This is a genomic window from Streptomyces sp. NPDC055140 (assembly GCF_053607285.1).
This window is the reverse complement of the sequence record NZ_JBSGTG010000004.1, coordinates 345,228-401,539: the sequence shown is the minus strand read 5'-3', so window position 1 is coordinate 401,539 and position 56,312 is coordinate 345,228. Positions and strand designations below refer to the sequence as shown.

The 56,312-nt window shown below is 71.4% G+C and carries 51 protein-coding genes and 2 pseudogenes (2 of these 53 cut by a window edge); 41 read left to right on the top strand and 12 right to left on the bottom strand.

Annotation, left to right across the window (positions count from 1 at the left end; translation table 11 throughout):
* The 3 genes in view from ACWFR4_RS11955 to ACWFR4_RS11945 are tightly spaced (each overlapping or abutting the next) and all read left to right on the top strand, a layout consistent with a single transcriptional unit that may run on beyond the window.
* Nucleotides 1-666: the 3' portion of a FecCD family ABC transporter permease gene (locus ACWFR4_RS11955; protein WP_453652161.1), read on the top strand. 378 nt of this gene lie to the left of the window's left edge; 666 of the gene's 1,044 nt are visible here — the last part of the coding sequence; the start codon falls outside the window, past its left edge; the stop codon is at nt 664-666.
* Nucleotides 663-1,691 (top strand): FecCD family ABC transporter permease, encoded by a 1,029-nt coding sequence (locus tag ACWFR4_RS11950; protein WP_453652159.1) that lies wholly within the window; start codon nt 663-665, stop codon nt 1,689-1,691. Before ACWFR4_RS11955 ends, ACWFR4_RS11950 begins: the two co-directional genes overlap by 4 nt.
* Complete coding sequence (locus ACWFR4_RS11945) at nt 1,688-2,581, top strand: ABC transporter ATP-binding protein (RefSeq protein ID WP_453652157.1); 894 nt, start codon at nt 1,688-1,690, stop codon at nt 2,579-2,581. Before ACWFR4_RS11950 ends, ACWFR4_RS11945 begins: the two co-directional genes overlap by 4 nt.
* Here ACWFR4_RS11945 and ACWFR4_RS11940 read toward each other — a convergent pair.
* A complete protein-coding gene (locus tag ACWFR4_RS11940; protein WP_266565914.1) occupies nt 2,565-2,912 on the bottom strand; it encodes an SCP2 sterol-binding domain-containing protein in 348 nt (115 codons plus the stop codon). The two genes, ACWFR4_RS11945 and ACWFR4_RS11940, sit on opposite strands and share 17 nt — an antisense overlap.
* Nucleotides 2,913-2,954: 42 nt before the next feature.
* Here ACWFR4_RS11940 and ACWFR4_RS11935 point away from each other — a divergent pair, with 42 nt between their 5' ends.
* Genes ACWFR4_RS11935 through ACWFR4_RS11925 form a run of 3 tightly spaced genes read left to right on the top strand, consistent with a single transcriptional unit; the run spans nt 2,955 to nt 4,973 of the window.
* Nucleotides 2,955-3,248: a hypothetical protein gene (locus tag ACWFR4_RS11935; RefSeq protein ID WP_453652155.1), complete on the top strand. Its 294-nt coding sequence runs from the start codon at nt 2,955-2,957 to the stop codon at nt 3,246-3,248.
* Nucleotides 3,249-3,255: 7 nt separating this feature from the next.
* Nucleotides 3,256-4,071, top strand: coding sequence for a TlyA family RNA methyltransferase (locus ACWFR4_RS11930; RefSeq protein WP_453652153.1), 816 nt, complete (start codon nt 3,256-3,258; stop codon nt 4,069-4,071).
* On the top strand, nt 4,068-4,973 hold the full coding sequence (locus ACWFR4_RS11925) for an NAD kinase (protein WP_453652151.1): 906 nt from the start codon (nt 4,068-4,070) through the stop codon (nt 4,971-4,973). The genes ACWFR4_RS11930 and ACWFR4_RS11925 overlap by 4 nt, the downstream gene beginning before the upstream one ends.
* A 12-nt stretch (nt 4,974-4,985) precedes the next feature.
* On the opposite strand, the gene ACWFR4_RS11920 is transcribed toward ACWFR4_RS11925, so the two are convergent.
* Nucleotides 4,986-6,332 carry an FtsX-like permease family protein gene (locus tag ACWFR4_RS11920; RefSeq protein ID WP_453652149.1) on the bottom strand — a complete coding sequence of 449 codons (1,347 nt, stop codon included), beginning with the start codon at nt 6,330-6,332 and terminating at the stop codon, nt 4,986-4,988.
* Between the two features lie 228 nt (nt 6,333-6,560).
* On the opposite strand from ACWFR4_RS11920, the gene recN reads away from it, so the two are divergent.
* The 3 genes from recN to ACWFR4_RS11905 all read left to right on the top strand — a co-directional run bounded on the left by recN (nt 6,561) and on the right by ACWFR4_RS11905 (nt 10,400).
* Complete coding sequence (gene recN / locus ACWFR4_RS11915) at nt 6,561-8,279, top strand: DNA repair protein RecN (RefSeq protein WP_453652177.1); 1,719 nt, start codon at nt 6,561-6,563, stop codon at nt 8,277-8,279.
* Nucleotides 8,280-8,285: 6 nt separating this feature from the next.
* Nucleotides 8,286-9,065 (top strand): hypothetical protein, encoded by a 780-nt coding sequence (locus ACWFR4_RS11910; protein ID WP_453652147.1) that lies wholly within the window; start codon nt 8,286-8,288, stop codon nt 9,063-9,065.
* Between the two features lie 165 nt (nt 9,066-9,230).
* Nucleotides 9,231-10,400 carry a glycosyltransferase family 4 protein gene (locus ACWFR4_RS11905; protein WP_453652145.1) on the top strand — a complete coding sequence of 390 codons (1,170 nt, stop codon included), beginning with the start codon at nt 9,231-9,233 and terminating at the stop codon, nt 10,398-10,400.
* A 24-nt stretch (nt 10,401-10,424) separates the two neighbouring features.
* Here ACWFR4_RS11905 and ACWFR4_RS11900 read toward each other — a convergent pair whose 3' ends face one another.
* Both ACWFR4_RS11900 and ACWFR4_RS11895 read right to left on the bottom strand, forming a co-directional pair.
* A complete protein-coding gene (locus ACWFR4_RS11900; protein ID WP_453652143.1) occupies nt 10,425-12,095 on the bottom strand; it encodes a PucR family transcriptional regulator in 1,671 nt (556 codons plus the stop codon).
* Nucleotides 12,096-12,221: 126 nt separating this feature from the next.
* Nucleotides 12,222-14,030 (bottom strand): glycoside hydrolase family 15 protein, encoded by a 1,809-nt coding sequence (locus ACWFR4_RS11895; RefSeq protein ID WP_116502887.1) that lies wholly within the window; start codon nt 14,028-14,030, stop codon nt 12,222-12,224.
* Between the two features lie 458 nt (nt 14,031-14,488).
* On the opposite strand from ACWFR4_RS11895, the gene ACWFR4_RS11890 reads away from it, so the two are divergent.
* The 11 genes from ACWFR4_RS11890 (at nt 14,489) to ACWFR4_RS11840 (ending at nt 27,320) form a co-directional block, all read left to right on the top strand.
* On the top strand, nt 14,489-16,162 hold the full coding sequence (locus ACWFR4_RS11890; RefSeq protein ID WP_453468213.1) for a CTP synthase: 1,674 nt from the start codon (nt 14,489-14,491) through the stop codon (nt 16,160-16,162).
* A 110-nt stretch (nt 16,163-16,272) separates the two neighbouring features.
* Complete coding sequence (locus ACWFR4_RS11885) at nt 16,273-16,902, top strand: NUDIX domain-containing protein (RefSeq protein ID WP_453468214.1); 630 nt, start codon at nt 16,273-16,275, stop codon at nt 16,900-16,902.
* A 181-nt stretch (nt 16,903-17,083) separates the two neighbouring features.
* A complete protein-coding gene (locus tag ACWFR4_RS11880; protein ID WP_453652141.1) occupies nt 17,084-19,123 on the top strand; it encodes a tetratricopeptide repeat protein in 2,040 nt (679 codons plus the stop codon).
* 144 nt (nt 19,124-19,267) lie between these two features.
* Nucleotides 19,268-20,383: an alanine dehydrogenase gene (gene ald / locus ACWFR4_RS11875; RefSeq protein ID WP_383003600.1), complete on the top strand. Its 1,116-nt coding sequence runs from the start codon at nt 19,268-19,270 to the stop codon at nt 20,381-20,383.
* Between the two features lie 346 nt (nt 20,384-20,729).
* Nucleotides 20,730-21,899, top strand: coding sequence for a ParA family protein (locus ACWFR4_RS11870; RefSeq protein ID WP_116502892.1), 1,170 nt, complete (start codon nt 20,730-20,732; stop codon nt 21,897-21,899).
* Nucleotides 21,884-22,435: a hypothetical protein gene (locus tag ACWFR4_RS11865; protein ID WP_453652139.1), complete on the top strand. Its 552-nt coding sequence runs from the start codon at nt 21,884-21,886 to the stop codon at nt 22,433-22,435. Before ACWFR4_RS11870 ends, ACWFR4_RS11865 begins: the two co-directional genes overlap by 16 nt.
* A 16-nt stretch (nt 22,436-22,451) precedes the next feature.
* Nucleotides 22,452-23,588, top strand: a complete 1,137-nt coding sequence (locus ACWFR4_RS11860; RefSeq protein WP_453652137.1) for a segregation and condensation protein A — start codon at nt 22,452-22,454, stop codon at nt 23,586-23,588.
* Nucleotides 23,585-24,238 (top strand): SMC-Scp complex subunit ScpB, encoded by a 654-nt coding sequence (gene scpB / locus ACWFR4_RS11855; protein WP_453652135.1) that lies wholly within the window; start codon nt 23,585-23,587, stop codon nt 24,236-24,238. The genes ACWFR4_RS11860 and scpB overlap by 4 nt, the downstream gene beginning before the upstream one ends.
* Before the next feature lie 12 nt (nt 24,239-24,250).
* Nucleotides 24,251-25,492, top strand: coding sequence for a pseudouridine synthase (locus ACWFR4_RS11850; RefSeq protein WP_453652133.1), 1,242 nt, complete (start codon nt 24,251-24,253; stop codon nt 25,490-25,492).
* A 95-nt stretch (nt 25,493-25,587) separates the two neighbouring features.
* Nucleotides 25,588-26,319 (top strand): NUDIX domain-containing protein, encoded by a 732-nt coding sequence (locus ACWFR4_RS11845; RefSeq protein ID WP_453468328.1) that lies wholly within the window; start codon nt 25,588-25,590, stop codon nt 26,317-26,319.
* On the top strand, nt 26,316-27,320 hold the full coding sequence (locus ACWFR4_RS11840) for an ADP-ribosylglycohydrolase family protein (protein WP_453652131.1): 1,005 nt from the start codon (nt 26,316-26,318) through the stop codon (nt 27,318-27,320). The genes ACWFR4_RS11845 and ACWFR4_RS11840 overlap by 4 nt, the downstream gene beginning before the upstream one ends.
* A 66-nt stretch (nt 27,321-27,386) precedes the next feature.
* On the opposite strand, the gene ACWFR4_RS11835 is transcribed toward ACWFR4_RS11840, so the two are convergent.
* Nucleotides 27,387-28,097: a nucleotidyltransferase domain-containing protein gene (locus ACWFR4_RS11835; protein WP_453652129.1), complete on the bottom strand. Its 711-nt coding sequence runs from the start codon at nt 28,095-28,097 to the stop codon at nt 27,387-27,389.
* 189 nt (nt 28,098-28,286) lie between these two features.
* Between ACWFR4_RS11835 and ACWFR4_RS11830 the strand changes: the two genes are divergently transcribed.
* The 6 genes from ACWFR4_RS11830 to der all read left to right on the top strand — a co-directional run bounded on the left by ACWFR4_RS11830 (nt 28,287) and on the right by der (nt 33,310).
* Entirely contained in the window at nt 28,287-28,703 is a 417-nt protein-coding gene (locus ACWFR4_RS11830) for a YidB family protein (protein WP_453468323.1), read from the top strand.
* Nucleotides 28,704-28,848: 145 nt separating this feature from the next.
* Nucleotides 28,849-29,211 carry a chorismate mutase gene (gene aroH / locus ACWFR4_RS11825; protein WP_116502899.1) on the top strand — a complete coding sequence of 121 codons (363 nt, stop codon included), beginning with the start codon at nt 28,849-28,851 and terminating at the stop codon, nt 29,209-29,211.
* Nucleotides 29,208-30,293, top strand: a complete 1,086-nt coding sequence (locus ACWFR4_RS11820; RefSeq protein ID WP_453468324.1) for a prephenate dehydrogenase — start codon at nt 29,208-29,210, stop codon at nt 30,291-30,293. The genes aroH and ACWFR4_RS11820 overlap by 4 nt, the downstream gene beginning before the upstream one ends.
* Nucleotides 30,294-30,405: 112 nt before the next feature.
* The gene (gene cmk, locus ACWFR4_RS11815) at nt 30,406-31,110 is read left to right on the top strand and encodes a (d)CMP kinase (protein ID WP_453468325.1); all 705 of its coding nucleotides are present in this window, start codon (nt 30,406-30,408) and stop codon (nt 31,108-31,110) included.
* A gap of 59 nt (nt 31,111-31,169) precedes the next feature.
* The gene (locus tag ACWFR4_RS11810) at nt 31,170-31,757 is read left to right on the top strand and encodes a lysophospholipid acyltransferase family protein (protein WP_453468329.1); all 588 of its coding nucleotides are present in this window, start codon (nt 31,170-31,172) and stop codon (nt 31,755-31,757) included.
* Nucleotides 31,758-31,837: 80 nt separating this feature from the next.
* Nucleotides 31,838-33,310 carry a ribosome biogenesis GTPase Der gene (gene der / locus ACWFR4_RS11805; RefSeq protein ID WP_453468326.1) on the top strand — a complete coding sequence of 491 codons (1,473 nt, stop codon included), beginning with the start codon at nt 31,838-31,840 and terminating at the stop codon, nt 33,308-33,310.
* A gap of 29 nt (nt 33,311-33,339) precedes the next feature.
* Here the strand turns inward: der and ACWFR4_RS11800 are convergent, their stop codons facing one another.
* Nucleotides 33,340-33,657 carry a hypothetical protein gene (locus ACWFR4_RS11800; RefSeq protein WP_453468327.1) on the bottom strand — a complete coding sequence of 106 codons (318 nt, stop codon included), beginning with the start codon at nt 33,655-33,657 and terminating at the stop codon, nt 33,340-33,342.
* A gap of 227 nt (nt 33,658-33,884) precedes the next feature.
* Nucleotides 33,885-34,682 (bottom strand): hypothetical protein, encoded by a 798-nt coding sequence (locus tag ACWFR4_RS11795; RefSeq protein WP_453468563.1) that lies wholly within the window; start codon nt 34,680-34,682, stop codon nt 33,885-33,887.
* A gap of 421 nt (nt 34,683-35,103) precedes the next feature.
* Here ACWFR4_RS11795 and ACWFR4_RS11790 point away from each other — a divergent pair, with 421 nt between their 5' ends.
* From ACWFR4_RS11790 to ACWFR4_RS11770, 5 genes and pseudogenes are all read left to right on the top strand, one after another.
* Nucleotides 35,104-35,703 carry a transglycosylase family protein gene (locus ACWFR4_RS11790; protein ID WP_453468562.1) on the top strand — a complete coding sequence of 200 codons (600 nt, stop codon included), beginning with the start codon at nt 35,104-35,106 and terminating at the stop codon, nt 35,701-35,703.
* 127 nt (nt 35,704-35,830) lie between these two features.
* A pseudogene (locus ACWFR4_RS11785) lies at nt 35,831-36,001 on the top strand (ABC transporter substrate-binding protein); the annotation flags it as partial.
* Nucleotides 36,002-36,164: 163 nt separating this feature from the next.
* Nucleotides 36,165-37,430 carry a glycosyltransferase family 4 protein gene (locus ACWFR4_RS11780; protein ID WP_453652127.1) on the top strand — a complete coding sequence of 422 codons (1,266 nt, stop codon included), beginning with the start codon at nt 36,165-36,167 and terminating at the stop codon, nt 37,428-37,430.
* Nucleotides 37,427-38,275 carry a hypothetical protein gene (locus ACWFR4_RS11775; RefSeq protein ID WP_453468560.1) on the top strand — a complete coding sequence of 283 codons (849 nt, stop codon included), beginning with the start codon at nt 37,427-37,429 and terminating at the stop codon, nt 38,273-38,275. The genes ACWFR4_RS11780 and ACWFR4_RS11775 overlap by 4 nt, the downstream gene beginning before the upstream one ends.
* Nucleotides 38,276-38,332: 57 nt before the next feature.
* Nucleotides 38,333-39,376, top strand: coding sequence for a helix-turn-helix transcriptional regulator (locus ACWFR4_RS11770; RefSeq protein WP_453652125.1), 1,044 nt, complete (start codon nt 38,333-38,335; stop codon nt 39,374-39,376).
* Here the strand turns inward: ACWFR4_RS11770 and ctaD are convergent.
* A pseudogene (gene ctaD, locus ACWFR4_RS11765) lies at nt 39,261-40,958 on the bottom strand (aa3-type cytochrome oxidase subunit I); the annotation flags it as partial. The gene ACWFR4_RS11770 and the pseudogene ctaD sit on opposite strands and share 116 nt — an antisense overlap.
* Nucleotides 40,959-41,370: 412 nt before the next feature.
* On the opposite strand from ctaD, the gene ACWFR4_RS11760 reads away from it, so the two are divergent.
* Complete coding sequence (locus ACWFR4_RS11760; RefSeq protein ID WP_266565969.1) at nt 41,371-41,586, top strand: I78 family peptidase inhibitor; 216 nt, start codon at nt 41,371-41,373, stop codon at nt 41,584-41,586.
* A gap of 111 nt (nt 41,587-41,697) precedes the next feature.
* Here the strand turns inward: ACWFR4_RS11760 and ACWFR4_RS11755 are convergent, their stop codons facing one another.
* Nucleotides 41,698-42,723 (bottom strand): phosphatase PAP2 family protein, encoded by a 1,026-nt coding sequence (locus ACWFR4_RS11755; protein ID WP_453466296.1) that lies wholly within the window; start codon nt 42,721-42,723, stop codon nt 41,698-41,700.
* A gap of 260 nt (nt 42,724-42,983) precedes the next feature.
* Nucleotides 42,984-44,141, bottom strand: a complete 1,158-nt coding sequence (locus ACWFR4_RS11750) for a hypothetical protein (RefSeq protein WP_453652123.1) — start codon at nt 44,139-44,141, stop codon at nt 42,984-42,986.
* A gap of 259 nt (nt 44,142-44,400) precedes the next feature.
* Here ACWFR4_RS11750 and ACWFR4_RS11745 point away from each other — a divergent pair, with 259 nt between their 5' ends.
* Nucleotides 44,401-46,032, top strand: a complete 1,632-nt coding sequence (locus ACWFR4_RS11745; RefSeq protein WP_453466294.1) for an MFS transporter — start codon at nt 44,401-44,403, stop codon at nt 46,030-46,032.
* Between the two features lie 56 nt (nt 46,033-46,088).
* Here the strand turns inward: ACWFR4_RS11745 and ACWFR4_RS11740 are convergent, their stop codons facing one another.
* Nucleotides 46,089-46,532, bottom strand: coding sequence for a cell division protein SepF (locus tag ACWFR4_RS11740; protein WP_116502912.1), 444 nt, complete (start codon nt 46,530-46,532; stop codon nt 46,089-46,091).
* 290 nt (nt 46,533-46,822) lie between these two features.
* Between ACWFR4_RS11740 and ACWFR4_RS11735 the strand changes: the two genes are divergently transcribed.
* Nucleotides 46,823-48,142, top strand: coding sequence for a DUF5685 family protein (locus ACWFR4_RS11735; RefSeq protein ID WP_453652121.1), 1,320 nt, complete (start codon nt 46,823-46,825; stop codon nt 48,140-48,142).
* Between the two features lie 43 nt (nt 48,143-48,185).
* Here the strand turns inward: ACWFR4_RS11735 and ACWFR4_RS11730 are convergent, their stop codons facing one another.
* Nucleotides 48,186-49,148, bottom strand: coding sequence for an ABC transporter substrate-binding protein (locus ACWFR4_RS11730; protein ID WP_453652119.1), 963 nt, complete (start codon nt 49,146-49,148; stop codon nt 48,186-48,188).
* Between the two features lie 504 nt (nt 49,149-49,652).
* Here ACWFR4_RS11730 and ACWFR4_RS11725 point away from each other — a divergent pair.
* The 7 genes in view from ACWFR4_RS11725 to ACWFR4_RS11695 are tightly spaced (at most 59 nt apart) and all read left to right on the top strand, a layout consistent with a single transcriptional unit that may run on beyond the window.
* Nucleotides 49,653-50,519, top strand: a complete 867-nt coding sequence (locus ACWFR4_RS11725; protein WP_453652117.1) for an amino acid ABC transporter permease — start codon at nt 49,653-49,655, stop codon at nt 50,517-50,519.
* Nucleotides 50,516-52,273: an FAD/NAD(P)-binding protein gene (locus ACWFR4_RS11720; protein WP_453652115.1), complete on the top strand. Its 1,758-nt coding sequence runs from the start codon at nt 50,516-50,518 to the stop codon at nt 52,271-52,273. The genes ACWFR4_RS11725 and ACWFR4_RS11720 overlap by 4 nt, the downstream gene beginning before the upstream one ends.
* A 41-nt stretch (nt 52,274-52,314) precedes the next feature.
* A complete protein-coding gene (locus ACWFR4_RS11715; protein WP_453466285.1) occupies nt 52,315-53,208 on the top strand; it encodes an amino acid ABC transporter permease in 894 nt (297 codons plus the stop codon).
* Entirely contained in the window at nt 53,205-53,984 is a 780-nt protein-coding gene (locus ACWFR4_RS11710; protein WP_453466283.1) for an amino acid ABC transporter ATP-binding protein, read from the top strand. The genes ACWFR4_RS11715 and ACWFR4_RS11710 overlap by 4 nt, the downstream gene beginning before the upstream one ends.
* Nucleotides 53,985-54,043: 59 nt before the next feature.
* Entirely contained in the window at nt 54,044-55,015 is a 972-nt protein-coding gene (locus ACWFR4_RS11705; RefSeq protein WP_453466281.1) for an ABC transporter substrate-binding protein, read from the top strand.
* A 47-nt stretch (nt 55,016-55,062) separates the two neighbouring features.
* Complete coding sequence (locus tag ACWFR4_RS11700) at nt 55,063-56,145, top strand: LLM class flavin-dependent oxidoreductase (RefSeq protein WP_453466279.1); 1,083 nt, start codon at nt 55,063-55,065, stop codon at nt 56,143-56,145.
* Nucleotides 56,142-56,312, top strand: the beginning of a protein-coding gene (locus ACWFR4_RS11695) for an NtaA/DmoA family FMN-dependent monooxygenase (protein ID WP_453466277.1). It continues 1,188 nt past the right edge of the window; 171 of the gene's 1,359 nt are visible here — the first part of the coding sequence; it begins with the start codon at nt 56,142-56,144; its stop codon lies beyond the right edge, outside the window. Before ACWFR4_RS11700 ends, ACWFR4_RS11695 begins: the two co-directional genes overlap by 4 nt.

Below are 56,312 nucleotides of genomic sequence, written 5' to 3'. Positions count from 1 at the left end.
GGCGTCACCTCGCTGACGGGCTATGTGTGGTTCGCCTTCCTCGGGGCCGCGGCCGTGGGCGTTCTCGTCTACGTCCTCGGCGGGACCCGCAGCGCGACGCCGGTGCGGCTCGCGCTCGCCGGCACCGCCATCAGCGCCGCGCTCTACGGCTATCTCCAGGCCGTGATGATCATGGACAATGCGGCGCTCGGCAAGATGCGCTTCTGGACGGTGGGTTCGCTCGTCTCCGCCGACATGTCGACGATCCGGCAGGTGCTGCCGTTCATCGTCGTCGGTTCGGTGCTCGCCCTCGCGCTCGCGCGGCCACTCAACGCCATGGCGATGGGCGACGACACGGCCCGCGCCCTCGGCGCGAACCTGAACAGGACGCGTGCGCTGTCCATGGCGGCTGCCACGCTGCTGTGCGGCGCAGCGACCGCCGCCTGCGGGCCCATCGTGTTCGTCGGCCTGATGGTGCCGCACGTCGTCCGCTCCTTCACCGGCCCCGACCTGCGCTGGATCCTGCCGTTCTCCGCTGTCCTGTCGCCCGTGCTGCTGCTCGGCGCGGACGTCGTCGGCCGGCTCGTGGCACGGCCCGCCGAGGTCCAGGTCGGCATCGTCACCGCGATCATCGGCGGCCCGGTCTTCATCTACCTCGTGCGCCGGCGGAAGGTCACCCAGCTGTGAAAGCGATCCGTACCCGGGGCGGGATCTCCCTGCGCCTCGACATCCGCGCGTTCGTGATCGTCCTCGTGCTGCTGTGTGTCGCGCTCGCCGCGAGCGTCGCGTTGATCGGTACCGGCGATTTCCCCATCTCCGCCACCGACGTGATCCGTACGCTGCTCGGCAACGGTGACGCGGGGCAGGAGTTCATCGTCAACCAGCTGCGGCTGCCCAGGGTCCTCGTGGGCCTCCTCGTGGGCGCGGCGCTCGCGCTCGGCGGCGCGCTCTTCCAGGCCATCTCCCGCAATCCGCTGGGCAGTCCGGACATTCTGGGCCTCGGCCAGGGCTCCACGGCCGGTGCGCTCGTCATGATCGTGCTGTTCTCGGGGGGCGCCGCCCAGGTTGCCCTCGGGGCGCTCGTCGGCGGTCTGGTGACCGGGTTCGCCATCTATCTGCTCGCCTGGAAGCGTGGCGTGCACGGATACCGGCTCGTCCTGGTCGGCATCGGAATGTCCGCCATCATGACCGCGGTCAACGGCTATCTGCTGACCAAGGCAGACATCGTCGACGCCGCCCGCGCGACGGTCTGGATGACGGGATCGCTCGACGGCCGCGACTGGAAGCAGGTCTGGCCCCTGCTCGCCCTGTGCGCCGTCCTCGTACCCGTCGTCCTCACGTACGCGCGGCCGCTGCGCATGCTGGAGATGGGCGACGACGTGGCGAACGCGCTCGGGGTGCGCGTCGAGCGGACGCGGCTCGTCCTGCTCGTGGCCGCCGTGCTGCTCACCGCCGCTGCCACCGCCGCCGCGGGACCCGTCGGATTCGTCGCGCTGACCGCCCCCCAGCTGGCCCGGCGGCTGACCCGCTCGCCCGGTCCGAACATCGCGGCGTCCATGTGCATGGGCGCGGCCCTGCTCGTCACCGCCGACTGGATCTCGCAGCGCGCCTTCGGCGCCGACCAGCTGCCCGTCGGAGTGGTCACCGGAGTCGTCGGCGGTGTCTATCTGCTGTGGCTCCTGGTCTCCGAGCGGAAGGCCGGCCGGATATGAGCGACAGGAACCCCAGCCAGAGCAACAACCGGAGGAGCACCACCGTGAACCGACTGTCCGCCGAGAACGTCACCCTGGGCTACGACCAGCGTGTGATCGCCTCGGAGCTCTCGGTCGAGATCCCCGACAACTCCTTCACCGTGATCGTCGGCCCGAACGCCTGCGGCAAGTCCACGCTGCTGCGCGCGCTGTCCCGGATGCTGAAGCCCTCGACGGGGCGGGTGCTCCTCGACGGGCAGGCCATCCAGTCGATGCCCGCGAAGAAGGTGGCGCGCACGCTCGGGCTCCTGCCCCAGTCGTCGATCGCGCCGGACGGCATCACCGTCGGCGACCTCGTCTCCCGCGGCCGCTACCCCCACCAGGGCCTGCTGCGCCAGTGGTCCGGCGACGACGAGCGGATCGTGCAGGAGTCGATGGCCTCCACCGGAGTCGCCGAACTCGCCGATCGCTTTGTCGACGAACTGTCCGGCGGTCAGCGCCAGCGTGTGTGGATCGCCATGGCGCTCGCCCAGCAGACCCCGCTGCTGCTCCTCGACGAGCCGACCACGTACCTCGACATCCAGCACCAGATCGACGTACTGGACCTCTGCGCGGAGCTGCACGAGGAGCAGGGGCGGACGCTCGTCGCGGTCCTGCACGACCTCAACCACGCGGCCCGCTACGCCACCCACCTGATCGCCCTGCGCGGCGGTGAGGTCATCGCCGAGGGAGCGCCGGGCGACATCGTCACCGCGGATCTCGTCGGTCGGCTCTTCGGGATGAAGTGCCAGGTCATCGACGATCCGGAGACCGGTACCCCGCTGGTGGTGCCGGCCGCGCGCAAGGCCAGGAAGGCCCCGGCCCGGGATGCGGAGGCGCCCGTGAAGACGGTGGCTAAAGCAGCGTCCTGAGCCGCAGCAGGTCGCGGAAGCCGGCCTCCAACCTGATCCGGCCGGAGGCCCAGGCCTTCGCGAAGTTCAGCCTGCCGTCCACCATCGCGACCAGGTCGTCGCCGGTCATCGCGAGCCGGATCTGCGCCCGGTCGGGCGGCGGCCCGTCGACCGTGTCGAGCACCTCGATCCGGCCGTTCTCGAGCCGGCCCGTGAACGTGATCCCGAGGTCCGTGACATGGCAGCTCAGCGAGCGGTCGAGCGCCGCCGCGCTGCGTACCCCGCCGTCCGCGCCCGCCAGATTGTCCGAGAGTTTGTCGAGTGCGGCACGGCACTCCTGCGTCGTCGCCATCGCGGTCGACCGTACCCCAGTGCTACGCGGTAGCGTCGTGGCATGAACGACTCTCATCCGGACCCCGACCAGGTGCCGGACCAGGTGGCCGGGGCCCCGGAGGTCCAGGACGAACCGTCGTACGAGCCCGCGGCCCCGGCCCCCCTCGGCGTCCCGCGCACCTCCACCGGCAACGCGGACGTGGACGCAGGGCTCGACCGGCTCGCCGACGTCGACCACCTCACTGCCGACGGACACATCGAGGTGTACGAGGATGTACACCGGGGCCTGCGTGACGCGCTGACCGCGCTGGACGCACGCCCCGAGCCCGCACCCTCGAACCGACACAGGAGCTGAACCGAACGTGGCAGGAGTGGCACGACGCCGCCTCGACGCCGAGCTCGTCCGCCGGAAGCTCGCCCGCTCGCGCGAGCACGCGAGCCAGCTGATCGCCGCGGGGCGCGTCACGGTCGGCAGGACCACCGCGACCAAGCCCGCCACGCAGGTGGAGACCGCCGCCGCGATCGTGGTCACGCAGGACGACAACGACCCCGACTACGTCTCGCGCGGCGGCCACAAGCTCGCGGGGGCCCTCGCGGCCTTCGTGCCGCAGGGGCTCACCGTCGAGGGACGCCGCGCGCTCGACGCGGGGGCGTCCACGGGCGGGTTCACCGACGTACTGCTGAGGGCCGGCGTCGCCCATGTCGTCGCCGTCGACGTCGGGTACGGGCAACTCGCCTGGTCACTGCAGAGCGATGAACGCGTCACCGTCAAGGACCGTACGAACGTACGCGAGTTGACGCTGGAGGCGATCGATGGAAAACCCGTGGACCTGGTCGTCGGAGACCTGTCCTTCATCCCGCTCGGCCTGGTGCTGCCCGCCCTCGCGCGGTGTGCCGCGCCCGACGCGGACCTGGTGCTCATGGTGAAGCCGCAGTTCGAGATCGGCAAGGACCGCCTCGGCAGCGGCGGAGTCGTGCGCAGCCCGGAACTGCGGGCCGAGACGGTGCGCACGGTGGCCCGGCAGGCGTGGGAACTCGGCCTCGGCGTAAGGGGCGTGACGGCGAGCCCGCTGCCCGGGCCGTCCGGAAACGTCGAGTATTTTCTGTGGCTCCGCGCCGGTGCGCCCGAACTCGACCCGGCGGACGTTGACCGTGCAGTGGCGGAGGGGCCGCGTTGACACAGACTCGAGCTCGAACTGTTTTCCTGCTCGCGCACACCGGGCGGCCCGCCGCCATCCGGAGTGCCGAACTCGTCGTCGAGGGGCTGCTGCGCTGCGGCATCGGCGTACGGGTCCTGGAGTCGGAGGCGGCGGACCTGCCGCTCCCGGCGTCGGTGGAGCTCGTGAAGGAGGCGACTCCGGAGTGCCTCGACGCCTGTGAGCTGCTGGTCGTCCTCGGCGGCGACGGGACTTTGCTGCGCGGCGCGGAGTTCGCCCGCGCCTCCGGAGTCCCGATGCTCGGGGTGAACCTCGGCCGCGTCGGCTTCCTCGCCGAGGCCGAGCGCGACGACCTGGACAAGGTGGTCGACCGCGTCGTCACCAAGGCGTACGAGGTCGAGGAGCGCATGACGATCGACGTCCTCGTGCACAGCAACGGCGATGTCGTGCACCGCGACTGGGCGCTCAACGAGGCCGCCGTGCAGAAGATGTCGGCCGAGCGGATGCTCGAGGTCGTCCTGGAGATCGACGGGCGTCCCGTCACCGGCTTCGGCTGCGACGGCATCGTGTGCGCGACGCCCACCGGCTCCACGGCCTACGCGTTCTCGGCCGGCGGGCCCGTGGTGTGGCCCGAGGTCGAGGCGCTCCTCATGGTGCCGATCAGCGCGCACGCCCTGTTCGCCAAGCCGCTGGTCACCTCGCCGGACTCGGTGCTCGCCGTCGAGGTGCAGCAGCACACCCCGCACGGCGTGCTGTGGTGCGACGGACGGCGGACCGTGGAACTGCCCGCCGGTGCGCGCGTCGAGGTGCGGCGCGGGGCGGTGCCGGTGCGGCTCGCGCGGCTGCATCACGCCTCGTTCACGGACCGTCTTGTCGCCAAGTTCGCGCTGCCCGTCTCCGGCTGGCGCGGGAAGCCCCACTAGGACCGTAGGTGCTCACGTCCGTACGACGGTGATCGCGCGGTGGCGCATCACCGACCGCACCGGGACACCGGTCGCGAGCAGCGCCAGCAGGAGCGTGCCCGCGACCGTCCCGGCGGCCAGGGTCCACGGGACGTACGGCAGCGGCGAGCCGAACGCCGCGTCGAGGATCGGCGCGAGCGTGGCGAGCGCGATCAGGGCGCCGAGCAGCAGCGCCGTACCGGCGACGACGACGGCCTCCCAGGCGGCCATGGAGCGCACCTGGCCGCGCTGGGTGCCGACGATCCGCAGCAGGGCCACGTCCCGGCGCCGCTCGAACGAGATCATGGCGAGCGTGTTGGCGGCGGCTATGGCGGCGAACCCCGCGTACAGCGCCGTACCCATGTAGTCGAGCCACACTTCGCCGGTGCTGCCCGCCGAGCCTGTGCGGTGCTGCGCCGTCGTGTGCAGGGCGACCTTGGTGAGGCCGAAGCCGACGACGAGGACGAGCGGGACGACGGCAGCCGAGAAGCGGCGGGGCTGCGAGCGGACGTTGAGCATCGCGAGCCGCGCACTCGCGCCGAGGCGGCCCACGAGCGCCGAGACCAGCCAGGCCGCGGGGCCCACGATCCGCGGGCCGAGCAGGCCCACCCCCACGCAGAAAAGGATCAGGACGAGGAACGCGCCCTGGCCCGCCCCCTCGGCGTCCTGCCGGGACAGCAGCACCGAGAGGAAGCACGCCCCGGCCACCGCGACCAGGCCGAGCGGCGCCCTGAGCAGACCGAGGCGCCGCCTGCCCGCCGCCGCCTCGGACAGGGCGCGGGCGGGCCGCAGGAGCGAGAACCGCAGCGAAGACAGCAGCGCGGCGACCGTCGACGTCACCACGGCGACCCCGAGGCAGACCGGCAGCGCGGCCCAGCTGAGACGGAACGGCACCCCTGGCGGGATCAGGCCGTGCGTGACCATGCCGGAGAACCAGGCCCTGGCGAGCAGCCCGCCCGCCGCGAAACCCGCGAGCGCCGCGGGGACGGACGCGGCGAGGGCCTGCCTCGCCACCGCGCGGCGCACCTGACGCGGTCGGGCCCCGATGGCGCGTACGAGGGCGAGCTCGCGGTGCTGCTGCGTGACGGCCGTGCCCATCGTCGAGACGACCACGAAAATCGACATGTAGATCGAACCGATGAGGAGGACGGCCGCGATGTCGCCGACGCCGTTCTCCGTGATGCGGTGACGCGCGCCGGCCGGCAGTCCGTCGGTGCCCGTGGCGAGCAGCACCGTCGTCGACGCGCTCACCACCGTCGCCGCGAACAGCGCGGCGACCGCCGTGCCGACGAACGCGGGCCGGTGTGCGCGCAGGGCCGCCCGGGCCAGTCCAGTACTCATGGGATCAAGCGTGCGGGCGCGCGGGGCGCGGGCACCATGCGGCGGGCAGGCCACTCCGGCCGGGGGCTGTCCCCACCCTCACGGGTGACAACGGGTGACAACGCGCGACGGGAGGACCGGACAGAGCCACTCACGACCTGCGATTTCGGTCCGCCGGGAGGGAAGCGGGGCAGGGCCCGTCGCACACATGGCTCCGGACCTCGTAAGGTCGTGTCCGTGTTGGAGGAGATGCGGATACGGTCGCTCGGAGTCATCGACGACGCGGTGGTCGAGCTGTCGCCGGGATTCACCGCCGTGACGGGCGAGACCGGTGCGGGCAAGACGATGGTGGTCACCAGCCTAGGCCTGCTGCTCGGCGGGCGCGCGGACCCCGCCCTCGTACGGATCGGCGCGAAGGCGGCGGTCGTCGAGGGCCGGATCACCGTGCCCGAGGGCACCGCGGCCGTCGTGCGCGCCCAGGAGGCGGGTGCCGAACTCGACGACGGGGCACTGCTCATCAGCCGGACCGTCTCGGCGGAGGGGCGCTCACGGGCGCATCTCGGCGGGCGTTCGGTGCCGGTGGGCATGCTGACCGAGCTCGCCGACGAGCTCGTCGCCGTCCACGGCCAGACCGATCAGCAGGGGCTGCTCAAGCTGTCCCGGCAACGCGGGGCCCTCGACCGGTACGCGGGTGACGCGGTCGCCGTGCCCCTCGCCAAATACCAGGCCGCGTACCGGCGGCTGCGGGCCGTCAGCGCCGAGCTCGACACCATCGTCACGCGCGCGCGTGAACGCGCTCAGGAAGCAGATCTGCTGCGCTTCGGACTCGACGAGATCGCGGCCGTCGAGCCGCGCGCCGGCGAGGACGTCGAGCTGTCGGCGGAGGCCGAGCGGCTCGGTCACGCGGAGGCGCTCGCCTCGGCCGCCTCCGCCGCGCACGCCGCGCTCGCGGGCAACCCCGAGGACCCCGAGGGCGTCGACGCCACCACACTCGTGGGCGGCGCGAACCGCGCGCTCGACGCCGTGCGTTCGCACGACCCGGCCCTGTCCGCGCTCGCCGACCGGATCGGCGAGATCGGCATCCTCCTGTCCGACGTGGCGGGGGAACTCGCCGGATACGCCGACGACCTGGACGCGGACCCGCTGCGGCTCGCGGCGGTCGAGGAGCGGCGGGCCGCGCTGACGCAGCTCACGCGCAAGTACGGGCAGTCCATCGATGAGGTGCTCGCTTGGGCCGAGCAGGGTTCGGCGCGGCTGCTCGAACTCGACGGAGACGACGACCGGGTCGGTGAGCTGACCGCCGAGCGGGACGGCCTCCGCGATGAACTGGGCGTCCTGGCACAGGCGTTGACGGACTCTCGCACGGAAGCGGCGTCACGCTTCGCGGCCGCCGTCACGCAGGAGCTGGCCTCGCTCGCCATGCCCCACGCGCGCGTGTCCTTCGACATCCGCCGCACCGACGACCCGGACGGCGTCGAGCTCGACGGGCGCACGGTCGCGTACGGCCCCTCCGGTGTGGACGAGGTCGAGCTGCTGCTCGCCCCGCACCCCGGCGCCCCGCCGCGGCCGATCGCCAAGGGGGCCTCGGGCGGTGAGCTGTCACGCGTGATGCTCGCCGTGGAGGTCGTGTTCGCCGGGACCGATCCCGTGCCCACGTATCTGTTCGACGAGGTCGACGCGGGTGTCGGCGGCAAGGCGGCCGTGGAGATCGGCAGGCGTCTCGCCAAGCTCGCCAAGTCGGCGCAGGTCGTGGTCGTCACGCACCTTCCGCAGGTGGCGGCGTTCGCCGACCGGCAGCTCCTCGTGGAGAAGACGAACGACGGGACCGTGACCCGGTCCGGCGTCACCGTCCTCGAGGGCGAGGACCGGGTCCGCGAGCTGTCCCGGATGCTGGCGGGCCAGGAGGACTCCGAGACGGCGCGGGCGCACGCGGAGGAACTGCTCGCCACCGCCCGAGCGGACGCGTAACCGCCCATGGAGAAGCGTGTGGTGGGCCGGTTCGCGGCTCTCGCGGCCGGTGCCGTCGTGGCCCGGGCCGGGTACGCGGCGCTACGGCGGGCCAGGCCGGGTGGGTCTGCCCTGTGGGAGCGGACGAACTTCGCGGGCCGGGCGGTCGACCTGTGCGCCGGGCCGGCCGTCGTGGCCGGGGCCGTCGCCGGTGCGGCCGTCGCCACCTCGGGGCCCGATCGCCGGGCCGCCGTCCTGGCCGTGCTCGCCGCGGGGGCGTGCGGCGCGTACGACGACGTGGCGGGCGCCGGTGATCCGCGCAGCGGGTTCCGGGCCCATCTGGCTGCACTGCGCGACGGCGAACTGACCAGTGGGGCCGTGAAGTTGATCGGTATCTCCGCCGCGGGCCTCGTCGCCGGTGCGCTGCTCGAGGAACGGGCCGTGGACAAGGCACTCGCCGGTGTCGTGATCGCCGGCGCGGCGCACTTCGTGAACCTGGTGGACATACGGCCCGGGCGGGCGGCCGCGGCCGTGCTCGCACTCGGGGCGCCCGGACTGCTCAAGGGGGCCGTCGCCGCGGCCCCCATGGGCGCCGTGGCAGCGGTCCTGCCGGAGGATCTCGACGGGCGCACCATGATCGGCGACACCGGGGCGCACGCCCTGGGCGCGGCGCTCGGCGTCGCCGTCGTCGCGGGGAACGGCCGCGCCGGACTCCTCGCGCACGCGGCCGGACTGGTCCTCGCCGCGGCATACGGGGACAAAGTGACCGCACTGGCCCGCGGGGCGGGGTCAGCCCGACGCGCCTGAATTCACGCGTGTGAGTGATCCCGTACGACGTGTTGCCCACTCCGACACGGTCGGGACTCCCGCCCGGTGCCGGAACGCCCGTACGGGCTGGCATCCTTGGCCCAGACCGTTACGGCGCGACATCCCCGCGCGTCCCGCACCGACCGACCCAGGAGTCCCGGCCACGTGAGTCACGTGAGCAGCCAGCCAGCGCACGGCCAGTCGCCTCTGCGCACCGTGCAAGTGCTGGGCGGCGGCAGCGCCGGAAGCAGCACGCACGTCAGGTCGCTGGCCGCCGGGCTCGTCGCCAGGGGGGTGTGCGTCACCGTCTGCGCCCCCGCCGAGGTCGCGCACGTCTACGGCTTCGCGGACGTCGGCGCCCAGCACGTCACCGTGCCCCGCAGCAGCGACCCCGGATCCGTCGCGGCGCTCCGGCTCGCCTGCGCCGACGTCGACCTCGTCCACGCGCACGGGCTGCACGCCGCGCTCCGTGCGTCCCTCGCGCTCAGCGGTCGGACCACGCCCCTCGTCGTCACCTGGCACACCCGCTCCCACGCCGAGGGCGCCCGCGCCCACCTGCTGCGGCTGCTCGAACGGCGCGTGGCGAGGGCCGCGTCCGTGGTGCTCGGCACGTCGTCGGACCTCGTCGAGCGAGCGCGTGTCCGTGGCGCCCGGGACGCCAGGCTGGCCGCGGTCGCCTTCCCGGCGCCGCGCCGGGCCGACTCGTCGGAAGCCGTGCCGGTGCCCGGACCCGAGGGGCCCGAGGACCCGGAGCGACTGCGGCACAAGGCACGGGCCGAACTCGGCTCTGTGGACCGGCCGTTGCTGATGGCCGTAGGCAGTCTCGTCAAGCACCGCGGCTACGGGACGCTGCTGGACGCCGCGCGCACCTGGAGCCACCTCGACCCCGTGCCGCTCCTCGTCATCGCGGGCGAGGGGCCGGAGCGGGGCGCGCTCCAGCGCCGGATCGAGAGCGAGCAGCTGCCCGTACGGCTCGTGGGGCGCCGTGACGACGTATCCGAACTGCTCGCGGCCGCCGATGTGGCTCTGCTGACCAGCAGTTGGGAGTCCCGCTCGATCCTCGCGCAGGAGGCGCTCCACGCGCGCGTACCGCTCGTCGCCACCGACGTCGGCGGCATCCCCGAACTCGTGGGCGACGCGGCGGAACTCGTCCCCTACGGCGACGCGCGCGCCCTCGCCGACGCCGTCACCCGCCTCCTGTCCGACCCCGCGCGCCGCGACCACCTCAAGGAGCGCGGCACGCTGCAGGCGGCATCGTGGCCGACGGAGGACGAGACGGTGGCCCAAGTGCTCAGCGTCTACGACGAGTTGACGGGAGCGCGGCCGCCGGGCTGACCTGACCAAGGGCCGGTGGCACGCTCACCCCACATGCCTGCGCGCCCGCAGCGCCAGGCTCAACGCGAGTACCGTCTGCGGGTCGTCCAGGTCCGTGCCGAGCAACTCTCCTATGCGGGCGAGGCGGTTGTAGAGCGTCTGACGGTTCAGGTGGAGTTCGCGGGCCGTCTCCGCCTTGCGGCCCGCGTGCGCCAGATACGTCTGGAGCGTGGGAAGGAGCGGGGGCTTGGCGCGGCGGTCGTGGGCCTGGAGAGGGCCGATCGCGCGCTCCACGAACGCCGCCAGGTCCGGATGGTCCCGCAGCCGCCACAGCAGCAGGTCGATGTCGAGGCGCCGCGCGTCGTACCAGGGCCGTTCCGACAGACCCTGCGCCGCCGTGGCCGTCTCGGCCGCGTGCCGCAGGCCGGCCGCGGCCGCGGCCCAGCCGCCCGCGCCGCCGACCACGACGACCGGCGGCTGCGTCCCGGCACGCTGCATGCCCGCCCGCTCGACCCCCGCCCGCAGCGCCGCCGCCACCCGGTCCGCGACCGCCGTGCGCTCCGAGTCCGACCGCAGCCCGAGCAGCAAGGGGACGCGCCCCTCGACGGGCCGAACGCCGAGCAGGACCGGAACCCCGACCGCGGCCAGCTCCTCGGCGACCGCCCGGGCGAGCACCGCCCAGCCGCCGCCGGGGGAGAGGCCCACCGAGCCCACCGACGCCTCGGGCAGCCGCATCACGACCGGCAGCAGCGGCCCCTGGCCGACCGGCTTGAACCCGAGGACGCGCGCCTGCGCCGGGGCGTCGTCGGGCGCGATCCGGCCCTCCGCGAGATCCGTGAGGAAGTCGCCGCGGCCGCGCGCCGCCAGCTCCTCCTCCTGGCGGGCCTGCATCAGGACGACGGCGAGGCTGCTCGCCGCCCGTTCCGCCGCGATCCGGTGCACGGGTGCGAGCGGGGCCGCGACCGGCAGCAGGACGAGGCGCGCCCGCACGGACCCGGTGCCCGGCCCGCCGCCCGGCACGTCGACGAGCACGGCCCCGGCCGGCGGCTCGTCCCGGTCGGCGGGCTTGCCGCGCATCCCCTCCCACACCTGGAGCGGGTCGGCGACCTCGGGCTCGCCCCCGGCCGCGTACAGGAGCTGTCCGTCGGCCGTCTCCAGGAACACCGGGTTGCTGCTGAACTCCGCGAGAATACGCAGGACTTGGGGCACTCCGCCGCCGCCGAGCAGGGCCTCCGTACAGCGCCGGTGGACCTCCTCGGCGCGCTGGAGGAGCGCGTAGTGCCCGTTGACGATCTCGGTGTGGACCTCTTCGGTGACCGTCACGAACGGCACCTCGCGGTGCAGCTGCACCAGCGGGAGGCCGGCCGCGCGCGCGGTCTCCACCAGCGCGGCGGGCAGCCGCGCGAAGCGCTGGCCCAGCTCGATGACGAGCGCGGAGATGCCGCGGTCGGCGAGCTTGCGGACGAAGGCCCGCTGCTCGGCGGGGCGCGTACCGATGCCGAACCCGGTGGTCAGGAGCAGCTCGCCGCCCTTGAGGAGCGAGGCGATGTTGGGCACCTCGCCCGCGTGCACCCAGCGCACGGTGCGCTGCAGCCGGTCCCCGCCCGCCACCACTTCCGGGAGCCCGCTGCGCAGACCTGGCAGTTCCAGGGCCCGCTGCACGGTGATGCCGCCCTGGGTGCCGGGCGCGCTGCTGTGGGGGGCCTGAGTGTCCATGGTGCGGACGCTACCTGCGCGCACGTTCCGGGAAAACCTCCGGCCATCAGGCAGGACGCGGCTGACGCCGCCGGCGGCGCGTCCCGCAGGGGAACGCGCCGCCGGAAGGGTGATCAGGAAGCCGCTCTAGCCGCCGTACGCCCCCGAGGCCGTCAGCCGCAGGGCCGTGTCGATCAGCGGAACGTGACTGAACGCCTGCGGGAAGTTGCCGACCTGGCGCTGCAGACGCGAGTCCCATTCCTCCGCGAGCAGCCCCAGGTCGTTGCGCAGCGACAGGAGCTTCTCGAAGAGCGTGCGGGCCTCGTCCACGCGGCCGATCATCGCGAGGTCGTCGGCCATCCAGAACGAGCAGGCGAGGAACGCGCCCTCGTCGCCCTCCAGGCCGTCGACCCCCGCGTCCTCGCCCGTCGTCGGGTAACGCAGGATGAACCCGTCCGGCGTCGAGAGCTCCCGCTGGATCGCCTCGATCGTGCCGATGACGCGCTTGTCGTCGGGCGGCAGGAAGCCCATCTGCGGGATCAGGAGCAGCGAGGCGTCCAGCTCCTTCGAGCCGTACGACTGCGTGAACGTGTTGCGCTCCTTGTCGTAGCCCCGCTCGCACACGTCCCGGTGGATGTCGTCGCGCAGTTCGCGCCACTTCTCCAGCGGCCCGTCGGCGTCACCGGACTCGATGAGCTTGATCGTGCGGTCCACGGCGACCCACGCCATCACCTTCGAGTGGACGAAGTGCCGGCGCGGCCCGCGCACCTCCCAGATGCCCTCGTCCGGCTCGTCCCAGTGCTTCTCCAGGTAGCGGATCAGCTTGAGCTGGAGCAGGGACGCGTAGTCGTTGCGGGTCAGGCCCGTCATGTGTGCCAGGTGCAGCGCCTCGGTGACCTCGCCGTACACGTCGAGCTGGAGCTGGTGCGCCGCGCCGTTGCCGACCCGCACCGGCGCCGAGTTCTCGTAGCCGGGCAGCCAGTCGAGCTCCGCCTCGCCCAGCTCGCGCTCGCCCGCGATCCCATACATGATCTGCAGGTTCTCGGGGTCGCCCGCGACCGCGCGAAGCAGCCAGTCCCGCCAGGCACGGGCCTCCTCGCGGTAGCCGGTGCGGAGCATGGAGGACAGGGTGATCGCCGCGTCGCGCAGCCAGGTGTAGCGGTAGTCCCAGTTGCGGACACCGCCGATCTCCTCCGGCAGCGACGTCGTCGGCGCGGCGACGATGCCGCCGGTCGGCGCGTACGTCAGGGCCTTGAGCGTGATCAGCGAACGGACCACGGCCTCGCGGTAGGGCCCGTGGTACGTACAGTGTTCGACCCACTCGCCCCAGAACTCCTCCGTCGCCTCCAGGGACCCCTCCGGGTCGGGGAGGGCCGGCGGCTTCTGGTGCGAGGGCTGCCACGACAGGGTGAACGCGATCCGGTCACCCGGCGCCACCGTGAAGTCCGAGTACGTCGTCAGGTCCTTGCCGTACGTCTCCGCGGTCGAGTCGAGCCACACGGAGTCGGGACCCGCGACCGCGACCGTACGGCCGTCGACCTTGTGCACCCACGGCACGATCCGCCCGTAGGAGAAACGCATGCGCAGCGCCGAGCGCATCGGGACGCGGCCGCTGATGCCCTCCACGATCCGGATCAGCTGCGGCGCGCCGTCACGCGGCGGCATGAAATCGGTCACGCGGACCGTGCCGCGGGGGGTGTCCCACTCGGATTCGAGGATCAGGGAATCGCCGCGGTACGTCCGGCGTGCCGCGGTCGGCGGCTCGGCCTCCGGCGCGTGCGCCGGTCCCAGCCGCCAGAAGCCGTGTTCCTCGGTGCCGAGCAGGCCGGCGAAAATGGCATGCGAGTCGAAGCGTGGGAGGCACAGCCAGTCGACTGTTCCGTCCCGGCAGACCAGGGCAGCGGTCTGCATGTCTCCGATGAGTGCGTAGTCCTCGATGCGCCCGGCCACGTGCATCTCCAGTCGAACGGCCACGTACGCCCCCGGAAGGGCGATCGCTCTGCGGTCTCTGCGGTCAAGGGTTCGTGTTGGTACGTCGTCGTGAGAAACGAACTGACGAGCTCTTGTTCCGGGAGTAACGGGCGGGGGTAGTGCCGTTTGCCGGCCTGGCTCGGCAGCGAGTGTCCGAGCAGGATACGACGCAGCACAGTGATCCGCGCGCCGGTCCCGGCAACGAAGGTGGGCCGAAAGAGTGAGCGGCGGGTGAGGTTTCGGTGATGCTGTGGTGGCACATGTGCGGAGCGTGGCCGGAAGCAGCCTCGCCCACTCGCTGATACCCTGGTAGCCCGTGGACCGGTGCGCTTCTGCAAGCAGTCGAAGCCCCCGAACCCGCAGCGACGGCACCCCCGGAAATCTCCGGACCAGGCAAGCCGGTACGCATTCCAGACCGCGACCACGGGAGCCCCCTCTTGGCCATGACGCCCAAATCCACGACGACCAAGCACATCTTCGTCACCGGGGGTGTCGCCTCCTCCCTCGGCAAGGGCCTGACGGCCTCCAGCCTGGGTGCGCTCCTCAAGGCGCGTGGTCTGCGGGTCACGATGCAGAAGCTCGACCCGTACCTGAACGTCGACCCCGGCACGATGAACCCGTTCCAGCACGGTGAGGTGTTCGTCACCAACGACGGCGCCGAGACCGACCTGGACATCGGCCACTACGAGCGCTTCCTCGACGTGGATCTGGACGGCACGGCCAACGTCACCACCGGCCAGGTCTACTCCCAGGTGATCGCCAAGGAGCGGCGCGGCGAGTACCTCGGCGACACCGTCCAGGTCATCCCGCACATCACCAACGAGATCAAGCACCGCATCCGCCGTATGGCCACGGACGACGTCGACGTCGTCATCACCGAGGTCGGCGGCACGGTCGGCGACATCGAGTCCCTGCCGTTCCTGGAGACCGTCCGCCAGGTCCGCCACGAGGTCGGCCGCGACAACGTCTTCGTCGTGCACATCTCGCTGCTGCCCTACATCGGCCCCTCCGGCGAGCTGAAGACCAAGCCGACCCAGCACTCGGTCGCCGCCCTGCGCAACATCGGTATCCAGCCGGACGCGATCGTCCTGCGCGCCGACCGCGAGGTGCCCACCGCGATCAAGCGCAAGATCTCCCTGATGTGCGACGTCGACGAGGCGGCCGTCGTCGCGGCCATCGACGCCCCGTCGATCTACGACATCCCGAAGGTCCTGCACACCGAGGGCCTGGACGCCTACGTCGTCCGCAAGCTGGACCTGCCGTTCCGCGACGTGGACTGGACGACCTGGGACGACCTGCTCGACCGCGTCCACAACCCCGACCACGAGATCGTCATGGCACTCGTCGGCAAGTACATCGACCTGCCCGACGCCTACCTGTCGGTGACCGAGGCGCTGCGCGCCGGCGGCTTCGCCAACAAGGCCCGCGTCAAGATCAAGTGGGTCCCGTCCGACGACTGCAAGACCGCGGCCGGTGCCAAGAAGCAGCTCGGCGACGTGGACGCGATCTGCATCCCCGGCGGCTTCGGCGACCGCGGCGTGTCCGGCAAGGTCGGCGCGATCCAGTTCGCCCGCGAGAACAAGATCCCGCTGCTCGGCCTCTGCCTCGGCCTGCAGTGCATCGTGATCGAAGCCGCGCGGAACCTGGCCGACATCCCCGACGCGAACTCCACCGAGTTCGACGCCGCCACCGCGCACCCGGTCATCTCCACGATGGCCGAGCAGCTCGACATCGTCGCCGGTGAGGGCGACATGGGCGGCACCATGCGTCTGGGCATGTACCCGGCGAAGCTCGCCGAGGGCTCCATCGCGCGCGAGGTGTACGACGGCAAGGAGTACGTCGAGGAGCGCCACCGTCACCGCTACGAGGTGAACAACTCCTACCGCGCCGAGCTGGAGAAGAAGGCCGGTCTGCAGTTCTCCGGCACGTCGCCGGACGGCAAGCTCGTGGAGTACGTGGAGTACCCGCGCGAGGTGCACCCTTACCTGGTCGCGACCCAGGCGCACCCCGAGCTCCGCTCCCGCCCGACCCGCCCGCACCCGCTCTTCGCGGGCCTGGTGAAGGCGGCCGTCGAGCGCAAGACCGGCGCCGCGGCGAACGGCAAGAAGGCCAAGTAAACCGTGTAGGACATGGGTTGTACGGTTGCCGGGGTACGCGCCTTTTGGGGTGCGTGCCCCGGTTTCTGTTGCCCCGGTTTCTTTTTATGCGCGTAGGAGGACCTGTCGACATGACGACGATCAAGGACACCGCCGAGGAGTGGGAGGTCCGGGCGACCGAGACCCCCTTCGTCGGGAACAAGACCTCTGTGCGCACCGACGACGTGGTCATGCCCGACGGCTCGGTCGTTCGCCGCGACTACCAGGTCCACCCCGGCTCCGTCGCCGTCCTCGCCCTCGACGACCAGGGCCGCGTCCTGATCCTCAAGCAGTACCGCCACCCCGTGCGGCACAAGCTCTGGGAGATCCCGGCCGGACTCCTCGACATCCCCGGCGAGAACCCGCTGCACGCGGCCCAGCGCGAGCTCTACGAGGAGGCGCACGTCAAGGCGGAGGACTGGCGCGTCCTCACCGACGTCTACACGACCCCTGGCGGCTGCTCCGAGGCCGTCCGCATCTTCCTGGCCCGCGACCTGTCCGAGGCGGAGGGTGAGCGCTTCGAGGTGGAGGACGAGGAGGCCGACATGGAGCTGGCCCGCGTCCCCCTGGAGGAGCTCGTACGCGGTGTGCTGGCCGGCGAGCTGCACAACAACTGCCTGGTGGTGGGAGCGCTCGCGCTGACCGCCGTGCGGGCCGGTGGCGGCGTGGAGTCGCTGCGGCCGGCCGAGGCGCCCTGGCCCGCCCGGCCGTTCGAGGCGTAGGTACGGGCTGTGCACCGGAGGGGCTGATTCCCATCGGCCCCTCCGGTCACACCATCCGCTGATCCGATTGAGGGACATCCCCGCGCCGCCCGTCAGGGAACGCCGTTCCGCCTGAACTAGGCTCTGAAAGCGTCCCGCCCGAACCCCGGCGGGTTCGGCGCAGGTGGACGGAGCGTGGCCCGTGACGGATCAGGCGGTCGAACCGAAGGACGGACTGAAGGACAGTCAGTTCCTGGGCCGCAGCCGTGAGTTGAAGGAACTGCGCGCCGATATCGAGCGCGCGGGACTCGACACGATCGCCGGGCGCAAAGCGCCACGCGCGCGCGTCCTGCTCATCGCGGGCCGCCCGGGATCCGGTCGCACCGCGCTCGCCGAGGAACTCCTGGGCCAGGTCGCCGCCGACTACCCGGACGGCATCCTGCGGACCCGCCTCACCGCCCCGGACGGCACCCGCGTCCCCACCGAACGCACCGCCCGCGAACTCCTCGACACTCTCGATCTGCCGGCGCCCCCCGGCGAGGACGAGGACGACCTCGCCGAACGGCTGCGCGAAGGGCTCTCCGTCCGCAGGTACGTGCTGTTCCTCGACGACGCGGCGGACGCCGAACAGGTCGACCCGCTGCTCCCCGAAACCCCCGACTGCCTGGTCGTCGCCGTGTCCGAGGGGCCACTGACCGGAATCTCCGACGTGCGGCCCTGCACACTCGGCGGCCTCGACACGAAATCCGCCCTGGAGTTGCTCGGCCGGCACACCGGATCGGTCCGCATCACCGTCGACCCGCGCTCCGCGGAGTCCCTCGTCGAGGAGTGCGGGGCGCAGCCCGCGGCGCTGATGCTGGCAGGCGGCTGGCTCGCCGTCCGCCCCAAGGAGGCCGTGGCGGACCTGGCCAAGCAGCTGCACGCCCAGGCCGACGACGGGCCCGCGCTCGCCCGCGTCTTCCAGCACGCCTACGCGTCTCTGCCGGTGCCCGCCGCCCGGATACTGCGCTACCTGTCCCTCGCCCCCGAGGGTCACGTCGACCCGCACACCGCGTCCGCGCTGGCCGGCTGCTCCGTCTCCGCCGCGCAGACCACCCTCGACGACTTCACCGTGCTCGGCCTGGTCGGGCGGATCGACTCGGAGTTGCCGCAGTACGAGGTGCCCGGCTGCCTGATGCCGCTTCTGCGCGGCCTGACCGAGACCCACGACCGGCCCGGCGAGGTGCAGCTCGCCCGCGCCCGGATGCTGGAGCGCACGGTGCGGCTGCTCCAGTCCTGCCGTGCGATCACCGAACCGGACGGCTCGCCCGCCCGCAAGAAGCTCGCGGGGCTGCCCCGCGCCCTGCGTTTCCCGAGCCCCGCGGCGGGCGCCGAGTGGCTGCGGGTCCGGCGGCCCGCGCTTCTGGCCGCCGCCCGCCTCGCCGTCGCCGACGGGGAGCTCGACACCCTGGCCAGGCGCCTGATGGCGGCCCTGACGCGGGCCCTGGCCGCGTACGTCGGCACCGAGGCCGCCGCCTCCGACCTCTACGGCATCCACCGCCTCGTCCTCGACGTCGCCGAGCGCAGGAACCTGCCCCGCGAGAAGGCCGCGGCCCTTCTGAACCTCGCCGACCTCGACGCGCGGACCGGCCGCACCCGGGAGGCACTCACCCGCTACCGGGCCGCTCTGGACGCCGGACGCGAAGCCAGGGACCCGTACGCGACCGGCCGCGCGATGGAATCCGTAGGCGGCACGTACCAGGAGCTGGGGGACTGGCACCGGGCCGCCGACTGGTACGGACGCGCCCTCGCCCAGCGGCTCACCCGCGGCGAGCGCGCCGACGCCGCGCGGCTGCACGGCCGCATCGGCACGGTGAACACCTACGCGGGCCGCTACGGCGACGCGCTGCGCAGCTGGCGCTCGGCCGCCGCCGGCTACCGCAAGGAGGGCGATGTCGCAGCTCAGGCGCGGGCGTTGAGCGAGATGGCGCGTGTCCAGGAGTACTCGGGCCGGCCCGCGGAGTCGCTGCGCACCTGCCATGAAGCGGTCGAGTGGGCGCGCCAGGCCAAGGACGTGCGGCTGCAGGCCGCGTTGCAGCTCCGCCTGGCCGACACGCTCGACCGGCTCGGCGACCCCGCGGCCGCGAAGCTGCACCGTGGTGCGGCCGAGCGCATGCTGGGAGAGGAGCTACCGATCGAAGGAATGTCTCCAGAACAGGGTGCTGATGCCTACGAAATCCGTAGTGCATCCAAAGAAGATTGATGCTTTGAAAGGCTAGACAGCTAGAAATCCTTCATTAGACTGGCTCCGCCGCGTACTTCCGTGGCGTTTCCCGGTGCGCCCCCAAGCGCACGGGTATGTAGTGCATTGCCCGAGAAATCCCTGAGCCAAGGACCGTGATCGACGATGAAGGTCGGCATCCCCCGCGAGGTCAAGAACAACGAGTTCCGGGTGGCCATCACCCCCGCCGGTGTGCACGAGCTCGTGCGCAACGGCCACCAGGTCTTCGTCGAGCAGAACGCCGGTGTCGGCTCCTCGATCACGGACGACGAGTACGTCTCGGCCGGTGCGCAGATCCTCGGCACCGCCGACGAGGTCTGGGCCACCGCTGACCTGCTCCTGAAGGTCAAGGAGCCGATCGCGGAGGAGTACCACCGCCTCCGCAAGGACCAGACGCTCTTCACCTACCTGCACCTCGCCGCCTCCAAGGAGTGCACGGACGCGCTCCTGGAGTCCGGCACCACCGCCATCGCCTACGAGACGGTCGAGACCGCGAACCGCGCGCTCCCGCTGCTCGCCCCGATGTCCGAGGTCGCGGGCCGTCTGGCCCCGCAGGTCGGCGCGTACCACCTGATGGCCGCCAACGGCGGCCGCGGTGTCCTGCCGGGCGGTGTCCCGGGCGTGCTCGCCGCCAGGGCCGTCGTCATCGGCGGCGGCGTCTCCGGCTGGAACGCCGCGCAGATCGCCATCGGCATGGGCTTCCACGTGACCCTGCTCGACCGCGACATCAACAAGCTCAAGGAAGCCGACAAGATCTTCGGTACGAAGATCCAGACCGTCGTCTCCAACGCCTTCGAGCTCGAGAAGGCGTGCCTCGAGGCCGACCTCGTCATCGGTGCCGTCCTCATCCCGGGCGCCAAGGCCCCGAAGCTGGTCACCAACGAGCTCGTCTCCCGGATGAAGCCGGGAAGTGTCCTTGTCGACATCGCGATCGACCAGGGCGGCTGCTTCGAGGACTCGCACCCGACGACGCACGCCGAGCCGACCTTCCCGGTCCACAACTCGGTCTTCTACTGCGTCGCCAACATGCCCGGCGCCGTGCCCAACACGTCGACGTACGCGCTGACGAACGCCACGCTGCCGTACATCGTCGAGCTCGCGAACCGCGGCTGGGTCGAGGCGCTGCGCCGCGACCCGGCGCTCGCTCTGGGCCTCAACACCCATGACGGCAAGGTCGTTTACCGTGAGGTCGCCGAGTCCCACGGCCTCGAGTACACCGAGCTGGAGTCCCTGCTCGGCTGACGTCGACGACTCTTCGACCACTTTCGTCAACGGAAGTCGTCAATCTCACGCCAGCGGCCGGACCTTGTGAGGGGTCCGGCCGTATGCGTATCACTTGGGCATCAATACGGACTTGGTCAACTCGCCTCGAACGTAACCCTTTAACCGATTCGCGCACCCGCGAAACGCTTCGAACCGACGCCGTGCACCCTTGACACAAGGGTGTTCCGTTGCCGACACATCGGGCCGGGTCCGGCGGATTGTGTTGCTGCGGAGCGGTGACACGCCATAGAGTCGCCAACCGTCGGCATGGTGCCACGCTGACCTATCTAGAAGTTTCCTGGTCACCAAGGAGGTAAGACGACTTGTGAATGAGTCGACATTTACTCCCGGGGGTGGTCAACCAGGAACGGTTGCGAGGGAGCAAGGTCCCGCGGGGCTCGAGGCTGTCGGCTCCGTCGCGGTCCGTACCTTTGCCGCCCGTCAGAGCAGCCCCCTGCAGACGCAGACAGCACCCCAGAGCATGGATGGCCATCACGTGAACGCCATGGCCGGCGACCGAAGTGGCGAACGCTCCCACTTCGCCGACTACGACGAACTGCCCGAGGGGCACTTCTACGACCCCGACGCCGAGTACGAGCCGGACCCCGAGTACGCGGCCACGCTCGCGCCCGACGCTGCCCGTCAGCGCCGCGAGCGCGTCGGCCCGACCGGGCGCCCGCTCCCGTACTTCCCGATCCCAGGCCCGCTGACCGACCACGGCCCCGCGAAGATCATCGCGATGTGCAACCAGAAGGGCGGCGTCGGCAAGACCACGTCGACCATCAACCTGGGTGCCGCGCTCGCGGAGTACGGACGCCGGGTCCTGCTCGTCGACTTCGACCCGCAGGGCGCGCTCTCGGTCGGTCTCGGCGTGAACCCGATGGAACTCGACCTGACGGTCTACAACCTGCTCATGGAGCGGGGCATGGCCGCGGACGAGGTCCTCCTGAAGACCGCGGTTCCGAACATGGACCTGCTGCCGAGCAACATCGACCTGTCCGCCGCCGAGGTGCAGTTGGTGAGCGAGGTCGCGCGCGAGTCAACGCTCCAGCGGGCGTTGAAGCCGCTGATGGCCGACTACGACTACATCGTGATCGACTGTCAGCCCTCGCTCGGCCTGCTCACCGTGAACGCCCTGACGGCGGCTCACAAGGTGATCGTGCCCCTCGAGTGCGAGTTCTTCGCGCTGCGCGGCGTCGCGCTCCTCACGGAGACGATCGAGAAGGTCCAGGAGCGGCTCAACCCCGACCTGGAGCTCGACGGCATCCTCGCCACGATGTACGACTCCCGCACGGTGCACAGCCGTGAGGTGCTCGCGCGCGTGGTCGAGGCGTTCGACGATCACGTCTACCACACCGTGATCGGCCGGACCGTGCGCTTCCCGGAGACCACAGTCGCCGGTGAGCCGATCACGACGTACGCCTCCAACTCGGTCGGCGCGGCCGCCTATCGCCAGCTCGCCAGGGAGGTGCTCGCCCGGTGTCACGCCGAGTGAGTCTGCCGGGGGCCGACGAACTGTTCCGTACGACCGGGGGAATGGGGCTCCAGGCCTCCTCCCCGAGGCGCCCGGCCAACGGCGAGGCGCGGGTGCCCGCACCGGCGGGTGAGAGCGACGCCGTCGCCGCCGAGGAGAAGCAGCGCGGCGCGGGCGGCGAGAGCGCCGAACACGCGGCGGCGGACGACGAGTCGGGCGAGTCCCGCAGCCGCGCCACCGAGGGCGACAAGCCCGCGGGGCGCCGCCCGCCGCAGGGGCAGGAAGGCTCTGCCCCCGCGGGGTCGTCGCGCAAGCGTTCCCGGGCGGCCGCCAACCGGCGGCCCAGCGGGCGTGAGCGCCACGACGAGAAGATCACGGTGTACGTCTCCGCCGAGGAGCTGATGGACCTCGAGCACGCGCGCCTCGTGCTCCGCGGGGAGCACGGGCTCGCCGTGGACCGCGGCCGCATCGTCCGCGAAGCGGTCGCCGTGGTGCTCGCCGACCTGGAATCGCGCGGAGACGCGAGCATTCTCGTACGCCGACTGCGCGGGCGGTAGCGGTAACGTCCGCCTGATGCCCGCGAACGACGACGACTCCTCCACGCCCGGCCGGGGCGCGCGGCGACGCGCGCTGGGCCGGGGCCCGGGGGCGACGCGCCTACCGGGGCCGGGGGTAGTTCCTGAGCCGGAGCTCGTCCCTGAGCCGGAGCTCGTTCCCGAGGCGGAGGCCGTTCCTGAGCCAGAGCTCGTTCCTGAGCCAGAACTTGGAGCGCCGGCAGAGCTCGTGGCTGTGCCGGATCCGGGGCCTCAGGAGCCGCCGGACTCCGACCCGGGACCCGAACTTGAGCAGCCTGTGCCCGATGACGGGCGGTTCAAGGTGCGGCTGGCCAACTTCGAGGGGCCCTTCGATCTGCTCCTCCAACTGATCTCCAGGCACAAGCTGGACGTCACCGAGGTCGCGCTCTCCAAAGTGACCGACGAGTTCATGGTGCACATCCGCGCCATGGGGCCCGAGTGGGATCTCGACCAGACCACCGAGTTCCTCGTCGTCGCCGCCACGCTGCTCGATCTCAAGGCCGCCCGGCTGCTGCCGACCGCCGAGGTCGAGGACGAGGCCGACCTCGCGCTCCTCGAGGCGCGTGACCTCCTGTTCGCCCGGCTGCTCCAGTACCGCGCGTACAAGAAGATCGCCGACATCTTCAGCGAGCGGCTCGACGAGGAGGCGCGGCGTTACCCGCGGACCGTCGGTCTGGAGCCGCACCACGCCGAGCTGCTGCCGGAAGTCGTCATCAGCATCGGGGCGGAAGGATTCGCCCGGCTCGCCGTGAAGGCGATGCAGCCCAGGCCGAAGCCCCAGGTGTACGTCGACCACATTCACGCCCCGCTGGTCAGCGTGCGCGAGCAGGCCGGGCTCGTAGTGGCGCGGCTGCGGGAACTGGGCGAGGCGAGTTTCCGGGTGCTGGTGGAGGACACCGACGACACCCTGACGGTCGTGGCCCGCTTCCTGGCGCTCCTCGAGCTGTACCGGGAGAAGGTCGTCAGCCTGGAGCAGGAGGAGGCCCTCGGGGAGCTTCTCGTGCGCTGGACCGGTGGGGAGAGCGACGGGGAGCCGACCGTCACGGACGAGTTCGACAGGCCTCCCGAGCCGGCCGACAAAGACGGTGAAGAGACAAAGGCCGAGCGGGGCGGGGTGGAGGAGAAGCAGTCATGACGGGCACGAGTGGGCAGGAAGCCGTCGCCGGGGCCGACCGGGTCGTCGAGCTGGATCTCGGGCCGGCCCTGGAGGCCGTACTGATGGTCGTCGACGAGCCCGCGACCGAGGAGCACCTCGCGAAGGTCCTGGACCGGCCGCGCAGGGCCGTGGCGGACGCCTTGCGGGCCCTGGCGGACGAGTACACGGTCCAGGGCCGCGGATTCGAGCTGAGGCTCGTGGCGGGCGGCTGGCGGTTCTACACCCGGCCGCAGTACGCGGCGGCGGTCGAACGCTTCGTGCTCGACGGGCAGCAGGCCCGGCTCACGCAGGCGGCTCTGGAGACCCTCGCGGTCGTCGCGTACCGCCAGCCGGTGAGCCGATCGCGGGTCTCCGCCGTGCGCGGAGTGAACTGTGACGGCGTGATGCGGACCCTCCTCCAGAGGGGCCTCGTCGAGGAGGCGGGCGCGGAACCCGAAACAAGTGCGATCCTGTACAGGACGACGAACTACTTTCTGGAGCGGATGGGCCTGCGCGGCCTGGACGAGCTCCCGGAACTCGCGCCCTTCCTTCCGGAGGCGGACGCGATCGAGGCCGAGACGCAGGAAGGGGTCCCGTCGTTCGACCCGGACGCACCCGATGCGCCGGGTTACGAGGACGCAGACGACTAGACGGAACTTTTGATGCGAAGCAGCAGCAGCGGCAGGAACAGCAGCGGAAACAACGGCGGGAGCCGTGGTGGCAACAGCGGCGGCCGCGGCAGCAGCGGTGGCGGTCGCGGCGGCAGCGGTGGTGGCCGCGGCGGCAGCGGCGGCAGCAGCGGTGGCGGTCGCGGCGGCAGCGGTGGTGGCCGCGGCGGCAGCGGCGGCAGCAGCGGTGGCGGTCGCGGGAACTACCGCGGTGCCGGCAACGACCGGGACGACAAGCAGGGCCGGCCGAGCAAGCCGCGTCCCGAGGAGCGGCGCTACGACGTGAGCCCCGCCGACGGCGGCGGCGCGCCGAAGAGGGGCCGGGGCGCGGCAGCGCGCGGCGGCGCCAAGGGCGGCCCCCGCGCCTCCCAGGGCACCGGCGCCCGCGGCAGCGGTCGCAGCGGCGCCCCGGGGACCTCGCGGGAGTACGACGCCCGGCAGGAGGAGCGCAACCGCGACCGTTACGCGGGCAGGCCGGACATCAAGACCCCCAAGACCTTCCCGGGCGCCGAGCAGGAGGGTGAGCGGCTCCAGAAGGTGCTCGCGCGGGCCGGTTACGGCTCCCGGCGCGCCTGCGAGGAGCTCGTCGAGCAGGCTCGGGTCGAGGTCAACGGCCAGATCGTGCTCGAGCAGGGGCTGCGCGTCGACACCGAGAACGACGAGATCAAGGTCGACGGTCTGACCGTGGCGACCCAGTCGTACCAGTTCTTCGCGCTGAACAAGCCGGCCGGTGTCGTCTCCACCATGGAGGACCCCGACGGCCGCCAGTGCCTGGGTGACTACACGAACAACCGCGAGACGCGGCTGTTCCACGTCGGGCGGCTCGACACCGAGACCGAGGGCATCATCCTGCTCACCAACCACGGAGAGCTGGCCCACCGCCTCACCCATCCCAAGTACGGCGTGAAGAAGACCTACCTCGCGCACATCGTGGGCCCGATCCCGCGCGACCTGGGCAAGCAGCTCAAGGACGGCATCCAGCTGGAGGACGGGTACGCGAAGGCGGACCACTTCCGCGTCGTCGAGCAGACCGGCAAGAACTACCTGGTCGAGGTCACCCTGCACGAGGGCCGCAAGCACATCGTGCGCCGCATGCTCGCGGAGGCCGGGTTCCCGGTCGACAAGCTGGTGCGGGTGTCCTTCGGGCCGATCGCGCTGGGCGACCAGAAGTCGGGCTGGCTGCGGCGCCTGTCCAACACCGAGGTCGGCATGCTGATGCAGGACGTCGACCTCTAGAAGCACCTGGGCACCCGGCCCCGGCAGGGGCCTGGCTCTTGTGTGTGCCACCCCCCTCTCTTTATAGTCGGTGAGACCATAAAGAGAGGGGGGTGGTGTGCGTGCAGGGCTATGACAAGTACGCCTTCGAGCCCTTCGCCGTCGCCGTCGATCTGGCCGTCTTCACGATCCGGGACGGCGCGCTGAGGGTGCTGCTCGTCGAGCGGGGGCAGGACCCGTACGCGGGACGTCTGGCGCTGCCCGGCGGTTTCGTCCTGCCCGACGAGTCCGCGGAGACGGCGGCGGCGCGCGAACTGGCCGAGGAGACCGGCCTGTCCGACGTCACCGGACTGCACCTGGAACAGCTGCGCACCTACAGCGACCCGGACCGCGACCCCCGGATGCGGGTCGTCTCCGTCGCGTTCGCGGCCCTCGTGCCCGACCCGCCCGAGGTGCGCGGGGGCGGTGACGCCGCCCGCGCGGACTGGCTGCCGTACCGCACGGGCGCGTACGGCCCGCTCGCCTTCGACCACGACCGGATCCTCACCGACGCGCACGATCGCGTCGGCGCCGGCATCGAGAACACCTGCCTGGCCACGGCCTTCTGCCCGCCCGAGTTCACCCTCGGCGAGCTGCGGAGGGTCTACGAAGCGGTGTGGGGCGCCGGGCTCGACCCCGCGAACTTCCGGCGCAAGGTCCTCGCCACCCCCGGCTTCGTCGAACCGGTGCACGGTGCCGCCCGGCTCACCGGCGGCCGCGGCAAGCCCGCCGCGCTCTACAAGGCAGGGCCCGCCACCGCCCTGCACCCGCCCCTGCTCAGGCCCCCCGCGGAAGGACGACCCTCATGAAGAAGCGTGCGGCGACCGGCTCCCTCGTCGGGCTCGCCCTGGGGGACGCGCTCGGCTTCCCGACCGAGTTCAACGACGTGCCGTCGATCCTCGCCAAGTGCGGGCCCTGGCGGCAGATGGCCCTGCCCGAGCCCGCGATCGTCACCGACGACACCCAGATGACGCTCGCCCTGGGGCGCGGCCTGCGCACCGCGATGGACCGCGGCGTGCTCGCGCCGATGGGCATGACGCGGCCCGTGCGTGAGGAGTTCATCGACTGGTACCAGTCGCCGGAGAACAACCGCGCCCCCGGCAACACCTGCCTCCAGGCCTGCTACCTCCTCAAGACCGGCAAGCCCTGGCAGGAGGCCAGCCGCATCGGGTCCAAGGGCTGCGGCGCCAACATGCGCGTCGCGCCGGTCGGCCTGGTCCCCGGCCTCAGTGACGAACAGCGCGCGGGCGCCGCCCAGTTGCAGTCCGGACTCACCCACGGACACCCCACGGCCCTCGCCGCGTCCGACCTCACCGCGCATGCCGTCCACCTCCTCGCCCAGGGCGCCGAGCCGGCCGGACTCGTCGGGATGCTGCGCTCGTACGCGTACGAGAACCGGCAGAAGTACCACGCGCCGTGGCTCGGCGACCTGTGGGCGCACGCCGCCGACCCGAGCCCGGAGCACTTCATCGCGCGCGGCTGGGACGACTGCCTGGCCGTGCTCGAACGGCTTCAGGAGGCGCTGCGCTCGCCGTCGCCGGAGACCGACCCGTGCCTGGCCACCGGGGCGGGCTGGATCGCCGAGGAGGCGCTCGCCACGGGCCTGCTCTGCTTCCTGCTCTTCGTCGAAGAACCCGTCACCGCCCTGCGCCGCGCCGCCTGTACCTCGGGCGACTCGGACTCGATCGCCTGCCTCACGGGGGCGTTCGCCGGGGCGTACCTGGGCGACGAGGTGTGGCCTGCAGACTGGTCGGAACGGATCGAGTACCGCAGCGACCTGCTGTCGCTCGGGGCGCTCTGGGACGTGTGATCGACGACGATGTGCCGGACGGGGGCCTGGTCCGTGCGTCGTCTTCGGCGAACCTCAGGAGGGGGCTCAGTGCGCGTAGGGCTGCGGCTCCGACTCAAGGGCTGAAGCCCGGCGCACCCCGAACAGGAAGTCCGCCACCCGCGCCCGGTCCGGCTCGGCCGGTAGCGGGGTGCGGGCGGCGGCTTCCTCCGCCTCGCCGCCCAGACGCTGCATCCGGGCCACCACGTCGTCCCAGGAAACCTCGCCCCGCTTCACCGAGAGGAGCGCCTCGCGGTCCTCGCCGACGTCGAGGGTCAGCCGGCCGGTGCGGAGCAGGTCGCGGCAGGAGGTGAGGAGGCGCAGCAGATGCATCGCGTGCTTCCAGCGCGGGGCGCCGTACTGGCGGACATCGGCGTCGAGCTTCTTGCGCTGGGCCAACGCGTATCCGGTGAACGTGGCGTGGACCTGTCGGGACAGGAAGGCCTCGCGCAGGGCGAGCAGTTCGCGGCCCGTGTCGGTGACGTGCTCGACGAGCGGCGAGTGCAGGCACTCCAGGATGTTCGGATTGGCCCGCAGGGCGAGCTCGCAGAAGCGCTCCAGTTCCCAGGAGAACTGCTCGTCCGCCGGACCGTCGGCGTGCGTCGGCGGCTTCTCGAACCGCCAGAACAGCGCCGTGGGCGCCACGAACACGCCCCGGCGGTCGGTGTCGCTGCCGTCCGTGGCGAGGCCGAACGCCCGCGACCCCATCACGCAGGTGTAGATCGTGTGGTCGCGCACCAGGTCCAGGGCCTCTGTCATGGACGGAGCGTACGGTCCGCGCCCGGCCGGAGCGGAGCGAATTTCAGGCGTCCGTGATCTTCCGGAGGGCGGGCCGGCCCGGGCCGCCCGAGTGGCGACAGGGTGTGGTTCGGGTCACATTGGCAGGGGTCTGCGGACTCCAGAAGTGAGTCCCCGAAGGACTCCGAGAACGTCCTGAAAGGCGTGACCATGGCAGGTAACAACGATCTGGGAAGCCTGCTCAGCGGCCTCCTCGGTGACAAGGCGGGCGGCTCGGCCGGCGGGGTCCTCACCTCGCTCCTGGCGGCCTTCACCCAGGGCCAGGGCGGCTCCGCGGGCGGCAACCCGCTGGGCGGCCTCCTGGAGACGCTCGCCAAGTCGGGCCTCGGCGGGCAGGCGCAGTCCTGGGTCGGCACCGGCTCGAACGAGCAGCTGACCCCGGACCAGGTCAAGGAGGCCCTGCCGGACGCCACGCTGCAGAAGGTCGCGGCGGAGTCGGGCGTCAGCCCCGACCAGGCGGCGAACGACATCGCGAGCGCCCTGCCCACGGCCGTCGACAAACTGACCCCGGAGGGCGAGGTGCCGGGCCTCTCGCTGGACGAGCTGGTCAAGGAGCAGAAGTTCTGACCGGCTGGTCGGAGACCGGAAGCTCTGATGTACCGCACCGTGCGCGGCGTCCGTCTCGGCAGGCGGGCGCCGCGCGCCGGTGTCTGCGGGGCTGACTAGGCTTGGCACCTCATCAGCTGTACGTACGCAAGCAAGGAGCGACACCGTGGCGGTACGAGCGGTCCGGGGCGCCGTCCAACTGGAACGGGACGAAGCCGGACACATGGACGAGCAGGTCAGCGAGCTGCTCACCGCCATCCTCGAGCGGAACGGGCTGACCTCCGACGACCTGATCTCGATCTGGTTCACGGCCACCCCCGATCTGCACTCCGACTTCCCGGCCGCCGCCGCCCGCAAGCTGGGCATCGTCGACGTGCCGCTGATCTGCGCGCAGGAACTCGACATCGAGGGAGCGCTGCCGCGCGTCGTCCGCGTCCTCGCCCATATCGAGTCCGAGCTGCCGAAGTCCGGGGTCGCGCACGTGTACCTCGGCGCCGCCGCCGCCCTGCGCAAGGACATCGCCCAGTGAGAACCGCCCTCGTCATCGGCACCGGCCTCATCGGCACCTCCGCGGCCCAGGCGCTCGCCTCGCGCGGTGTGCACGTGCACCTCGCCGACCACGACCCGGCGCAGGCCCGCACCGCCGCCGCGCTCGGCGCGGGCACCGACGAGGCGCCCGAGGGACCCGTAGACCTCTGTGTGGTGGCCGTGCCGCCCGCGCACGTCGCGACGACCCTGGCCGACGCGATGCGGCGCGGGGTGGCCCGCGGATACCTCGACGTCGCCAGCGTCAAGGGCGGCCCGCGCCGCGAGCTGGAGGCGCTCGGCCTCGACCTCAGCCCCTACATCGGTACGCACCCCATGTCGGGCCGCGAGCGCAGCGGGCCCCTGGCGGCCACCGCGGATCTCTTCGAGGGCCGCCCCTGGGTGCTGACGCCCACCCGCGACACCGACACCGAGGTCCTGAACCTCGCGCTGGAGCTGGTCGCGCTGTGCCGGGCCGTCCCCGTCGTCATGGACGCGGACGCCCACGACCGCGCCGTCGCCCTCGTCTCCCACATGCCGCACCTGGTGTCCAGCATGGTCGCGGCCCGCCTGGAGCACGCCGAGGAGTCGGCCGTACGCCTGTGCGGTCAGGGCATCCGGGACGTGACGCGCATCGCGGGCTCCGACCCCCGCATGTGGATCGACATCCTCTCCGCGAACCCCGGCCCGGTCGCCGACCTGCTCTCCGCGGTCTCCGCCGACCTCGACGAGACGGTGAGCGCCCTGCGCTCCCTCCAGTCCTCGGACGAGGCGAAGCGCGGCGAGGGCGCCACCGGCATCGAGGAAGTCCTGCGCCGCGGGAACGCGGGCCAGGTCCGCGTCCCCGGAAAGCACGGTGCGGCCCCGGCGGCGTACGACACCGTGGCGGTCCTCATCTCCGACCAGCCCGGCGAGCTGGCCCGGATCTTCGCCGACGCGGGCGCCGCGGGCGTCAACGTGGAGGACGTCCGCATCGAGCACGCGACCGGCCAGCAGGCGGGCTTCGTCCAGCTCCTGGTCCAGCCGGCCGCGGCCCCGAAGCTGACGGCGGCACTGCGCGACCGGGGCTGGGCGATGCGCCAGTAGGTCCTGTCTTCAGGGGCTGTAAGGGCAGGGTGCTTGAGCCAGTAACCTTGTGCGGGGCGCCTTTGCGCCCCGCCTCCCTGTCCCCTGCACTGAGAAAGGTGTCCGCAGCCCCGTGGAAACCGTCGCAACCGCCGCAAGCGCCGCCCCGGCAGCAGTGATCGTCGCCATCGACGGCCCCTCCGGCACGGGCAAGTCGAGCACCTCCAAGGCCGTCGCCGCCCAGCTCGGGCTCAGCTACCTGGACACCGGCGCCCAGTACCGGGCGATCACCTGGTGGATGGTGAACAACGGCATAGACCTGACCGACCCGACGGCCGTCGCCGCCGTGGTCGGCAAGGCCGAGATCGTCTCCGGCACCGACCCGTCCGACCCGACGATCACGGTCGACGGCGTCGACGTCGCCGCTCCCATCCGCACCACCGAGGTCACCTCGAAGGTCAGCGCCGTCAGCGCCGTCCCCGAGGTGCGTGCCCGCATCACCGAGCTGCAGCGTTCCATCGCCGCCTCGGCCGAGCTGGGCATCGTCGTCGAGGGCCGTGACATCGGTACGACCGTCCTGCCCGACGCCGACCTGAAGATCTTCCTCACCGCGTCGCCGGAGGCCCGTGCGGCCCGCCGCAGCGGTGAGCTCAAGGGCGCCGACGTCAAGGCGACCCAGGAGGCCCTGATCAAGCGGGACGCCGCCGACTCGAGCCGTAAGACGTCCCCGCTGGCCAAGGCCGACGACGCCGTCGAGGTGGACACGTCCGAGCTCACGCTCCAGCAGGTCATCGAGTGCGTGGTCACCCTCATCGGGGAGAAGCGGGCGGCGAAGTGACCGCGGCTTCCCCCTCGGAAAGAGGCGCGGAGGTCGGCCGCCGTATCGGGGTCGGCCTCATGTACGGGCTGTGGAAGCCCCGCGTCCTCGGCGCCTGGAAGGTCCCCGCGACCGGTCCGGTGATCCTGGCCGTCAATCACGCGCACAACGTCGACGGTCCGATGGTCATGGGCGTCGCGCCCAGGCCGACGCACTTCCTGATCAAGAAGGAAGCGTTCATCGGCCCGCTCGGCACGTTCCTGGGCGCCATCGGCCAGGTCGAGGTGGACCGCGCGACGGCGGACCGTACGGCGATCACGCGTGCGCTGAGCGTGCTCGACGAGGGCGGAGTCCTCGGGATCTTCCCGGAGGGCACCCGAGGGGGCGGCGACTTCGCCTCCCTGCGGGCGGGCCTCGCCTACTTCGCGGTGCGCAGCGGGGCGCCGATCGTGCCGGTGGCGGTCCTGGGAAGCACGAACAAGCGCGGCCGGCTGATAAAGGCGCTGCCGCCGCTGCGCAGCCGCGTCGACGTCGTCTTCGGGGACCCGTTCCCGGCGGGCGACGGCAGCGGGCGGCGTACGCGCAAGGCGCTGGACGAGGCGACCGTGCGCATCCAGGAGCGGCTCACCGCCCACCTGGAAAACGCCAGGCGCCTCACCGGGCACTGAGCGAGACTTTCAGTAGTGGACCGCCGTAAGTGATCAGACGGTCCACCGATCACCACGATGAACGACGAGGTACGGACTTCATGAACGACCAGATCCAGCCGGAGGGCTCGGCCGAGCACGAGCACGGGGCCCTTGGCGACGCGGAGTACGCGGAGTTCATGGAGCTCGCCGCGGTAGAGGGCTTCGACATCGAGGACGTCGAGGGCGCGATCGAGGAGGCGGGCCACGGCCCGCTGCCCGCACTCGCCGTCGTCGGCCGCCCCAATGTCGGCAAGTCGACCCTGGTGAACCGCATCATCGGCCGCCGCGAGGCCGTCGTCGAGGACAAGCCGGGCGTCACCCGCGACCGCGTCTCGTACGAGGCCGAGTGGGCGGGCCGCCGTTTCCGGCTCGTCGACACGGGCGGCTGGGAGCAGGACGTCCTCGGCATCGACGCGTCCGTGGCCGCGCAGGCCGAGTACGCGATCGAGACCGCCGACGCCGTCGTCTTCGTCGTCGACGCAACGGTCGGTCCCACCGACACCGACCTGGCGGTCGTACGGCTGCTGCGCAAGGCCGGCAAGCCGGTCGTGCTGTGCGCCAACAAGGTGGACGGGCCGAGCGGCGAGGCGGACGCCACCGCCCTGTGGTCCCTCGGTCTCGGCGAGCCGTACCCGGTGTCGGCCCTGCACGGCCGCGGCACCGGCGACATGCTGGACGCCGTCATCGAGGCGCTGCCCGATGCTCCGGCGCAGACCTTCGGCACCGCGATCGGCGGCCCCCGCCGCATCGCCCTCATCGGCCGCCCGAACGTCGGCAAGTCCTCCCTCCTGAACAAGGTTGCGAACGAGGACCGCGTCGTCGTGAACGAGCTGGCGGGCACCACCCGCGACCCGGTCGACGAGCTCATCGAGCTCGGCGGCAAGACCTGGAAGTTCGTCGACACGGCGGGCATCCGCAAGCGGGTCCACCTCCAGCAGGGCGCCGACTACTACGCGTCCCTGCGCACCGCCGCCGCCGTCGAGAAGGCGGAGGTCGCGGTCATCCTGATCGACGCGTCCGAGTCGATCTCGATCCAGGACCAGCGCATCGTGACGATGGCCGTCGAGGCGGGCCGCGCGATCGTCGTCGCGTACAACAAGTGGGACACGCTCGACGAGGAGCGGCGCTACTACCTCGAGCGCGAGATCGAGACGGAGCTCGCGCAGGTCGCGTGGGCGCCCCGGGTGAACGTGTCGGCGACGACCGGCCGCCACATGGAGAAGCTCGTCCCCGCGATCGAGACGGCCCTCGACGGCTGGGAGACGCGCGTTCCGACGGGCCGGCTCAACGCGTTCCTGGGTGAGCTGGTGGCCTCGCACCCGCACCCGGTCCGAGGCGGCAAGCAGCCCCGCATCCTCTTCGGTACGCAGGCCGGCACGAAGCCGCCGCGGTTCGTGCTCTTCGCCTCCGGCTTCATCGAGGCCGGCTACCGCCGGTTCGTGGAGCGGCGCCTCCGCGAGGAGTTCGATTTCGAGGGGACGCCGATCCACATTTCGGTCCGGGTGCGCGAGAAGCGCGGCCGCAAGAAGTGAACTAGCGCCAGGCGCCCAGGACTTGGTGCCTAGCGCTCGCGTCGTGGAGCGGGCGGCAGTGCGGCAGGGAGGTTGCTCCCGGTGCTGTGCTGCCGCCCGTTCGTGTGCCAGGAGCCGGCCGGCGGCGTGCTGTGGACCTGCGGCGGTTCGTGGTACGACGCGCTGTGCCGACCGCTGCCGCTGTGGTGCACGGCGTAGGGGCCCGAGCCGAACGCGGAGAACGAGAGGTTCTCTTCGCCGCTGCGGTCGCCCGGCAGAGCCCGGAAGGATCTGCGGTACTCCGAGTACAGGGCGTCGTAGATCGGTGTGGCCGAGCGGCCACCCGCCGATTCATGCGTCCCGCGCATGGCGGGGATCGGGGTCGGATAGTGCGGGCGGCGAGGGGGGTCGTATGCGTGCACGTAGGTGCCAACGACCCGCACACCCTCGCGGATGCGGTCCGGTTCGCGCTTTCGCAGGCCGACGTGGGTGCGGGCGGCGCACGCGGAGGTGCAGGGGCCGGCGTCCGGGGCCGGGTACGACCGTGGGCCGGGCGCGCGCCCGGCCCACGGTCACCTCGGTTCATGGCCGAGGGTCACGTACCTGCCAGGGGCATCGTCGCGCCGACGAGCAGTCCGTTCGCCGCGGCCTTGTCGAGGGCGCCGCGGAGCAGGTCCTCGCGGGGCTGGCGGCCGATCGTGCCGGCCGGGGCGGCGAAGACGAGGACGGAGTTCGTCTTGTTCGCCGCCGCGCGCCAGCTGTCGGTGACGTGCAGCGGCTGGTGCGCCTGCCACCACGCGACCTGACCCGCACCGATGGAGCCGGGCTGCAGGACGGCGTGCAGCTGGCCCATGGCAAGCAGCACGGACCAGCCGTACAGCACCCGCGGCACCTCGCTGACCTGGGCGGTCGGCGTGAAGCCCTGCTCCACGAGGAGGGTCAGGAACTCGTCGATGCCGCCCGCCGCGCCGGGGCGGGCGATCGGTCCGGTCGGCTCGACGACGAGCGCGGGGTGCAGCTCACCGGAGATCAGGACGAGCCCGCTGGTCATGCCGAGCACGGCCTGCTCCGGAACGGCCTGTGCGGGGACGGACTGCGCCGCGGCGGGGGCGCCGCCGTCACCGGCGATGGAACGTACGGCTCCCTGCAGCTGCTCCTCGGACACCTGGACGACCTGTGAGGGCAGGCAGGTGGAGTGGGCGAAGGCCAGGACGGCGGTCTCGTCGCCGATGAACAGGACGGTGCTGGTGCGCTCCTGTTCCGAATCGCCCGGAGTACGGCAGGACGTGCAGTCGTACGTGCCCGGGGCGTTCTCTCCGGCGAGCAGCCGGTCGGCTTCTGCGTCGCCGATCTCGGCGCGTACGTCGTCGCTGACGTCGAGCATGCGCGGCACGGGTGGCTCCTCGGATTCGGTGTGTTGCTGCGTCGAATGTGGCCGGGCGGCCCCCGGCTCATAAAGAAGACAACGGATGATCTGTGCCGGGGGTCACGCCCGGAAGGGGACGGAATCGACCCATCCGACGCACGGCGTGAACCGGCGGCCGGAATCAATCTCTCCACCTCAACTCCCGTTGCACGTAAGGAAATTGATCCGGAGAGGCGGGCGGCGGATCGCCATCCCTGCAGGTCGACAAATCCTGAAATCGTGCAATGAAGCAGGTGGCCGAAAACAGTCGCTGGCGAAAGTGTGCCTACGGCGGGCCGGGAGGCGGCCGACCGGGTGGGGCCGACCGGGTGGGGCCGACCGGGTGGGGCCGGGTCCGCGCATGGCGCGGCTCGCCGCGGGCGCGGGCTCGCGTGCCTAGCGTGACGCGATGCGCCCCATGCCCGTGAACCGCACGCGCCCCGCACGCCGCTTCCGTCTCGCGGCCCTGCCGGCCGCCCTGTTCGCCGTCCTGCTCGCCCCCGCGGCCGCGGCCGCCGTCCCGCCCCCGCCGGCTCCCGGCCCCGGGCGCCTGATCCTCGAGCTGGACGACTGCGTCAAGGACCAGTGGCCGTGGGGCTGCCTCGCCGAGTGCGAGAGCAGCGGGCGCTGGCACATCAACAGCGGCAACGCCTACTACGGAGGGCTGCAGTTCCGGCAGTCCACCTGGAAGGCGAACGGCGGCCTCGGGTACGCCCCGCGCGCGGACCTCGCGACGCGCGCCGAACAGATCGCTGTCGCCGAGAAGGTGCTGCGCACCCAGGGCTGGCGTGCCTGGCCGGTCTGCTCCAAGGTCCTCGAGCTCGACGGCCGCGTCCATGTGGTCAAGCCGGGCGAGACCCTCAGCTCGATCGCCACGCGGTACCGCGTCGAGGGCGGCTGGCACGCGCTCTACAAGGCCAACAAGCAGATGGTCGGGGCCCACTCCGACCGCCTCAACGCCGGCACCATGTTGCTCATCCCGAAGGCGTCGGCCAAGAGCCTCGACTGAGCTCGGCTGCCTCGCCGGCGAACGCGACGGCACCCCGCCGCAGTTCGTACACCACCACGCCCGCGCGCGTGCGCAGGCCGGGCGGCAGCTGCCGCCCGGCGACGACCACGCACGCGTCGAGCTCGCCGCGCGCGGACTGCTGCTGCCCGTCACTTATGAGCGGCTGCCCGAGCCCCCGAAGGCGCGTCGCGCCTGCCTGTCGGTGGCGCACTGGAAGGACGGATCGGGGTGGGTCACTCAAGCGGGTGACATGACCACGAACTGCTTCGAGGTGCCTCAGCTCTCCTACCTGCCTTGATGTCGGAAAACGTCAAAAGGTTCCACGAATCGTCTCTCAATCACGCATCTGTTCTGGAACAAGATGGTGATGACGCCCAACCTCTGCCTCCGCATCTCTGTCTAACCCTGCGGTAGGCGGACGAGACGGACTGTCCGCGAGGAACAGTGGAATACGGGGACGCATGCAGATTTCTTTCCTGATTCACAACGCCTACGGAATCGGGGGGACTATTCGGACGACGTACAACCTCGCGAACACGCTTGCCGAACAGCACGACGTCGAGGTGGTCTCCGTCCTGCGCCACCGTGACGAGCCGGTTTTCAGGGCCGACCCGAGGATCCGGGTCCGGCACCTCATCGACATCCGCAAGGGCACACCGGGCTACGAGGGCGACAGCCCCGAATACCGCACCCCCGCCGCGACGTTCCCGCGCGCCGAGGGGCGTTACGACCAGTACAACGCGCTCACCGACCGGCGGATCGCCGAGCACCTGCGCGCGATCGACGCCGACGTCGTCGTCGGCACCCGCCCGGGACTCAACGTGCACCTGGCCCGCCAGACCCGGCGCGGCCCCCGGCGCGTCGGCCAGGAACACCTCACGTTCGACAGTCACCCCACCGCGCTGCGCCGGCAGTTGCGCGCGGTCTACCCGCGGCTCGATGCGCTCACCACGACCACGGAGGCCGACGCCCGGGCGTACCGCGCGAAGATGCGGCTGCCCGGCGTGCGGATCGAGGCCGTGCCGAACCCCGTGCCCGCGCCCGGCGTCGAGCCGGCGGACGGCTCGGGCAAGTGGGTCGTCGCGGCCGGCCGGCTCGCGCCCGTGAAGCGGTACGACCTGCTGGTCAGGGCCTTCGACCGGGTCCGCGCCGAGCGGCCCGACTGGCGCCTGCGGATCTACGGCAGCGGCAAGCAGAAGGACAAGCTCCGCGCCCTGATCGACGACCTCGGTCTCTACAACCACGTGTTCCTCATGGGCCCCGCCCACCCCATCGAACCGGAGTGGGCGAAAGGTTCCATCGCCGCCGTCACCTCCAGCCTGGAGTCGTTCGGCATGACGATCGTCGAGGCGATGCGCTGCGGCCTCCCGGTGGTCTCCACCGACTGTCCGCACGGCCCCGGCGAAATCATCGACAACGGTGTCGACGGGCGTCTGGTCGAGGTGGGCAACGTCGAGGCGATCTCCGGCGGCCTCCTCGAACTGATCAACAACGACGCGCTGCGCGCCCGGATGGCGAGCGCCGCGCTCAAGGACTCCGAGCGGTTCGACCCGGCGCACATCGCCGAGCGCTACGAATCGCTCTTCGGCTCGCTGACGGCCCGCCGCGGAGGCCTTCTGCACCGCACCCGCGGCGCGCTGCTCGGGGGCGCGTACGCGGCGCGGGACGCGGGACGCTCCGCGTTCACGGCCCAGGGAACGTCACAGAGAAAGGGGCGCACGGCATGACGCCGCCGACCGCTTCGGCCGATTTCTCGGCCTCGTCCGAGCCGTCCGTGGGGGACGGGACCACGGCGCCCCACGCCGACTGCATCGCCGACTCGGCGGGCGGTCTCACCTTCGACGTCACCGACCACGGCGGGCCCGACCCGGCCCATCTGGTCCTCACCGACCGCGACAGTGGCGAGGACGTGCGCCTGCCGCTGACCCCGGCGGGCGACGGCAGCCTCCGGGCGGCGCTGCCCAGCAGCGTCCGGCTCCCCGAGGGACGCTGGGACGTCTTCGCGCAGGTGGCCGGCGAGGAGCCGCGGCGCCTGGCCCCTGGCCTCAACGACCTGCGGTCCCTCGTCGACCGGGTACCGAGCGGCTCCCGCGGCTTCGTCGCCGTCCGCATCCCCTACGCGACCAAGCACGGCAACCTCACCGTGCGCAGCTGGCTGCGCGCGCCGCACGCCGAGGCGGGCGAACTGCTCGTCGCGGACGGCGAGATGACGGTCAGCGGCCGGGTCTACGGCACCGCGATCACCCCCAAGGCGTACGCGGAGATACGTTCACGCACGGACGGCGGGCCGGCGCTCCGCAGCGAACTGGCCCCGCGTGGCGACGAGTTCACCTTCCGCGTCGGGTACGAGGAGCTGGAAGCGGGACGCTGGGACCTGTGGGTGCGTCCGGAGGGCGAGGACGGACTCGCGGTACGCGTCGCCCGGCTCCTGGACGACGTCGCCGACAAGAAGCCGATCTTCACCTATCCGACCGCACGCCTGAACACCGTGCACGGCCGGATCGCGGTCGAGCCGTACTACACGAGCGACAACGACCTGGCGGTCCTCGTGACCGCAGCGGCCGCCGAGTAGCGCGCGCGGCGCCCTTGCGGACTCCGCCTGTCCGCGAGGTCCGGCAGACTCGGGCCCATGCTGGAGACCTCGGCCCGACTCCTGCGGCTGCTCTCGCTGTTGCAGGCCCGCCGCGAGTGGTCGGGCGCCGACCTCGCGGACCGGCTCGGCGTCACGCCGCGCACCGTCCGCCGCGACGTCGACCGGCTGCGCGGGCTCGGTTACCCCGTCGACGCGAGCCCCGGCACCGGCGGCGGCTACCGGATGGGCGCCGGCGCCGAGCTGCCGCCGCTGCTCCTCGACGACGACGAGGCCGTCGCCGTCGCCGTGGGTCTGCGGACCTCGGCCGGCCAGGGCATCGAGGGCATCGGCGAGACGTCCGTACGGGCCCTGTCCAAGCTCGAACAGGTCCTCCCCGGCCGGCTCCGCCGCCGCGTGTCCGCCCTCAACGCGTTCACCGTGCCGATGCTCCGCGGCCCGGGCCCCTCCGACGTCGACCCGTCCGTCCTCACCGAACTCGCCGCCGCCTGCCGTGACTCGGAGCGGCTGCGCTTCGCCTACGAGGACCACCAGGGCGCCGCCACGCGCCGCACTGTCGAGCCGCACCGCCTGGTGTGCAGCGAGCGCCGCTGGTACCTGGTCGCCTGGGACGTCGACCGCGAGGCCTGGCGCACGTTCCGCGTCGACCGCATCACGCCGAAGCCGCCGCACGGGCCGCGCTTCACCCCGCGCACGCCACCCGCCGACGACCTCGCCGCGTATGTCTCGCAGGGCGTCTCGCAGGGCCCGTACGCCACCGGGGCGACGATCCGGCTCCTGGTGCCCGTCGAGGAGGCGGCGCAGCGGATCAGCCCGTCGGCGGGCACGCTCGAGGCCGACGGCGACGACAGCTGTGTGCTGCGTACCGGGGCGGCGAGCCTCGACGTGATGGTGATCCACGTGATCCTGATGGGCTTCGAGTTCGAGGTGCTCGAACCCGAAGGGCTCACGGACGTGATCAGGACCGCTCGGGACCGTCTGTCCCGTGCGCTGGAACGGGCCGGCTCAGCGGACGGGACGACGCGAACGCCGGATGGTGCAGATCGAACGCCGGGGACTCGGAGCGGATCCGGGGCAGCGTGAGGAAGTTGTGCCGCGGCGCCGGGCACGGTGTCGCCCACTCCAGCGAACGCCCGTAGCCCCACGGGTCGTCCACGTCGACCTTCTCGCCGTACCTCGCCGTCTTCCAGACGTTGTAGAGGAACGGCAGCGTGGAGAGGCCGAGCAGGAACGAGCCGATGGTCGACAGCGTGTTGAGCGCAGTGAACCCGTCGGCCGCCAGATAGTCGGCGTACCGCCGCGGCATGCCCTCGGCGCCGAGCCAGTGCTGCACCAGGAACGTGGTGTGGAAGCCGACGAACAGAGTCCAGAAGTGGATCTTCCCGAGCCGCTCGTCGAGCATCTTCCCGGTGAATTTGGGCCACCAGAAGTAGAAGCCGCCGAACGTCGCGAAGGCGACCGTGCCGAACACGACGTAGTGGAAGTGCGCGACCACGAAGTACGAGTCCGTCACGTGGAAGTCCAGCGGCGGCGCGGCGAGGATGACGCCGGTCAGGCCGCCGAACAGGAACGTCACCAGGAAGCCGACGGACCACAGCATCGGGGTCTCGAAGGACAGGGACCCGTTGATCATCGTCCCGATCCAGTTGAAGAACTTCACGCCCGTGGGCACCGCGATCAGGAACGTCATGAACGAGAAGAACGGCAGCAGCACCCCGCCCGTCACGAACATGTGGTGCGCCCACACGACGATCGAGAGCCCGGTGATGGCCATCGTGGCGCCGACCAGCATCGTGTAGCCCCAGATCGGCTTGCGGCTGAAGACCGGGAGGATCTCGGAGATGATGCCGAAGAACGGCAGCGCGATGATGTAGACCTCGGGATGGCCGAAGAACCAGAAGAGGTGCTGCCACAGCAGCGCACCCCCGAACTGGGCCTCGAAGACCACGGCCCCGAAGCGCCGGTCCGCCTCCAGGACGAGCAGCGCCGCGGCGAGCACGGGGAAGGCCATCAGCACGAGGATCGACGTGAACAGCGTGTTCCACGTGAAGATCGGCATCCGGAACATCGTCATGCCGGGCGCCCGCATCCCGATGATGGTCGTCAGGAAGTTCACCGCGCCGAGGATCGTGCCGAAGCCCGCGAGCGCCAGACCCATGATCCACATGTCGGCGCCGACGCCCGGCGAGCGCGTCAGGCTGTTGAGCGGGGCGTACGCGAACCAGCCGAAGTCCGCGGCCCCGCCGGGCACCATCAGAGAGCTGATCACGATCAGCCCGCCGAACAGGAACAGCCAGTACGAGAACATGTTGAGCCGGGGGAACGCCACGTCGGGGGCGCCGATCTGCAGAGGCATGATCTCGTTGGCGAAGCCCGCGAAGGTCGGGGTCGCGAAGAGCAGCAGCATGATCGTGCCGTGCATCGTGAAGAGCTGGTTGTACTCCTCGTTGGACAGCATCTGAAGGCCGGGCCGTGCCAGCTCCGCCCGCATCAGGAGCGCCATGATCCCGCCGGCGAGGAAGAACGCGAACGACGTGATCAGGTAGAGGTGGCCGATCTTCTTGTGGTCCGTGGTGGTCAGCCACTCCACGACGATCCGGCCCGGCGTCCTCGTCCGCACCGCTCCTGCCGCCGGCTGCACGGGCTGCACGTCCGTCGTACCCATCGCTTGCCCCCTCGCTTCGCGCGCCCCGGGCCTGCCTCGAGCACACGCCATGATGCTCGCCTCCCCACCGACTCCGACAGGGGGCGTACGGGAGCTCTGTGTCGCGTTCATGCAATTCCGATGGGGCGTCAACTGATGAAGAGCGCCCGGGAATCCGAATTGGGCGGGTCCCGGGCGCGGTCGTGACGCTATTTCCGGGCACGTTATCCGGATGCTTTCGGAGAAGTCGCGGAATTATGTCGTGGCGCGCGCAGAACATGCGCAGAAGGAGCATTAAATCGCTCGTACGTGTGACGGAGTTCGGGTGAAACGCGTGTCGTGGACCTGTGACAGAAGCGTGACCGGAGGGGGACCGGTGACGGGGGGTGGTCCGCCCTGGTGCCAGGCAGTCCGGCCGCCTAACGTGGCGGTCATGGCACCCATTCCGACCCCTCCCGCAGAACCCCAGGACACCCTCGACACGTACGTCGGCCTCGATGCGCCGGGCGCCGAGCGGCGGGCCCGTGAGCGCGGCTGGTCCACGGTCAGGTCGCTGCCCCCGGGCGCGATCATCACCATGGAGTACCGCGTGGGACGCCTGAACTTCGAGGTGTCCGACGGCACCGTGACCCGCTGCTGGAAGGGCTGACGGGACAACGCGAAGGCCCCCGGTTCCGTGACGGAACCGGGGGCCTTCGGCGTGCGGGGGCAGGCGGTGCGTACCGGCCCCGCGGCCTTCGACGCTTTCGCGCTGGGGCGGTCAGCCGCCGGCGACCGGGCGGGCGGACGTGGTGCCGCGCGGCACCCGGTCCGCGTGCGGCGGCCTGCGGCTGCCGGCCGGGGTGACCGGGGTGCGCTCGGAGCGTGCGGTGTGCGGACCCGGGGCGAGCATCCCGGGAGGCCGCACGGCCCGCGCGGCGCCGACCGGTTCGCGTACCGGCGGCTCCTCCGAGGCGGGCGGGGAGACGCGCTGCGAAACCATGGCGGGCGTGGCGGCGGCCGGGGCGGGCGCCGGGAGCGCACCGGAACGACGATTGCGCCACAGCTCGCGCAGCGAGAAGATCCAGGCCTCGACCTGCGTGATCAGCGGTTCGACCCAGGGCAGCGCGAGCAGGATGAGCAGTCCGGCGGCCCAGCCGAGGAAGACATCGCTGAGCCAGTGCGTACCGAGGTAGACGGTGGTCAGGCCGACGCTCAGCGAGATCACGGCGGAGGCGGCCGACAGCCAGCGCCTGGCGCGCGGCGTCGAGGCCAGATAGGCGAGGATTCCCCAGGTCACCACGGCGTTGGCGGTGTGGCCGGAAGGAAATATATCGCCGCCCTGCCACATCTCGTTCGAGCCGATGGTGGTCGCGTAGTGCGGGCCGAGGCGGCCCATGCCGAGCTTGGCGGCGCCCACGGTGATGTTCAGGAGCAGCAGCGCGGCCCCGAACGTGAGCAGCGGACGCAGCGTGTGCTGGCGCCAGGAGCGCCAGCCGAGCCAGGCCATGACCATGACCGCGGTCGGACCGCGCTGGCCGAGCACCACCCAGTAGTCCAGGAACGCGTGGATCTCGGGCCACTGCTGGTACGGCCGGAAGAACATGACCTGCCAGTCGAACGTGACCAGCCAGGACGTGATCAGCACGGACACCACGATGGCGAGGTAGAAGGACAGGGTGGCCCCGAAGAGCACGACCCTGTGCCGGCTCATCCTGGGCACATCCAGGTTGACCGGTCGTTCCGGCTCACGGTCGAGGCGGGCGAAGAGCCGCTCCAGACGGGTGAGGTTTCGTTCGGTACGCACCCAATCGACGCTACAGCGAGTGAGTGCCGTTCCCGGCCGAATCACTCGGTTTGTGATGACGATGTGATGTGGGATTGCTCTCAGCGGGGCGTTTATTCCTGCGGATATCACTATCCGACCGGGGTGCCGCCTTCAATTTCATTGATCATTTCGCGCATTCGTTTTTCGCCGCGCCCGAATTCGTTCACCGACGGCTTCCTCGGAATTTCCCGTCCGATCACCCGGGGCGATCGGACGGCCTCCCGGGCCCGCCGAGTCGATCAAGGAGGACCCGACCCGTTCAGCCAGAAGGCCCCGTACACCGCCGACGCCACGGCCACGCCGCCGAGCACCGCCGCCGATCTGCTCGTACGCAGCCGGGCGAGCGCCACCGCGACCGGCAGCAGGAGCGGGAAGGCGGGCAGGAGCAGTCGCGGCTTCGAGCCGAAGTACCCCGACGCGCACAGGGCGAGCGCGACGACGATCCCGCAGTAGACGAGCAGCGCGAGCGGCTGACCTCGCCGTACACACAGCACGTAGAGCCAGATCACGAGCGCGACCCCGACGATCAGGCCGAGCCCCGCGAGCGCCGAGGGGAATGACGTGAACTTGTCGCCGACGAAGCGCGCGAAGGCGAGACCGCCGTCGAAGCCGTTGCCCCACTGGCCCTGCACATCGAGATATCCGAAGAGGCCGCCCCCCGTGCGGTGCCCCACCCACAGGACGTACGCGGCGGCGCCCAGCGGGGCGAGCAGCACGCCGACGGCCATGCGCCAGGAGACCTTCCTGTCGCGCACGACGTGGACCGCGGCCGTCGCCCAGAGCGCGGCGACCACCGCCGCCCCCACCGGCCGGGTCAGCCCCGCGAGCGAGGCGAGCAGCCCCGCACTCACCCACCGTCCGGTCAGGACCGCGTACAGCGACCAGGCCGCGAGCGCCGTGAACAGTGACTCGCTGTACGCCATCGACTGCACGATCCCGACCGGGAGCACCGCCCACAGCACGACCGCGCAGACCCCGGCCCGCCGCCCGTACAGCAGCTCGGCCACCAGGAAGATCCCCCAGGCCGCGCAGAGCGACGCGAGCCAGCTCACCAGCAGGCCCGCGTCCGCGTACGACAGTGGGCTCACCGCCGAAACCAGCCGCTCCAGCCACGGCAGCAGCGGGAAGAACGCGAGGTTCGAGTGCACGGTGCCGTCCGGCAGCCGCACCTCCCAGCCGTAGCCGAAATCCGCGACGCGGGTGTACCAGAGCGAGTCCCAGCGGGCGGTCAGCAGCGTGTGCGGGCTCTTCCCCTTCGCCGCGCTCCACGCGGCGAGCATGAGCAGGCCCAGGGCGCGCACCCCGGCATAGGCAAGGAGCGCGGGCGCCGCGCGGCGCAGCGCACCGGCCGCCCGGGCCGGCGCGCGGCGCAGTTCTTGCGGGTCGACTTCGGTCACGGCGTCGATTATCGGCGCCGGGCGCAACCGGACCGCACGCGCGGTGCGTGGTCGGAGGGTGGAGCGTGGCGTACACCACACTCCACGGTCAGGCACATGAGAGGTCCGCCACGTGTCACCGCAAGGGACTCGCGTACTCTGGCGGCTCACTCGCCAATCGTTGCGTGGGCACGGGAGTCCGCTCCTTCCGGCCGCAACCGCGGGGAAGTCCCCACCCCGCGGATCCGCCGAGCGCGAGGGACCACTGGGAGGTACGCATATGTCCGGGACGACCACGGCCGCCGTTCCCTCTCGCCTGCGGACCGCCGGGCCAGGCGCCAATCGCTGGGTCGTCCTCGTCGTCCTGTGCACCAGCCTGCTGCTCGTCGCCCTCGACGCGACCGTGCTGCACGTCGCAGTCCCCGCCGTCACCCAGGACCTGCGCCCTTCGGCGGTCCAGCTGCTGTGGATCGTCGACGCCTATCCGCTGATCTGCGCGGCGCTCCTGATCCTCTTCGGCACACTCGGCGACCGCGTCGGACGCAGACGCGTCCTGCTCCTCGGATACGGCCTCTTCGGCGTGGCCTCCGCACTCGCCGTGTTCGCCTCGACACCGCACGTCCTGATCCTGGCCCGCGCGCTGCTCGGCGTCGGCGGCGCGATGATCATGCCCGCGACCCTGTCGATCCTGCGGGCGGTCTTCCCCGACCGGCGCGAGCGGGCCGTGGCCATCGGCGTCTGGTCCGCGGTCGCCGCGATAGGCGCCGCCACCGGACCGGTACTCGGCGGCTTCATGGTGGAGCACTTCTGGTGGGGCTCGGTCTTCCTGATCAACATCCCGCTGATGGCCGTCATGCTGCCGCTGGGCCGTTTCATACTTCCCGAGTCCAGGGGCCGTTCCGGCGGGCCCTGGGACGTGGTCGGCGCACTCATGGCGGCCGTCGGAATGCTCGGTGTCGTCTACGGCGTGAAGCGGCTCGGCGTCGACCGTGACCTGCTCGACCCGTCCGCCGTCGGCCCCCTCCTCGTCGGCGCGGCCGTGCTGATCGTGTTCGTGCGGCGGCAGAAGCGCCGCGAGCATCCGCTCATCGACATGAAGATGTTCGCCAGGCCCGCCTTCTCCACCGCGGTCGGCTGCATCGTCCTCGCCATGCTCGCCCTGGTCGGCCTGGAGCTGATCGCCGTCCAGTACCTCCAGCTGGTACTCGGCCTGAGCCCTCTGGAGACGGGGGTGCGGCTGCTGCCCCTCACCTTCGCGGCGATGGCCGCGGGTGTCCTCGGCTCGTCGCAGCTGCGCCGCTTCGGACCGCGCCGCATGGTCTCGGCCGGCTTCGTCCTCACCGCGGCCGCGGTACTCATGCTCACGCTGATGGGACAGCACGACCGGCCGTCGCTGCTCACCTTCGCCTTCGTTCTTCTCGGCTTCGGCCTGCAGACCACCCTCTTCGGGGCGTACGAGTCGATGCTCAGCGAGGCCTCGGCGCAGGACGCGGGCGGCGCCGCGGCGATAGGGGAGACCTCCTACCAGCTGGGCGCGGGCATGGGCATCGCCCTGCTCGGCTCGGTGATGAATGCCGCGTACGCACCTGGGATCGCCCGGGTCACCGGGGTGCCCGGATCCGCGAGTGCCCACGCGGGGAACTCGCTCGGCGAGGCCTACCAGGTCGCGACGCGGCTCGGCGGCACCGCCGGTGCGGCGCTGCGCAGCGCCGCCCGGGTCGCCTTCGTCCACGGGCTGCACGTGACGCTGTTCGTCAGCGCCGGGCTCCTGCTGCTCGGCGCGCTGGCCGCGCTGCGGCTGCCCCGGCGGATGGAGTGCGAAGCCGCTGCCCCGCAGGACGCGGAGGGCACGGCGAAGATCGGGCCCCAGCGCGGTCCCGAGCGGGTCGGCGTGGAGTCCACCGTCGCGTGACGGCTGCCGCGGGCGGTGACCCGGCCGAGGGGCCGGGCCCTACCCACCCGTGACGCTCAGCTCTGGTTGAAGAAACCGTCCGTCGGACGGCTCTCCGCCTCACCGTTGACCACCTGCGTGTCGGCAGGGCTCAGCAGGAACACCCGGTTCGCCACCCGCTCGATGGAACCCCGCAGCCCGAACGTGAGCCCGGCCGCGAAGTCGACGACGCGCTTGGCGTCCCCGGGCTCCATGGCCGTGAGGTTGATGATGACCGGGACACCTTCCCGGAACATCTCGCCGATGCCACGGGCGTCCCGGAATCCGTCCGGGGTGACCGTGCCGATCCGGCGGCCCTGCTCCTCGGCGGCGTCGGCCGCCACCTTCACGCGCGGGTCCGTGACCCAGGCGGCGCCGGTGTGGGGCTCGGACCCCTCGGCGTAGTCGTCGTCGTAGTAACGCTCGTCATCGTTGTCGTCGACGAGGCCAAGCCAGGCACTCGCCTTGCGCACCGATCCCATGGACGCCTCCTCTCACAGCGGTTCCTCTGCGTTCCGCATCCCTATGGTCGTCCATGATGCGGATGGTGCGCCAAGTGGATAGTCGCCGCGCGGGGTTTTCGTGACGCTACTGGTGCAGAGTCAACACGGCGCTGTCCCGTGAATCCCAAGGGTCGTACCCCGTACGGCTGCTGACAGTGAGTGAAATATGATTCTTCGCGGCGTATGGGTGACGGCCGGGGTGTATGGGTGAACGGCACCCTCGATACGATGCCGCAGCTTACGTCTTCGAGACCCTCGGGGGAGTCGTCTTGTTCGGAATAGTCCGGCCTTGCAGTCATCGTCTCGGCGAGGGGCTCAAGGCGCAATGGATGGCTCATCTGTGCGGACTCTGCCTGGCACTTCGCGGTGACCACGGGCAGTTCGCCCGGGTTGTCACGAACTACGACGGTTTGCTGATCTCGGTTCTGACGGAGGCTCAGACCGAACACGCCGCCGGGGGACGGCGCACGGCGGGGCCCTGTCCACTGCGCGGGATGCGTACCGCGTCCGTCGCGCAGGGCGAGGGCGCCCGGCTCGCCGCGGCCGTCTCACTGGTCCTCGCCTCGGCGAAGGTCCGCGACCACGTCGCCGACGGCGACGGCCTTCTGGCCCGCCGGCCGGTGGCCGCGGCGGCCCGCCGGGTCGCCACCAAGTGGGGAAAGGCCGGTTCCCGTACGGGTTCCGACGTGGGGTTCGATACGGCGGTCCTGGTCGACGCCGTGGAGCGCCAGATCGGGATCGAGGCGCTCGCCGGCCTCGGCACCCCGGTACTCACGGTCACCGAACCGACCGAGACGGCGACCGCCGCCGCCTTCGCGCACACCGCGGTCCTCGCCGGACGCCCCGGAAACGCGGTGCCGCTCGCCGAGGCCGGCCGGCTCTTCGGGCGGCTCGCGCACCTCCTGGATGCCGTGGAGGACAAGGAAGCTGACGCCGCGTCGGGTGCCTGGAACCCGCTCACGGCGACCGGCACGGACCTCGCCGAGGCGCGCCGCCTCGCCGACGACGCGCTGCGCGGCATCCGCCTCGCCCTGCGCGAGGCCGAATTTGTCGACGGCACGCTCGCGCACCTGCTGCTCGTCCACGAACTGCGCCGCTCGGTCGACCGCGCCTTCGGTACGTCGGGCTGCGCGCACGGCACCGACGCGTCCCACGGCGTCGGCCCCGCGCACGGCGCGCACGCACCGGCCGCGTCCACGCCGCAACAGGGCCCCGGCACGCCCGGCCCCTGGGTGTCCACCGGATCGGGCCCGTATGTGCCGCCCGGGTCCTCGGGCCCGTACGGCTCGCAGAATCCGTACGGTGGCGGGCAGGGCGGTCCCGGTGGTCCGGGCGGGCCCGGTGGCTACGGCGGCGGGCCGTCCTTTCAGCCGCCGAAGCCCGGCAAGCGCGGGTTCTTCGCCGGGTGCGCCGCGGCCATCGGGCTCTGCTGCACCTGCAAGGTGTGCTGTGCCGACGAGTTCGAGGGGCCCTGGTCCCGGAAGAAGCGCGACGGCTGGTGCGGCGAATGCTGCTCCACCGACTGCAGCTGCTGCGAGGCGTGCTCCATCTGCGAATGCTGTGAGTGCTGCTCCTGCTGCGACTGTTGAGCCCCCGGGGCGCGGGGCGCGGGTCGCGGGTCCGGGGTCGGGGTCAGTCCTTGATCTCGGGTGGTGAGATCTGCGACTTCTCGATCGCGGACTCGCTCGTGCCCCACTTCTTCAGGATCTTGTCGTACGTCCCGTCGGCTATCAGCTTGTTCACCGCCGCCCGGAACGCCGGCGCCAGCTTCGTGCCCTTCTTGAAGGCGAAGCCGACGTCGAGGCGGTGGTACTCGTTGAGGAACTTCAGCCCCTCCTGGTGGGCGACGGCGTAGCGCAGCCCGTTGATGGTGCTCATCACGACGTCGGACCTGCCCTGCTGGAGGGACGACCAGATCGCGCTCTGGTCGGCGTACGTCTTCACGCTGTACGCCTTCTTCCCGGCGTCCGTGCAGAGGTGCTTGTTCTCCTCCAGGGTCGCCTCGAAGGTGGTGCCCGCGCCGGTCGCCACGTTCAGGCCGCACAGCTGCCTGAGGTCGGTGACCTTCTTCAGGTCGCTGTCCTTGCGCACGGCGAAGCCCTGGCCGTCATTGATGTACGTGACGAAGTCGATCGTCTTGCGCCGCTCGTCCGTGACGCCGAAGTTCCCTGTGCCCAGGTCGTACTTGCCGCTGCCGAGCGCGGGCAGGATCGCCTCGAAACCGGCCGCCTCCCGCTTCAGCTTCAGCCCGAGGACCTTGGCGACGGCGTCGGCGAAGTCGATGTCCTGGCCGGCGGCGGTCCTGCCGTCCTCCAGGTAGAAGGCGCCGGGCGGGGTGCCGCCGATGGAGGCGCCGACGGTCAGCCTGCCGTTCGACCGGACGTCGGCGGGCAGCAGCTTCGCTGCCGCCTCGTCCTTCCTGACGGCCTTCACCACGTCGGTCGTAGGGATCTTGTCGCTCTTGCCCGCGGGGGCGGCGCCGCCGGCTGAGGCTCCGGGGTCGCCGGAGCCGCAGCCGGTCAGTGCCAGGGTGGTCGCGGTGATCAGCGCGAACGCGGCGGCAAATCGCTGATGGGTCGTCAAGGTCGTACGCATGGCGTGGAGTTCTGCCCTTCGAAGACAACAGGCACGCAGGGATGAGGAGACAGCCGAGGGGAGGGGTACGCGAGGACGCGTGGGTGTGTGAAGGCGCGGACGAGTGCGCGCACTTGGGCGCACCGGGAAACGCGGAAGACGCAGATGACGCAGAAACACTCAGAACGCAGCAAGCGTCAGAAAGCGTCAGAAAGCGTCGAGAGGAGAGAGAAGCAGACGCGCAGCGGGCGTCAGAAGGGCATCAACAGGACGCCGACCACACTCGACCGAAGTCGATGTGGGAGCGCGTGACCAGCCACTGCTGCGGATGCATGGGGCAAGTGGAACAGGCATCCGTTTCCGCGTCAACTCACATGAGACGTACGGCTCACACTGTGGACAGCCTTGACAGCGAGCGCAGCGAGCCCCGTACTCTCGGTGAGGGACCGCTGCTGAGGGGCTCGGCCCGCAAGTTCCGTGTGAAGGCAAGACCGTGCTGGATTCCAGTGCCCACGGAGCCTTCGCATGTCCTCGAACACACTCGCAAAGACCGCGCCTGCCGCGGCCGGACCGCCCGCCGAGACCGGTGAGGCACAGCCTCGCATCGTCCGCCGGCCCCGCACCGGCCAGTGGCTCGCCGCCGTCGTCGTCCTCGTACTCCTCGCGCTCGCCGCCAACTCGGTGATCCGCAACGACGCCTTCCAATGGGACGTCGTCGCCGACTACTTCACTTCGGCGTCCGTCCTGCGCGGACTCGGTCTCACCCTCTGGCTGACCGCCCTCGTCATGGCGCTCGGCTTCGCCCTCGGCACCCTGCTGGCCGTCATGCGTCTGTCCGCCAACCCCGTGCTGCGCACGGTGAGTTGGGGCTACGTCTGGCTGTTCAGGTCGATGCCCATCCTCGTGCAGCTGCTGTTCTGGTTCAACATCGGGGCGTTGTACCCGCACATCCTCGGCATCAGGACCGTCGACCTGTTCGGGCCGATCACCGTCGCCATCATCGGCCTCACCCTGCACGAGGCCGCGTACGCCGCCGAGGTGGTGCGCGGCGGCATCCTCTCCGTCGACCGCGGGCAGATCGAGGCCGCGCAGTCGCTCGGGCTGAGCCGGCTGCGGCGCTGGCGGCGGATCATCCTGCCGCAGGCCATGCGCTCGATCGTGCCGCCGGCCGGGAACATGCTGATCGGCACCCTCAAGGGCACCTCCATCGTCAGCGTCATCGCCGTCCAGGACCTGCTCTACTCGGTGCAGCTCGTCTACCACCGCACCTACCAGGTCATCCCGATGCTCCTGGTCGCCACCATCTGGTACGTCGTGGTCACCTCGCTCCTGAGCGCCGGCCAGTTCTACGTCGAGCGGCACTACGCGCGCGGTTCGGAGCGCACCCGATGAGGCCCTCACTGGTGATCGTGGGAGCCGGTCCGCGGGGGACCGGCATCCTGGAGCGCATCGCCGCCAACGCACCCGAGTACGCCGGGCTCGAACTCGACATCCATCTCGTCGACCCCTTCCCGCCGGGCGGCGGACGGGTCTGGCGGCAGGCGCAGTCCCCGCTGCTCTGGATGAACTCGCAGTCCCAGGACGTCACGATGTTCACCGACGACACGGTCGAACTCGACGGTCCGGTACTCCCCGGGCCCGCCCTGCACGAGTGGGCGGACCTCGACGGCCGCGCGTTCGCCGACCGGCAGCTCCAGGGCGCCTATCTGCGCTGGGTGTACGAGCGGTCCGTGGCCGCGCTCACGCCGGGCGTCACCGTCCGCCACCACCCGCGCCGCGCCCTGCGCGTCAGCGGCCCCCGCGAGGGCCGCCAGCAGGTGTGGCTCGACGGGCGCGCCCGCCCCCTCCTCGCCGACACCGTCATCCTCGCCCAGGGCCACTTGGACGCCGAACTAGACGAAGAGCAGCTGGAGTTGAGCGCGTACGCACGCGAGCATGGACTCGTCCACCTGCCGCCCGACTTCACCGCGGACAGCGACCTGTCCGCGCTCGCGCCCGGCGACGACGTCCTCGTCCGCGGCTTCGGCCTGGCCTTCGTCGACCTGATGGTGCTCCTGACGGAGGGCCGCGGCGGACGGTACGAGGGAGACACGTACCTCCCCTCGGGGCGCGAGCCGGTCCTGCACGTCGGTTCGCGGCGCGGCATCCCCTACCACTCCAAGATCGGCTACGACTGGACCGGCGAGCGCCCGCCGCTGCCCCGCTTCCTCGGCCCCGCCGAGATCGACGAACTCCTCGCCCGCCCCGACGGCTACGACTTCCGCCGCGACGTATGGCCCCTCATCGACAAGGAACTCGGCTTCGCCCACTATCACCGCCTGTTCACCGTCCACCCCGAGCGCACCACAGTCGCCTGGGCCGACTTCGAGGAGAAGTACGCCGCCGCCGAACCGCTGAGCGCCGAACTCCAGGCCCTCGTGGCCTCCGCCGTGCCCGACCTGGCGGACCGCCTCGACCTCACGGCCCTCGACCACCCGCTGGACGGCGTACGCCACAGCTCGTACGAGGAACTCCAGGACGGGCTGCGCGGCTACATCGCCGCGGACCTCGAACGCCGCCACGACCCCGCGCACAGCCCCGACCTCGCCGTGTTCCTCGGTCTGCTCTCCGTGTACGGGCAGGTCGTGCGGCTCGGCGACATCGGGTCCTGGTGGCACGGCTTCTTCAGCTACCTCGCCTCCGGGCCGCCCGGACCGCGCCTGCGGCAACTGCTCGCGCTCTCCCGGGCCGGCGTCGTGAAGTTCGCCGGCGCGGACCTGCGGGTCACCGCCGAGGACGGCGTCTTCCGCGCCACGAGCGCCACCGTGCCCGGCTCCGTCATCGAGGCTCGCGCCCTCATCGAGGCCCGCCTGCCGCACCCCACGCTCGCCCGCACCCGCGACCAGCTCCTGCGCGAGCTGTACGAGGACGGGGCACGGGCGACCCCGGCCGGGCTCCTGGCGGTCGACCCCGAGGACGGGCGCGTCCTGCACCGCGACGGCACGGCACACCCGCGCCGCTTCGCGCTCGGCCCGCACACGAACGCGCGCGGCGCCGGGGCGTTCACGCGGCCGCGCACGAACAGCCCCTCGTTCCGGCAGAACGACGCCACCGCCCGCGCGGTCCTGGCGTTCCTGCGTGACCTCTCCTGTCGCGCCGCAGCCTGAGCCTGCTCGCCCTCTTCTCTCCCCTGCCCAGAGGAACCGCTATGTCCCTGACCAGTGATCCACCCATCGACAGAACGACATCGGCCACGACCGCCGGCGACGCCGACTACGCCGCACTGAAAGTGGTGCCCGTCCGCCACCCCTGGCGCTGGGTCGCCATCGTCGCGACCGCCGTGGTGCTCGCCCAGTTCACGCACGGATTCATCACCAACACCGGCTGGGAATGGGGGGTGTTCGCCGACTACTTCACCGCCGATGTGATCCTCAAGGCGGTGTGGGTCACCCTTCAGCTGACGTTCTACGGAACGGCGCTCGGGTTCGCGCTCGGCATCGTCCTGGCCTTCATGCGCCTGTCGGCCAGCCGGTTCCTCCAGGTCGTCGCCTTCGGCTACATCTGGGCGTTCCGCTCGATCCCGCTGATCGTGCAGCTGCTCTTCTGGTTCAACCTGGCTTATCTGTACAAGGAGTTGCAGTTCGGCATCCCCTTCGGGCCCGGCTTCTTCTCCTTCGACACGATGGGCCTGGTCGGCGCGATGAGCGCGGCCGTCCTCGGGCTCGCGCTGCACCAGGCCGCCTACGCCGCCGAGATCGTGCGCGGCGGCGTACTGGCCGTCGACAGCGGCCAGTTGGAGGCCGCGGCCGCGCTCGGCATCCCCCGGCTGCGGCAGATCCGCCGCATCGTCCTGCCGCAGGCCATGCGCTCGATCCTGCCCAACGCGGCCAACGAGGTGATCTCCCTCTTCAAGGGCACCTCGATCGTCTCCGTCATGGCGATCGGCGAGCTCTTCTACCAGGTCCAGGTCGTCTACGGCCGCAACGGGCGCGTGGTCCCGCTCCTGATGGTCGCCACCGTCTGGTACGTGCTCCTGACCAGCGCGCTCTCCGTCCTCCAGCACTACGTAGAACGACACTTCTCGAAGGGAACCACGCGATGAGCGACGCGGGCGCCGACCGGACCATGGTCGACATCAAGGCCGTCCACAAGAGCTTCGGCACGCTGGAAGTGCTGCGCGGCATCGATCTGGAGGTGCGCACCGGCGAGGTCACCGTCGTCCTGGGCCCGTCGGGCTCCGGCAAGTCCACGCTCCTGCGCACCATCAACCACCTGGAGAAGGTCGACAGCGGCTGGATCAGCGTCGACGGCTCCCTCGTCGGCTACCGGCGATCCGGCAACAAGCTGTACGAGCTGCGCGAGCGCGAGGTGCTCAAGCAGCGCACCCAGATCGGCTTCGTCTTCCAGAACTTCAATCTGTTCCCGCACCTCACCGTCCTGGAGAACATCGCCGAGGCCCCGGTCTCCGCCCTCAAGCGCCCGCGTAAGGACGCCCTCGACAGCGCACGCAGGCTGCTCGACCGCGTCGGGCTCGCCGACAAGGCGGACGCCTACCCGAAGCAGCTCTCCGGCGGGCAGCAGCAGCGCGTCGCCATCGCCCGCGCGCTGGCCCTCGAACCGAAGCTGCTGCTCTTCGACGAGCCGACGTCGGCGCTCGACCCCGAGCTCGTCGGCGAGGTCCTCGACGTCATCAAGGACCTGGCGCTCCAGGGCACCACGATGATCGTCGTCACCCACGAGATCGGCTTCGCCCGCGAGGTCGCCGACACCGTCGTCTTCATGGACGACGGCCGCATCGTCGAACAGGGCGCCCCCGGCGACGTACTGGACGCGCCGCGCCACGACCGCACGAAGGCGTTCCTCTCCAAGGTCCTCTGACCCTCGCGCCCCTTTTGATCCTCTCTTTCAACTCGCCTTTCTCACACAGGAGTTCGCACATGCTGTCCCGCCGCACCCTCGCCCTGTCCGTCGCCGCGCTCGTGGCCGCGCCCCTGCTCACCGCCTGCGGGGGTGACAGCGATGCCGCGACCGGCACCGGCAAGGGTGGTTCCGAGAAGGTGGGCGGCATCAACATCGGGCCCGACCAGCACCGCATCCGCGCCAAGAAGGTCGACGCGATCGCGGCCGAGCTGCCGGCCGCGGTGCGTAAGCGCGGCACGCTCAGGCTCGGCGGCAGCGCCGACGCCTCGCCGCCACTCGGCTTCTACGCCACCGACGACAAGACCCGTATCGGCTCCGAGCTCGACCTCGCGACCCTCGTCGCCGACACACTCGGCCTGAAGATCGAGTTCTCCCCGGTGTCCTGGGAGAACCTCTTCGTCGGCCTCGACAGCGGCAAGTTCGACGCCGTCTTCTCGAACGTCACCGTCACGGAGGAGCGCAAGGAGAAGTACGACTTCGCGACCTACCGGCTCGACAACATCGCGTTCGAGGCGAAGAAGGGCACGAGCTGGCGGGTCAAGGAGCCCAAGGACGTGGCCGGGAAGACCATCGCCGTCTCCTCCGGCACCAACCAGGAGAAGATCCTCGTCGACTGGAGCAAGCAGGACGAGAAGGCGGGCCTGAAGCCGGTCACCATCAAGTACTTCCAGAAGGACACCGACTACTACCTCGCTCTCCAGTCGGGCCGCATCGACGCCTACCTCGGCCCGAGTCCCAGCGCCGCCTACCACGTGGAGTCCGCGGGCCAGTCGCAGATCATCGGCACGCTCTCCGGGGCCGGGGACAAGATCCAGGGCAAGATCGCCGCCACGACGAAGAAGGACAGCGGACTCGTCGACGCGTACGCCGCCGCCCTCGACCACGTGATCAAGGACGGGTCGTACGGGCGCGTCCTGAAGCGCTGGGGTCTGTCGACCGAGGCGGTCGAGAAGTCGGAGATCAACCCGCCCGGCCTGCCCAAGCCGTAGCCCGCCCGCTGCCCCCGTTCTTCCGTTCCTCGTCCAAGGACCTGCTCATGACTACGTCAACCGGGCGCGGCCTGCTGCATCTCGCGGCGGCCGTCGACCAGCCCGACACCTACGACGCCGATCCGTATCTCACGCTCACGCGCCTCGCGGAACGCGGCGCCCTGGACTTCGTCACCCTCGGGGACTCCTTCGGCCGGCCCGGGCCCGACGCGCTCGCCGTGCTGTCCCGGGTCGCCCCGGCGACCGCCCGCATCGGCCTCGTCCCCACCGTCACCACCACACACACCGAGCCCTTCCATGTGCAGGCCGCCGTCGCCACCCTCGACTGGGTGAGCCGGGGCCGCGCCGGCTGGCGGCCCGAGGTGTCCGTCACCGAGGAGGAGGCCCGCCTCTTCGGCCGCAGGGCCGCCGCGCCCACCGCGGAGCTGTGGGGCGAGGCCGGTGAAGTCACCGACGTGGCAACCCGGTTGTGGGACAGCTGGGAGGACGACGCGGAGATCCGCGACGTGGCGACCGGACGTTTCATCGACCGGGAGAAGCTGCACTACGTCGACTTCCAGGGCGCCACGTTCTCCGTACGCGGCCCCTCCATCGTGCCGCGCCCGCCGCAGGGCCACCCCGTCACGGTCGTCGACGCCACGCAGCAGCACGCGTACGACGTCGCCGCCCGCCACGCCGACGTCGCCCTGGTGAACGCGGCGGGCCCGGCGCAGGCCGCCGCCGTTCGCGCCGGACTGCGCCGCCGCGCCGCCGAGTACGGCCGCGATCCCGACGCCCTGCGCGTCCTGGCCGCGCTGCGCATCGACCTCGGCGGCGGGGAGCACGCGGCCGTGCCCGGTCACGGCGGGGGAGGGCCGCTGCCGAGCGACCTCGGTCCGCTCTACCGGGGCGGCCCGGTCGACCTCGCCGACCTCGTCACCGCCTGGCACCGCGCCGGCGCCGTGGACGGCTTCCACCTCACGCCGGTCGAGCCGCGCCGTGACATGGAGCGGCTCGTCAACGGCACGGTGCCACTGCTCCAGCACCGCGGCCTGTTCCGCACGTTCTATCCGGGCAGCACCTTCAGGGAGCACCTGGGGCTCGCCCGGCCCGCCAACCAGTACGCCGTGCTCGCGGGGGGCCCGTCATGACCTCAACTGCCAAGCAGCACAAGCCCCGCGGCCGGAGGCCGCACAACAAGCACATCCACCTGGCCGCCCACTTCCCGGGGGTCAACAACACCACCGTCTGGACCGATCCGCGCTCCCGCTCCCAGATCGACTTCGCGTCGTTCGAGCACCTCGCCCGCACCGCCGAG

What these genes read in the sequence shown, in the direction of transcription:
- ACWFR4_RS11945 (WP_453652157.1), top strand. Translation starts at nt 1,688, where the DNA reads ATGAGCGACAGGAACCCCAGCCAGAGCAACAACCGGAGGAGCACCACC.
- ACWFR4_RS11940 (WP_266565914.1), bottom strand. Translation starts at nt 2,912, where the DNA reads ATGGCGACGACGCAGGAGTGCCGTGCCGCACTCGACAAACTCTCGGAC.
- ACWFR4_RS11935 (WP_453652155.1), top strand. Translation starts at nt 2,955, where the DNA reads ATGAACGACTCTCATCCGGACCCCGACCAGGTGCCGGACCAGGTGGCC.
- ACWFR4_RS11920 (WP_453652149.1), bottom strand. Translation starts at nt 6,332, where the DNA reads ATGAGTACTGGACTGGCCCGGGCGGCCCTGCGCGCACACCGGCCCGCG.
- recN (WP_453652177.1), top strand. Translation starts at nt 6,561, where the DNA reads ATGCGGATACGGTCGCTCGGAGTCATCGACGACGCGGTGGTCGAGCTG.
- ACWFR4_RS11910 (WP_453652147.1), top strand. Translation starts at nt 8,286, where the DNA reads ATGGAGAAGCGTGTGGTGGGCCGGTTCGCGGCTCTCGCGGCCGGTGCC.
- ACWFR4_RS11900 (WP_453652143.1), bottom strand. Translation starts at nt 12,095, where the DNA reads ATGGACACTCAGGCCCCCCACAGCAGCGCGCCCGGCACCCAGGGCGGC.
- ACWFR4_RS11895 (WP_116502887.1), bottom strand. Translation starts at nt 14,030, where the DNA reads ATGCACGTGGCCGGGCGCATCGAGGACTACGCACTCATCGGAGACATG.
- ACWFR4_RS11890 (WP_453468213.1), top strand. Translation starts at nt 14,489, where the DNA reads ATGACGCCCAAATCCACGACGACCAAGCACATCTTCGTCACCGGGGGT.
- ACWFR4_RS11885 (WP_453468214.1), top strand. Translation starts at nt 16,273, where the DNA reads ATGACGACGATCAAGGACACCGCCGAGGAGTGGGAGGTCCGGGCGACC.
- ald (WP_383003600.1), top strand. Translation starts at nt 19,268, where the DNA reads ATGAAGGTCGGCATCCCCCGCGAGGTCAAGAACAACGAGTTCCGGGTG.
- ACWFR4_RS11860 (WP_453652137.1), top strand. Translation starts at nt 22,452, where the DNA reads ATGCCCGCGAACGACGACGACTCCTCCACGCCCGGCCGGGGCGCGCGG.
- scpB (WP_453652135.1), top strand. Translation starts at nt 23,585, where the DNA reads ATGACGGGCACGAGTGGGCAGGAAGCCGTCGCCGGGGCCGACCGGGTC.
- ACWFR4_RS11850 (WP_453652133.1), top strand. Translation starts at nt 24,251, where the DNA reads ATGCGAAGCAGCAGCAGCGGCAGGAACAGCAGCGGAAACAACGGCGGG.
- ACWFR4_RS11840 (WP_453652131.1), top strand. Translation starts at nt 26,316, where the DNA reads ATGAAGAAGCGTGCGGCGACCGGCTCCCTCGTCGGGCTCGCCCTGGGG.
- ACWFR4_RS11835 (WP_453652129.1), bottom strand. Translation starts at nt 28,097, where the DNA reads ATGACAGAGGCCCTGGACCTGGTGCGCGACCACACGATCTACACCTGC.
- ACWFR4_RS11830 (WP_453468323.1), top strand. Translation starts at nt 28,287, where the DNA reads ATGGCAGGTAACAACGATCTGGGAAGCCTGCTCAGCGGCCTCCTCGGT.
- ACWFR4_RS11810 (WP_453468329.1), top strand. Translation starts at nt 31,170, where the DNA reads ATGTACGGGCTGTGGAAGCCCCGCGTCCTCGGCGCCTGGAAGGTCCCC.
- der (WP_453468326.1), top strand. Translation starts at nt 31,838, where the DNA reads ATGAACGACCAGATCCAGCCGGAGGGCTCGGCCGAGCACGAGCACGGG.
- ACWFR4_RS11800 (WP_453468327.1), bottom strand. Translation starts at nt 33,657, where the DNA reads ATGCGCGGGACGCATGAATCGGCGGGTGGCCGCTCGGCCACACCGATC.
- ACWFR4_RS11790 (WP_453468562.1), top strand. Translation starts at nt 35,104, where the DNA reads ATGCGCCCCATGCCCGTGAACCGCACGCGCCCCGCACGCCGCTTCCGT.
- ACWFR4_RS11780 (WP_453652127.1), top strand. Translation starts at nt 36,165, where the DNA reads ATGCAGATTTCTTTCCTGATTCACAACGCCTACGGAATCGGGGGGACT.
- ACWFR4_RS11775 (WP_453468560.1), top strand. Translation starts at nt 37,427, where the DNA reads ATGACGCCGCCGACCGCTTCGGCCGATTTCTCGGCCTCGTCCGAGCCG.
- ACWFR4_RS11770 (WP_453652125.1), top strand. Translation starts at nt 38,333, where the DNA reads ATGCTGGAGACCTCGGCCCGACTCCTGCGGCTGCTCTCGCTGTTGCAG.
- ACWFR4_RS11760 (WP_266565969.1), top strand. Translation starts at nt 41,371, where the DNA reads ATGGCACCCATTCCGACCCCTCCCGCAGAACCCCAGGACACCCTCGAC.
- ACWFR4_RS11745 (WP_453466294.1), top strand. Translation starts at nt 44,401, where the DNA reads ATGTCCGGGACGACCACGGCCGCCGTTCCCTCTCGCCTGCGGACCGCC.
- ACWFR4_RS11740 (WP_116502912.1), bottom strand. Translation starts at nt 46,532, where the DNA reads ATGGGATCGGTGCGCAAGGCGAGTGCCTGGCTTGGCCTCGTCGACGAC.
- ACWFR4_RS11730 (WP_453652119.1), bottom strand. Translation starts at nt 49,148, where the DNA reads ATGCGTACGACCTTGACGACCCATCAGCGATTTGCCGCCGCGTTCGCG.
- ACWFR4_RS11725 (WP_453652117.1), top strand. Translation starts at nt 49,653, where the DNA reads ATGTCCTCGAACACACTCGCAAAGACCGCGCCTGCCGCGGCCGGACCG.
- ACWFR4_RS11720 (WP_453652115.1), top strand. Translation starts at nt 50,516, where the DNA reads ATGAGGCCCTCACTGGTGATCGTGGGAGCCGGTCCGCGGGGGACCGGC.
- ACWFR4_RS11715 (WP_453466285.1), top strand. Translation starts at nt 52,315, where the DNA reads ATGTCCCTGACCAGTGATCCACCCATCGACAGAACGACATCGGCCACG.
- ACWFR4_RS11710 (WP_453466283.1), top strand. Translation starts at nt 53,205, where the DNA reads ATGAGCGACGCGGGCGCCGACCGGACCATGGTCGACATCAAGGCCGTC.
- ACWFR4_RS11705 (WP_453466281.1), top strand. Translation starts at nt 54,044, where the DNA reads ATGCTGTCCCGCCGCACCCTCGCCCTGTCCGTCGCCGCGCTCGTGGCC.
- ACWFR4_RS11700 (WP_453466279.1), top strand. Translation starts at nt 55,063, where the DNA reads ATGACTACGTCAACCGGGCGCGGCCTGCTGCATCTCGCGGCGGCCGTC.